A 57,671-nucleotide genomic window follows, 5' to 3' on the forward strand; every position below is an offset into this window, starting at 1 on the left:
CCTAACGACAGAAATCGTTACACACCAATGATGGCTTTCATGTCCGTCATGTAGCCGCGTAATTCTTTACCGATAGCTTCTACACCGGTATTACGGATGGCATCGTTCACTTCAACCAGACGGCGGTTATCAACCTGGTTAGAGGTTTCGTTTAACCCTTTACCGATAACGCTGGTATCAATTGACGGCATTAACTTCTCGCGCAGTAATGGAATGGCTGCATTAGCGAACAGGTAGTTACCGTACTCAGCAGTATCGGAGATTACCACGTTCATTTCATACAGACGCTTACGAGCGATAGTGTTAGAAATCAATGGTGTTTCATGCAGTGATTCATAGTAAGCAGACTCAGGCAGGATACCCGCTTCAACCATTACGTCGAAGGCTACTTCTACACCGCACTTGATCATGGCAACTAACAGGATGCCGTGGTCAAAAAATTCTTGCTCAGTGATTTTACCATCGTACTGAGGTGCGTTCTCAAAACCAGATTCACCGGTCTCTTCACGCCATTTCAGCAGGTTTGCATCACCGTTCGCCCAGTCTTCCATCATCGTGCGAGAGAATTCGCCGCTGATGATGTCGTCCTGATGCTTTTCAAACAATGGACGTAACATGTCAGTCAGTTGCTCAGACAGGTCAAATGCCTTGATCTTCGCAGGGTTAGACAGTCTGTCCATCATATTAGTCACACCACCGATCTTCAGTGCTTCGGTGATGGTTTCCAGACCGAACTGGATTAACGCAGCAGCGTAACCCGCGTCCATGCCATCCGCTGTCATTTTTTCATATGCCAGGATAGCTGCGGCTTGTTGCATACCACACAGAATGGTTTGCTCGCCCATCAGGTCTGATTTAACTTCTGCAACGAAAGACGATTCCAGAACACCTGCACGGTCGCCACCAGTGGCGCTTGCCAGTGCTTTCGCGATATCCCAGCCTTCACCTTTTGGATCGTTCTCAGGGTGAACCGCGATCAGTGTAGGTACACCGAAACCACGCTTATATTCTTCACGTACTTCAGTACCAGGACACTTAGGTGCACACATCACAACAGTGATGTCTTTACGGATTTGCTGACCTTCTTCAACGATGTTGAAACCGTGAGAATAGCCCAGCGCTGAACCTTCTTTCATCAGCGGCATTACCGCTTCAACTACGCTTGCGTGTTGCTTGTCAGGCGTGAGGTTGTATACCAGATCTGCTTCAGGGATCAGTTCCTGATAGGTACCAACTTTGAATCCGTTACCTGATGCACGCTGAAACGAGTCGCGTTTTTCATCAATAGCTGCCTGACGCAGTGCGTAAGCAACATCTAACCCTGAATCGCGCATGTTCAGGCCTTGGTTCAGACCTTGTGCGCCACAGCCCACGATAACCACTTTTTTGCCTTTCAGGAATTCACAACCATCGGTGAATTCGCTGCGAGCCATGAAACGACAGCGACCTAATTGGTCCAATTGCTGACGCAGAGACAGAGTATTAAAATAATTAGCCATAATAAATTCCGAACATCATAATCTAGTCATTATCAACGGCTCAAAGCCAGTCGATGACCTCGTCGATGACGACTTGCTGTGAAGATTACTTGAACACTTTTGTTTTGGAAAATGATATATTCGCAAAACAGTGTTTCATATTTTGCAATATTATGGATTTTCGTTCTCTACAGCTGTTTAATCATCTCGCTACCAGCCTGCATTTTGGTGTCACGGCAGAGGCCATGTATGTATCTCCCTCTACGCTAAGCCGCGCCATTCAAAGGCTGGAGGAAGAATGCGGAGCCGTGCTGTTGAAGCGCAATAACCGTAGCGTAGAACTCACCCATGCCGGGCATAAGATGCTGGCATTCAGCACCGACATGCTAAAAGAATGGCAATCTTTATTGCATGAACTGCGGGATGACAGCGAAACCCTACAAGGTGAACTTAGCTTATTCTGCTCAGTGACTGCCGCACAAAGTCACCTTCCGGCGTTACTCAAGCAGTTCCGTAATCGCTATCCTGGCGTAGATATCCGACTCATTACTGGCGATCCTGCGTTGGCGAATGAAAAAGTGAAACAGAAAGAGTGTGATGTAGCGATAGCCATTCATACCCCTGACTTCCCCACCGACATGGCATTTTCAGCACTAGATGATGTTCCGCTAGTATTGATTGCACCGCGGGATTGGCGTTTAACGGAGCTCTCGCAGGTGGATTGGCGCCGTCATCAGGTGATCATGCCTGAACATGGCCCCACCCGGCGCATTGCTTATCACTGGTTTGCTGAACACGGCATTCGTCCCAATGTGTATGCGTCGGTAGGCGGAAACGAGGCCATTGTGAGCATGGTGGCGTTAGAATGCGGTGTGGGCTTCGTGCCCGAAGTGGTGCTGGAGCACTCTTCTATGGCAGGAAGCGTGAGTAAAATTCACGTGGCCGATATTGAAGCTTATGAGCTCGGTATTGCCTGTTTAAATGCCCGGCGCAGCGACCCGCTAATTGATGCCTTATTTAGTTTAGGTTGAGCTAAGCTGTTTTATCACATTGTCCAGCGCCCGGTAGCCAAGGGCTTCGGCCAGATGCTGACGGCCCACAGCCGTTTCCTGTTCAAGGTCAGCAATGGTGCGGGCTACGCGCAACGCCCGGTGAAAAGCGCGCATGGAAAGCTGAAGTTTTTTAGCTGCCTGCTGAATAAAATTGAGATTTTCATCACTGAGTAAACAGTGTTCTGCAAGGCTGTTTACCGGCAATGCACCGTTTAGTACACCTTGTCTGCTTATCTGTAACTCTCTGGCTTGTATCACTTTTTTGCGTGGCGACTGCAACGTTTCCGGTTCATCGTTTTCCAGGGTCAGAGTGAGTTGGTAATCGGGCAAACGTGGCACTTCCACTTGAATATCAATACGGTCTAATAGTGGGCCAGACACTCGACTTAAATAGCGCAGCACTTGGTCTGGCGGTGTTCTACCATCCTGTACATCCCCTGTCGGACTGGGGTTCATGGCCGCAATGAGTTGGAAGCGAGCGGGAAATACAGCATGCCCGGATGCGCGGGAAATGTGTACCTCTCCGGTTTCCAGAGGTTCGCGCAGTATATCCAATGCCCGGCGGCCAAATTCCGGCAATTCATCTAGAAACAGAACACCATGATGAGCCAGAGAAATTTCTCCTGGCGTAGGTGTCGAGCCACCGCCCGTCAGGGCAACAGCTGAACTGGTATGGTGGGGAGAACGAAACGGCCGGGTGCCGGTATTTTTTGTTGCGAAGCCAGTGTGACTAATGGAATAGAGCGTGGCGACTTCAAGTGCCTGCTCGGCTGTGAGTGGCGGTAACAATTGCAGAAAACGGCTGGCCAGCAAGCTTTTACCCGTACCTTGCGGACCTGTAAATAATAAATTATGCGCGCCTGCTGCGGCTATCATTAGGGCTCGCTTCGCTTGATGCTGCCCATGAATGCCATCCCATACAGGGTGTTGATGCTCACTTTCTAACTGCAAAGGTTGATGAGGATCTTCACTTAATCGTTCCAGGTCGGCCAGATGAAGAAACACCGACAAAAGCGATTCTGCAGCATAGCGCCTAGCTCCTTCCACCAGAGCCGCTTCGTTTCTATTCGCAGAAGGATGGAACAGTCTGTGATTTTGATCGCGACAGGCTAATACTGCTGGGATGATCCCTGATACGGCCATTAGCTCTCCGGTGAGCGCCAGTTCGCCAACAAATTCATAATCATCGGCAATACTTTCGGGCAGCTGTGCGGCAGCGATAAGAATACCGATAGCAATGGCTAGATCGTAGCGACCTCCCTGTTTTGGAATACTGGCGGGAGAGAGGTTCACGGTAATGCGACGGGCGGGGAATTCAAAGCCGCTGTTGATCATGGCGCTACGTACCCTGTCTCTGGCTTCCTTTACCGATGTCTCTGCCATACCGACGAGCTGAAAAGCCGGTAGTCCATTCGCCAGATGCACTTCCACCCGAACCAGGGGCGCGTTGATGCCGCTACCCGCCCGGGTTTTTACCACTGCCATGCCCATACACAATCTCCGTTACACATCTGGGCTAAGTGTATCGGTGCTCAGGCGCGGGAATAACTGGCCTGGCGGGCAGTTTAATTAAGCCTACTCGTTCTTAAATACCGGCAGCTGCCAGTGCCAACGCATGGCGGCCAGGCGCATCAGCACGGTAACCAATAGCGCAAACCAAGGGCAGTAGTGTTGATCAAACCCGGCATATAATAGCGCGGCATAACTCAGACCACCGGTTATACAAGTGATGGCATAGAGTTCACCATTGAGGACCAGCGGCACTTCACGGCAAATCACATCTCGTAGCAAACCGCCGAACACCCCAGTAATGGTGCCCATGGCGATGGCTACCGACATGGGCGCGTCGTTGATCAGTGCTTTCTCCATTCCCACCACGTTAAAGAGTGCCAACCCGAATGCGTCGGCTACCAGTAAATAGTGATAAGGAAAGCGAGGACTGATTCTCAACCAGGCTATCGTCAGCAAGGCTGCACCTAATGTGGTATACAGGTAGTCGGTGTCTTTGATCCAGAAAACCGGTAAATCGAGCATGATATCGCGCAGGGTGCCGCCGCCAATAGCGGTCACCGAGGCGAGCACCACCACCCCAAATCCGTCCATTTTCTTCTGATAGGCCATTAATGTGCCGGAAATCGCGCAAACCGCGACGCCCGCCAGATTCAGCCAGTGAAACCAATCTGTCATTGCATTACTCTGTGTTGTTGTTTTATGTACACCCTCATTTCAGGCTTAATTTGGGCGTCAGGGCGCAAAATACTTGATTCTGGCGCGGGTTTCATGCTATTTCTTCGCCCTCAAGCAATGTGTGGTCAGCCAGCCACCTGCTACGGCGCATTTTTTAATGCTCCGATAGAAATTCTGAACAATTCTATAACCCAGTCATAAAAAGTCCGCGCTAACGGACTATCCTTTTCTATGTCGGCCAACAGGCGAACCTAGATGAGCGTGTCGTTCTGCGTGCAAGTCAGCACCAACGACAAATCAATTCGCATTTAAACCATTTTTTTAAGACCAAAACGGGAAAGCATTATGCCCAAGTTACGTTCTGCAACCTCCACCCAGGGAAGAAATATGGCCGGCGCACGCGCGCTGTGGCGTGCAACTGGTATGAAAGATACCGATTTCGGCAAGCCGATTATTGCGATTGCCAACTCCTTCACGCAGTTCGTGCCGGGTCACGTGCACTTAAAAGATCTCGGTCAGCTTGTGGCGCGCAGCGTCGAAGAAGCGGGCGGTGTCGCGAAAGAATTCAACACCATTGCGGTAGATGATGGTATCGCAATGGGCCACAGCGGTATGTTGTACAGCCTGCCTTCACGAGAAATCATCGCTGATTCCGTGGAATACATGGTAAACGCCCATTGTGCTGACGCCATCGTATGTATCTCTAACTGCGACAAAATCACGCCGGGAATGTTGATGGCTTCCATGCGCCTGAACATTCCAGTGGTGTTTGTTTCCGGTGGTCCGATGGAAGCGGGTAAAACCAAACTGTCTGATCAGCTGATCAAGCTCGATTTGGTTGATGCCATGGTTGCTGCTGCAGATGACCGCGTAAGCGACGAAGATACAGACAATATTGAACGTTCTGCCTGCCCGACCTGTGGTTCGTGCTCGGGTATGTTTACCGCTAACTCAATGAACTGCCTGACTGAAGCGCTGGGTCTGTCTCTGCCGGGTAACGGTTCTATGCTGGCCACCCACGCCGACCGTGAAAAGCTGTTCAAACAAGCGGGTAAACTGGTGGTTGAGCTGTGTGAGCGTTATTACAAAAATGATGACGAAACTGCCTTGCCACGCAACATTGCCTCGTTCAAAGCGTTTGAAAATGCCATGAGTCTGGATATCGCCATGGGTGGTTCTACCAATACCATTCTGCACCTACTGGCGGCAGCGATGGAAGGTGAAGTGCCTTTCACCATGGCTGATATTGACCGATTGTCACGCAAGGTACCGCACCTGTGTAAAGTGGCACCGTCCACACCAAAATATCACATGGAAGACGTTCACCGTGCCGGTGGCGTACTCGGTATTCTCGGCGAACTGAACAAAGCCGGTCTGCTGAACCAAGATGTACATCACGTTCTGGGCAAAACACTGCCAGACGTGATCAGCGACTGGGACATTACTAATCCTGAAAACAAAGACGCAGATACTTTCTTCCGTGCAGGCCCTGCGGGTATCCGCACTACCCAGGCATTCAGTCAGGATTGTCGTTGGGATGAAGCCGATGCTGACCGTAGCGAAGGTTGTATTCGCGATTTAGAGCACGCTTACAGTAAAGACGGTGGTCTGGCAGTACTGTACGGAAACCTGGCGGTTGATGGCTGTATCGTTAAAACCGCAGGCGTAGACGAATCTATCCTCAAATTTACCGGTTCTGCGAAAATTTACGAAAGCCAGGACGATGCGGTGGCAGGCATTCTGGGTGACGAAGTAAAAGCCGGCGACGTGGTTATCATTCGTTACGAAGGCCCGAAAGGCGGCCCGGGTATGCAGGAAATGCTGTATCCAACGTCTTATCTGAAATCCAAAGGTTTGGGTAAAGCCTGTGCGCTTATCACCGACGGTCGTTTCTCCGGTGGTACCAGCGGTCTGTCTATTGGTCACTGCTCGCCTGAAGCGGCCAGCGGCGGCGGCATTGGTCTGGTGGAAGACGGCGATAAGATTGAGATCGACATTCCTAATCGTACTATCAATATTGCAATTTCTGACGAAGAGATGGCTCACCGTCGTGCAGCAATGGAAGCCAGCGACAAGCCGTGGAAACCGAAAAATCGTGAGCGCAAAGTGTCTCTGTCCCTGAAAAACTTTGCGATGCTGGCAACCAGTGCTGACAAAGGCGCGGTGCGTGATGCGTCTAAATTGGAAGATATATGAGTGTTACCGACCACGAATACCTGAAGAAGGTTTTACTCGCGCCGGTTTATGAAGTTGCCGTCAACAGTGAGTTGTCGGCCATGTCTCGTCTGTCTCAGCTGATTGGTAACGAGGTTTACCTGAAGCGTGAAGATCAGCAGCCGGTGAAGTCATTCAAGTTGCGCGGTGCATATACGCGCCTTAGCGCACTGAGCCAGGAACAATTGAGTGCGGGGGTTATTGCGGCCTCAGCCGGTAACCATGCGCAGGGTTTGGCTTATGGCGCGAAGAAAAAAGGTGTTCATGCCACTATCGTGATGCCTGAAACCACACCGGATATTAAAGTGGATGCGGTGCGTCGTTTCGGTGGCAACTACGCCAATATCGTGTTGCATGGTACCAACTTCGATTCTGCCAGCAAGCATGCCCAAGAACTGGCGAAAACCCACGGCTACACGTTTATTCCGCCGTTTGACGATCCGGATGTGATTGCGGGTCAGGGTACGGTTGCCCGTGAATTGCTGGAGCAAAATCCGAATCTGGATATCCTGTTTGTGGCTATCGGTGGCGGCGGTCTGGCGGCCGGAATCGCGGTATATCTTAAGCAATTGAAACCGGATATCAAAATCATTGGCGTGGAGTCAGAAGAATCTGCCTGCTTTAAAGCAGCCATGGAAGCCGGTGAAATCGTTACCCTGCCGTCGGTTGGCATTTTTGCTGACGGTGTGGCGGTGAAAACCATGGGCACGGAAACCTTCCGTTTGTGTGAGCGGCTGCTTGATGGCGTGATCACCGTGAGTAACGATGAAATCTGTGCGGCCATCAAAGATATCTTCGATGACACCCGCGTGATTGCAGAGCCTGCCGGCGCCATGTCCATCGCGGCCATTAAGAAGTATGTGGCCGAGCACGATATTCGAGGCAAGAAGCTGGGCGGCATTCTGTGCGGTGCGAACATCAATTTCCATACACTGCGTTATGTGTCTGAGCGTTGTGAGCTGGGTGAGCAGAAAGAAGCGGTGTTTGCGGTGAAAATCCCTGAGCGTCGCGGCGCGTTCAAGCAGTTTTGCGAAACCTTGGGCGGCAAGGCAATTACCGAATTCAACTACCGTTTCGCTAATGAGAAAGACGCGCATATCTTTGTGGGCGTGAACCTCAAAGGCGGTATGAAAGAGTTTGCGGATCTGAATACGTCACTGACGGCGCAGGGCTACGACTGTTTCGACATGAGCGGTAACGAGCTGGCGAAGCTGCACGTGCGTCATATGGTAGGTGGGCGTCCGCCTACACTGCTGAACGAAGCGGTTTTCACCTTTGAATTTCCGGAGCACCCTGGTGCGCTGCTGAAATTCCTGGCGACCCTGGGCGAGCGCTGGAACATCACCCTGTTCCACTATCGTAATCACGGTGCGGCGGAAGGATTGGTACTGGCCGGGTTTGAAATCCCACCTGAAAGCCGTGCCGAGTTCGATGCCCATGTGGACCAGCTCGACTACGAGTTTAAAGAAGTAACGGAAGATCCCGCTTACAAGTTTTTCTTGTCTTAGCGCTATTCAGAGCCTGCCGGTCGGCAGGCTCAATTGTTTATACTGCTCGATTTATACGGTTCGACAGCCCTGCATCAAACAAGACACCTTTTCAGCATCCAGTTGCCCATTCGACAGCAGCGAAGAAAAGCAATGTAAGGAAAAGGGCGCCTTACGGCCAATCTGGCTCTCCTGCATTTTTGCCGTTAATGCATTTATTAATGTTGGTGCATTGTTCGGTGTGACACCGCCACCTATTACCAGCTCAACCTGATTTTCAGCGTGTTGTAAAAAATGTTGGAGTCGTTCGATACCGTCCACGGCCCCTTTGCCTGAATCCCAGTCTGTCCCTGACGACAGCACTCTATCAATACCAAGTGTAAGCACCTGCGACAGCGCTTCTGAAGGAAAGGAAGTGGCGTCGAAAGCGCGATGGAATGTGGTTTTCAGGTTCAGCGAACGAGCGGCATCAATAAGTGTACGATTCGCCTGCATATCCACTGCGCCAGTATTATCAAGCACACCAAATACCACTCCATCGGCACCACAGCCTGCTGCCATTGAAATGGCCGATACCATTTCAGCCAGTTCCTCAGCGGTGTAACTGAATCCCCGGTCATGAGGGCGAACCATCACCAACAGTTCGCCATGGGGAAAGGCATCTCTGGCAGCGTTAATCGTTGCCAACGACGGCGTTAACCCCTGACGGTCCATATCAGCGCAAAGCTCAACGCGATGAACGCCAAGTGCAGTGGCAAGCTTTAGGTTTGCTACCAGGAAAGGTGAATCGGCGTCGGCGCACAGTTCAATTTCTGTCATTGTGATACCTTCAATTCACGTTTTGATGATGGCAAATAGATTGCTGCAACAGGCTTGTCCTTAAAGCAAACTTTTGCCATCGATTAACTGTGTGCCTGACTTGTCTTGCACCGCATAGTTAAACCCTGGCTGAATGCAGTGAGCACCGTATTCGCCATTTTTATTCAGCGCAAGGAAGCCAACCTGAAAAGCTTTGAAATCGCCTAACTTGCGCGCGATGCGCTGAACGGCTTCCTCACAGGCTTCAGCCGGTGATGCGCCCTGACGCATGAGTTCAACCACAAGGTGACAACCTACGGTTTTAATGACCAGTTCGCCCATGCCGGTTGCGGTTGCTGCACCCACTTCGTTGTCGACATAAAGTCCAGAACCAATTATCGGAGAGTCGCCTACTCGCCCCTGCATTTTGTAAGCCGCACCAGACGTGGTACAAGCACCAGAAAGATTGCCCTGATTGTCCAGTGCAAGCATGCCGATGGTGTCATGATTTTCGATGTTGATCTGTTTAATTTCTTGGGTTTTTAACCACTGTTGCCAGTCTGCTTTTGATGCGTCGGTAAGCAGGTTTTCTTCAACAAATCCCTGCTCCAGGGCGAATTTCTTTGCGCCTTCACCCACCAGCATCACGTGAGGCGTTTTATCCATCACCAGACGTGCGACAGAAATAGGGTGTTTGATGTTTTGCAGGAAAGCCACAGCGCCACAATTCATGTTTTCATCCATGATGCAGGCATCGAGCGTCACGTTGCCATCACGATCAGGATAACCCCCAAAACCAACCGTTCTGACTTCCGGATCCGCTTCCGGCACTCTTACGCCTTGTTCAACGGCGTCAATCGCACGACCACCCTCTGCGAGTACTTGCCAGGCAGCCGCATTGGCGGGGATGCCATGCTCCCATGTGGAAATTACAATGGGTTTTCTTTGAACCGGCGGCTTTTTTGCGAAAGCACTGGTTGCCAGGCCTACCGCCCCTGTTAATGTTGAAAGCTGTAGAAAGCGGCGTCGTGAAGTCATTGTCTTTCCTTGTTGTTTTGGTATTTATTATTGTTGAGCGGCTTGCCTCGCAAACATAATTGCGCCTTCCTGTGGAGAGGCCTTTGCCGCGTGTATTGTTGATTGGGTTTCAGCCGACATAAGTGGCAACAATGCGTTAGCAACGCTGCCAATTAACGTTACTCTGGGAGCGCCAAAGTCAGTGAGCTTTTCGATCACGGATTCTGCAAACTGGGTTGCCTGGCGTAACAGGTTTTGTGCAACTTCGTCGTTTTGCGAGGCTGCCTCGAATACGGCTGGTGCGTACTGGCCAAACGTGGTGGCGTTAGCGTTCACGGTATGTTGTGCAAGTACGGTTTTGTTTTCACCCGCAAGTAGCAGGTACTGAAGTATTGTTTGGGGCGCTAACTGATCTTCTGCCAGAAGCACAGCTTTTACTGCTTCTAGTCCAAGCCACGAACCACTGCCATTTGCATTAATCGGAAATCCCATGCCACCAATAGCGAGTCGCTGCTGACCACAAACGGCAAGGGCACTAAACCCGGTTCCGAGTATGAGTACGCCACCATCGTGGCCAAGATGTGCGCCAAGCACTGCGGCATGAAGGTCGGTGGTGAGTGCCAGAGATTTAAATGGGTGGGCCCAATTCATCATAACTTGCTGCATAGCACCAAGATGCAGGCCGGCGAGGCCTGCGCCAACAGTAATTTCGCCCACGCATTCTCTGCTGAGACCGGCGTTATCCAGCGCCTGAAAGCATGCTTCAAGGATTGAATTCTGAGACTGGCTTACGCCATTAACCGGATTCGCTGGACCACCTATTCCTTGGCTTATTGTATGCCCATTTTCATTTTGCAATATTGCCTTGCAAGATGTGCCACCGCCATCAATGCCTATAAACACTTATTTCCCCACTGCTTTACGCAGTTGCTTAGCATCAAACACTTGAATGGCATCCAGGACCGGGCCTGATGTGCCTTGGGTTCCACCGATCAGATAGACTGAGTCGTTAAAGGTGACTGCGCTACTGTGTCGCACGCCGGTAATTTCAAGTTTACTATTATGCCACTGCTTGGCTTTGAAATCGTAGGTCCATACTGCGTTCAAATCGTCATAGTTACCGAAAACGATCAGGTAATCACGCCAAACGGTAGCGCTATGTGCACTGATCTTTTCGGGTAGCGGCGGCATCGACTGCCATTTACCCGTAGCAGGGTCGAATTGTTCAAAAACATCTTGCGACTCACCGCTTGCATAACCACCAATGGCGTAAATTTTTCCATCATACGTTACTGTGGCGGTTTCCTTTTCGGTAGGCATGGGTGGCCCCAGTGACCAAACGCCCGTTTGGGTGTCGAAAATCGCCATTATTGCAGTGGTTTTGTGTTTACGGGTATCCCAGTCAAGGTGTGAGCCACCCAGAACATATATTTTCTTGTTCAGATAGACTGCTGAATTCATCCGCGTTGGGTAAGGTAGCGGGGCTGCTTCGACGACCTTGCGGGTAACGGTATTAAAAATCTCGACCTTGCTTTCGTAGCGCACTTTTTTGCCATCTTGCGCAATGCCACCAATGAGATAGACGTTTTCACTACCATCATAAACGGCAGAAAAATAGCGGCGAGGAATAATATGATTTTTCAGTACTTGGATATTTTTAGTGGTGGGATCAATAATTTCAACATCACCCAGAAACCCTGCCTTGTAGCTGCCACCGAAAACGAATATCCGTTTATCATCGGTGGCGGATTTGGCCCCCAATCGCGGCGTTTCCAGCTTAAAGGTATTCCCCTTTTGAAATTTGCTAATGTCTGGAATTGATGAACAGGCAGCAATTAACACTAAGCCTACCAGCAAGGTAAGTAATCGGATTGTCCTGACGTACATAACGTTCCTGTTTTTCTGTCGTTTATTATAATTATTGGTTTTGAATTTCGACGCTTTGTAGATGCTGGGTGATTTCCGGCCACACCAGTGTCAATACGTCCTGTCTAAGCGCGTCACTTTCTTCTGAGTATTTCAAACTTCCATCTTCAGAGGAGTCGAGCCAATGGTTTTCCCGCAACGCGGAAATGAAAGAAGAAAGCACGTTCTTATCGTAAAACTCAGGCGAATTCATACCGTAAAGCGTCGACAGACGCTCTGCAACCTGCCTGCTACAACGTTCCAGACTATTGCGACTAATTACCCGTTCGCGCTCGATGATCGTCAGTACCACAGCATAACGCTGGAAAGTTTCCTGCATGCAACGACTTAGCAACCAGGCTGGATGGAACGCGCGATCGGAAGAAGTAGGTGGATGCAGCAGCCCTTGCTCCATCTCGATAACCATACCTTGTTCGATAAACGCAGTGATTAACTTATCGGTGTATGCCAGCGCTTCATCCTGTGTCATATAGATGAAAAGCTCTCGCTGAAGTAGCGGATACAGTGCCGCCATTAAGCGCAGAATTTCATGACGATGTATGCCTGGGCGGGCAAAAACCGAGGACATGATAATGCCGGGCAGGGCAAATAAATGCAGTATGTTGTTGCGGTAATACGTGAGAAAGACTGCAGAGTCTTCCTGCGGCGCGATCATCGTACCGAAGCCGTCCTGACTGATATCAAACCGCTTGAGTGCCAACGTTTCTTCCAGCATCTTACGGGCACTAATATCTGGAATGGTGGCATCGTCGCTAAAGGGGGCGCTACGCAGCAGCGACAGATAGCTATCCATGGCACGAACCAGTTCTTTTTCAGACATAGTACGCGTCTTGGAAGATAACAGGCACAATGAAATCAATGCCATACCATTGATTGCTGCATTGCTATTAATGCGCAGCATGACTTCATGGGCTAAATCATTAACCAGCGGGGTGAGCCAGCCCGGCTTTTTCTCGGGATCCGCAGGCAATGTTTGACGCCAGTCAGGTACGCCTTGTTCAAGGAACTGATTCAGGTGAATGGGCTCGCCAAAATTTACATAGCCATGGCCGTAGTTTTTAAGCTTGCGGATAGCAGAAAAAACCTGCAGGTTAGATTCTTTCTTCTTGCTACTGCCTTTCAATTCGCTCAGGTAGCTTTTCACTTCCATCACGTTTTCATAGCCAATATACACAGGCACGATGCTTACCGGGCGCTGAACACCTTTCAGAATGGCCTGCATGGTCATGGCGAGCATGCCCGTTTTAGGTGGGATCAAACGGCCTGTACGGCTACGCCCGCCCTCCGGGTAGTATTTTACCGAATAGCCTTTGTTAAACAGCAACTCCAGGTATTCACGGAAAACGGCAGTGTATAGTTTGTTTCCGGCGAAACTTCGACGCAGGAAGAACGCACCGCTTCGACGAAAAATTGGTCCGGCGGGCCAGAAGTTCAGATTAATACCCGCAGCGATATGGGGTGTCACCATGCCTTCGTGATAAATCACATAGGTAAGCAGCATGTAATCCATATGGCTGCGGTGACAAGGCACGTAAATAATTTCATGACCATTGGCTGCCAGTTCGCGAATACGCTCACTGTGACCAACACTGATACCGTTGTAAATTTTGTTCCAGATGCGGGTGAGAATACGATCGCCAAAGCGGATCAAGCCTTCCCGGTAGTCGGCGGCAATCTCGTCGACATATTCTTTCGCCGTAATCCGCGGATCTTTCTTCTTCTTTGCTTTTTTGCCGCCTTTTTCTTCGCCCATGGCCCGCTTCACAGACTCTGAGCCAAGAATGGCGTTGTACAGTTCCTGTCGCTCCAATAGCGTTGGACCCGTCATAGACTGGCGCTTTCGATGAAAGTGAGTACTTGCTACCCGAACAAGTTTGTGAGCGATAGAATCGTCGGTACCGTGCTGTTCTGACATTTCACGTGCAGATACTGCTTTGCTGAAATTGATAAAGTTATCGCGGCCTAAAAATATCACGATAAAGAATTTACGCAGCCAACTGGGTGAAGCGTGGTGTGCGATGAGGTCGCCTAAGCCCGGTTTGCCTTTGCCTGGCGCACGGCCCCAGGACACAAATACTGGCACAACCTGCACATCAACATCGTCGTGATCGCGGTGCAAATGGAACAAGTTGGAGAAGATAGTTTCTACATCTGTGTGGCTACTGCGGCCAATAAGCGGTTCGGTTTTGCGCAGAAACACGCTACCCGGATACGATTTCCCTGCAAGCTCAATTTGTTCGGTAGGGCTGGGTAAGCCTAACCGTTGCGTAGACATTTTTAACGCCAACTGATCGGTAACCGAATTTGTTGGCAATAAATAAATGATTGGCTTGGATCTATCAATACCGAGTTCAGACTCGACATTGGCCGGAATGTTGTGGTCTTTGACCAACAGTTTAACGGGATAATGAAACACCGATAAAAGCGTTCTGCGCATCCACGACATGAAATTGGGATCCTGTATTAAGAAAACGGGCGCAGTCTACCACAACTTCACTGCAAACCAGATGACATCAGATGGGAATTCCATCATAGGGATTCTTTTACGCTACGTCACCTCTGGCGCGCTGATTTTATGCTGAATTTTCCTCGCCATCCAGCCTCCACACGTGGCGATGATGCCCGTTGCTGTGGTGCCCCAAATCCAGTCGACGAAGGTCATGGTGAGTGGCCAGTCGTCAATAATGGAGTAGCAGGTCAGATTATAGGTGCCATAAGCCGCTGCCCCGAGTGCAAAGCCAGCAAGTGATTGTGATAACAGGTTTTGTGCAGCATAAGGACGTATTGTTAAATACACCACAGCGGCGCAATAAAGTAGATAGAATGCAAGCCATGGCCACGTGATGAACTGTTCGCGCAATAGCGTGTCGAAGGCCGACTGATAAAGAGGCATAGCAATAACGCCCAGCCACACACCATCGAGGCAAGCGAAAGCAATGAGCACGGCGATGTAGGCACCAATAAGGGCTTTAATGGAATAGTTCATAAAATGATAAACGGCAAAGCCGGATGAAAAGTTCACTGTGAAGACTAAGCAGGAACTTTCACATTAATGAGCCATACTTACAATATCTACCCTGTGGCGTTGATAGTCAGTCTGACCGTTAACCCGACAACAATAGGACAGGCGCGGGGATACAATGAAAATAAAATTATTCGAATTTGGTGACTTGTTCTGGGTGCCAGAATTTTATCACGCGTTTCTGCGCCGCTTCATGGGCGCACTGTACAAGGTATTTGGCTATCACAAAATGTGGCTGCCAGAACTGAATGCTTTTATTGATAAAGCCGGTGGTACCGTGCTCGATCCGTGCGCTGGAAGTGGTTTCGTTAACGAACTTCTGATCCGCGAGATGGGCAAAAAGGACATCCGTTTTAATCTTTCTGACTTCATGATCGACAAAAACCCGGAATTCCGCAAACGCATTAATAGCTTAGGCGATGATCGCATTCATTATCTTGAGCAACCCATTGATGTGCTTAAAGACAATCCGGATTTTCGCTGCCCGAAAATATTTATTAATTCCTTTCACCATTTCGACCACGAACAAGTGAGTCAGATTTTTAAACTGAATCTCCCTCACGGCGACGATGTGCTGGTGTTGGAGTACTGCGATAATTCATTTATGGCTTATGTGTCTATGCTGCTGGGGCCGCTAGTGGCGATGATCATGCTGCCGTTTATTACCGAACGTCGCCTGTTGTTAGTAACGGCCATATTTACTTACCTCATTCCCATTGTGCCGCTGATGCTGCTGTGGGATGGCATTGTGTCGAGCATGCGCTGTTATTCAAATCGGGAATTGAAGCAGGTGTTAGCCAGCGCCGGATTCGAAGACGTGAAGGTAACCACCACGTTCCGTCGAAACTTGCTATATCCCGCTGGTGTAACGGCCCATCATATTGAAGCGCCTAAGGCTGAATAAGCGGCTTTAGCTGCTGATAAAGGCTGTCATTGGGGTAAGCCTTACCCAGCGCGACGGCAGCCTTTTTCAGCATGGCAGTATTCTTACTCATATAAGCGTATTTTGCCCAGGTAGACAGTAAATCATAATCGGCAGGCCAGCGCGCTGCGGCATTTGCCAATACCTCAACAGCTTCATTCTGACGCTGTAATTGCCAGAGTGACACCCCATACACAAACGCAAATCGGGGAATCGCATCATCGGCCTGATAGGCCAGCTCAAGGTGCACTGCGGCTTCGTCGTATTGCTTTTCACGCACTAGCATGAGTCCGTAGGCAAATTGCACGGCACCTGAATCTGGCGCAGTGGCAAGTGCGGCTTTCAACTCGCGTTTCTCTCCCCGAGCATTCCCCATTTCCTTGAGAAAATCGGCAAATGCCATGCGTGCTGACAAGAAAGCCGGGTCGATGGTCAGTGCACGCTCATAAAATTGCTTCGCAGCCACAATGTCATTTCGACGTCGGGCAAGTTGAGCGAGTCCTACATTTGAGCCGGGATGGTCTGCCGATTGTTGCAACCATTTTGCGTATTCGTCAAATAATGGCGCGATGGTCGTTTCCGGTAAAATATGGTCTACCGGTGCGTTTAACAGCGCCGCCGCAACTTCACTACGAACGGAGGCAGCCTCGTCATTCATGAGGTGCTTGGCTATTTTAGCTTGCTGTTGTGGCGGTAAAGCGCGCGCTGCACGGGCGGCGCCACGACGACGAATGGCTGAATCTGACTGAGTATCACGCCAAATCAATTCAGCTGCCTCTGCGGGTGACTGTGTCACCAATTTTTCAGTGAGTGCAACAGCCAGCAGATCCGGCAGATTTACCGTTCCATCTGCAAGGAAGCGGCTTGAATCTGCGATCGCGTCGGCATTCCAGGTTAACATCGCCTGATTGAATGCCGCCCATTGCCCAAATGTGTCGGCAGATGCACCTTCCCGCTTTGGCCAGTGCATGATGGCGTCTTTGAGCCAGCTTTCAGATTTGTCTTCATGACAACTCTGGCAAGGACTCATACTGTTTGCGTTCAGTGCTGACGGGCGATGAAAACGGTGATCTCGGCGGTTGTCCACGCCCATATAGGTGCGGGCAGGCATATGGCAGTCGAGGCAGTTTGCATCTGTATGTCCATTGGTATGCTCTGGTGCGGCAAACACATCCGCTCGGTGGCAGGTGGCACATATCTGTTCGCCGGGAAGCTTTGTTTTACCTGAGTGTGGATCATGACAATTGGTACAGGTAACCCCGGCCTGCGCCATTTTGCTTTGCAGGAATGAGCCCAGTACGAACACCTCATCACGAATTTGTCCGTCGCTGAAGTACAGTGGCTCGTTTACACCATCGAGTTGAAATTGCTGATGAAACGGTTGGGTTAAATCGGGTTCTCCCAGTTCAGCCCGGCGGCTGTGACATCCGCCACACGTGTCGGTAGCCAGTGCCAGAGGTGAAGCGGGAGAGGACTGCGGGCGGGCAATAGGATCATTGCCGGAAAAATGAAACGCAATGGCGTTCCCTAAAGATTTCAAGCCGGTCTTGTCTGCTGAAAGCTTACTGGTTTTAGCCAGCTCTACGTGCTCCAGGCCAGGGCCATGACAGCTTTCACATGCCACGTTGACGTCGGAATACGTGGTATTGAAAGCATTGCTGACTGGATCGTAATGCTTCTCCAGGTTGGTGGAGTGGCAAGAGGCGCAGCGACTGTTCCAATTTTGATAGTAGCCAGTCCAGAAGAATGGATGTTCCGGATCGGTTACGCTGTTGTCTTGTAACTGATACCAGCGCTGTCCACCTTCGCCCAGCGGCCTGCTGTCCCAGGCTACGTCGAAGGCCTGCAATCTGCCGCCATCGGTACGCAAGAGATATTGCTGCAGAGGGTTGTAGCCAAAAGTGTAAGCCACTTCAAAGGTTTGCGGTTTGCCATTGCTCCCTAAGGTTTCGACCAGGTACTTACCATCGCGGATGAAAAAGCGTGAGGTGCGTTTACCGGCCGTGAAGCTGGCTTCATCAAAGTCGCCGAGTACCGACTTTTCATTCGCAGGCAGCATGCTGTGATAGTGATCAGATTGTTGCCAGTCAGCAGTCTGCTCTGCATGACAACCGGCGCACACGCTAGCCCCCACATAGCCTTCGTCGGCATGGGCGGCAGTGCGCATCACGAGCAAAAAAAGCAGGGCTGTCAGACAGCCCTTAATCAGTAAATACAAAAGTCAGGATCCGGTTTACTTACAAAGTCGCGAGCCTTTTTGACACTTATCCAACTGGTTTTCAACTGGTTTAATGCTCGCCGTGTGGTCTTCACGCAGTTTGATAGCGGCATAAACGTTGGTAAAGCGAATGCCTTGCTCAGTAAGGGCATCAATAGTGGGCGTATCAGCCACTGCATCACCGAAAGCACCGACGCGGGGGCTCAGGTCTTCGGCAACAATGAGCAAGATGTTAGGCTGCTTTCCCCAAGCGGTCAGGGAAAAACCAGTAACAACAGTGAAAAGCATCCAACGAAACATTCGCATTACCCACCTCCTTAGTGACCTGAACTGCCGTTTGCTTCCATCCACGGGAAGTACATTTCACCTTTGCGCTGCATTTCCAGCTTCATCGGGGTATCCGGGAACAGGCCCATGTACATGCCTTTACGATTCGGTTCTACCAGCCACCAGTTCGGGAACGGCGCGGCTTTCAGACCGTCCTTCTTACGCAGATTCATGCCTTCTGCCAGACGGGCGTTGAAGGGCACAGACGGCTTGCTGCCATCGGCCGGATTCAGCGATGCATACAGTGCCTGACGCAGTGGCAGTAGCTCTTTTGCATACTGTGGATCGCGGATCAGGTTGTGCATTTCTTTAGGGTCTTCGGCTGCAGGCCTCATTTTAATGGTTTCACTGATTGTGTCCGGTATTCTGGATATCTCGCTGTCAGTCTTGCTCGATACCTATCGGCTGCGCTATCAGAAAGTTATTGCCTTAAGCGCCCCCATTACCGTGTTGTCTTTTGCTCTGCTGTTTTATCCCGTCGAATTGGCGCAAGACACGCTGTTTTTATTCTATCTGGTGGCTGCGATCGTGTTCAGAATTGGCTATGCGTTGATGGATATCCCCCACAATGCCTTGCTTGGTACGCTAACTAGCGATAGCCGTGAGCGCACTAAGTTGTCATCTGCCCGCATCTTCTTTAACGCCTCTGCCATTTTGGTTTTTGCTGCCTTTGCGGGCAAAGTTATCGCGTTGCTGGAAGCCCCGGTCGCTACCTTTTCTGTGTCAGGCTTTTTTCTCGTGTGGCATATTTGCCGGGGGACTTATGGTGTTGCTATGGTCGGCGCTACCCGACACTATCGAATATGGCTTGCGGGAAACGGGTGTGGTGAATCCTACGCTAACGTTTGGCGCTTTCCACATGGTGATACGGGTGAGTGATGGACTGTCATTCGCGGTGATAGCGGGGGTACTGGAATGGTCTGCGTTGCAGACGGCAGGAAATGCAGAATAAAGCCGAGGAAAAAACCGCAATCAATCAACGTTGATCACTTGTCAATCTTGCATAACTGTATATACTCACAGGAACTGTATAGAAAAACAGGGCTGTTTATGCGTCCACTTACCCCAAGACAAACGGAAGTTCTCGAACTCATTAAAACCACCATGCTGGAAACCGGTATGCCCCCAACGCGTGCCGAAATCGCCAAGCAACTGGGTTTTAAATCGGCCAATGCTGCGGAAGAGCACTTAAAAGCACTGGCACGAAAAGGGGTAATCGAAATCCTGGCGGGGACCTCTCGAGGTATTAAACTGAATATTCCTCTGGAAGCTGAAAACGAGGAAGATGCCGGTTTGCCGTTAATTGGGCGGGTTGCTGCCGGTGAGCCAATTTTGGCCCAGGAACATGTGGAAATGCATTACAAAGTTGATCCTGACTTGTTCCACCCCCGAGCGGATTTTCTGCTGCGCGTTAACGGCATGAGTATGAAAGATATCGGTATTTTAGATGGCGATCTTCTCGCAGTGCACCGTACCACAGATGTTCACAATGGGCAGGTTGTGGTAGCACGGGTTGATGAAGATGTAACAGTGAAACGTCTTGAAAAGCGTGGCCGGGAAGTATGGCTCCATGCTGAAAACGACGAATTCAACACGATTAAGGTCGATTTAGCCTCAGAGCCTTTCAATATTGAAGGTTTAGCCGTTGGCGTGATTAGAAACGCCGACTGGATGTAGGCGCCGGGCTCCAAAATAGATTCAATAAAATAAGAAAGGCGATGCACTGAAGTGAGGATCGCCTTTTTTTCTTTTATCAATATGGTGCCCTTCACTAAGTGCTAGTGAAGGATTTGCCCTGACTTAGTAACTGGTGTGAGCATAGTGCAGTGTTTTTAGTGCCAGCATAAAAACATCAGCATTTTTTTCGCCACTCACATTCTTCACCACAGTCACTGCTGTGTTGTGGTCACGACACAGAATGGTCATAGTGATACCACCCATGCTGCCGCCTGAATGCATCACCGCGGTGGGAATGTCGTCCATTAACTTAAGTGCTTCCACGTTGTCTTTATACGCTTCCCGCTCTCGATAGTCGCCAAAGCCAACTTTCCAGCCAATGCCGTAGCCCACTTCATCCCCGTTATTTAACGTTGCCCGGGTAAACATGGATTTCGTTGTTTCTGACGCCAAATAATCACTGGCTACGTGAGCCACTGCAAAGCGCACAATATCGGATGGCGAGGCAATAAAGCCGCCACCCGCCCACTTGTAACTGTGGTCGGTTTGCGGGGCGTTAATCAAAATGCCTTCTTCGGTTGTATAAGGCCGGGCGCGGTTTTCGATAATCGTGAACTGATCATCAAACACAGTTTCTTTCAGCGCTAAAGGCGCAAACACTTCCTGTTCGATAATCTGACGAAAATCCCGGTTGCCATCAGCGCCTTCCATTGCAGCACTGACTAACGTCCAGGCGAAAGTGGAATAGCTGAAATCGGTACCTGGTGAGAATTCCAGCGGATCATCCTTAAACATGGCGAGGGCGCTGTTTATATCAGGGAATGTTTCATTTAGCAGAAATTCATTGGCGCCTTCTTTGTAATGGCGAATGCCCGCTGTGTGGGAGGCTAACTGACGCAGCGTAATAACCGGCTTATCCTCTAGCCACGCAGCCACATAATCGGTAACAGGCGCTTCTAAATCAATTTTACCTTCGTCATACAGCCGCATCATCGCTGCCGTTGCGATGAGTTTCGATACACTGCCGATGCGAACCTTGTGGTGCGGTGTCATGGCGACGTGATTTTCTACATCGGCATAGCCAAACCCCTCGGCCATCATAATGCCTTTTTCATTACCCAATGCCATGGTTATCCCTGGCACAGTGTCATGATTAACCGCTTCTTTGAACATAGCGGAGATGACGTTTTCCGGGAGTGGTTTGGCAAACGCGTTAAAACAGAGCGCAACGGAGAGCGCTGAAAAAAGAAGTGATTTGTGAAGCAAGAGGACAATCCTGTCTGGAGGTTAAACCTTTACCCTACAGGATGTTTTTCGTCTGGCAAATAAAAAGCCCGCTTTCGCGGGCTGTGCATCTGGACGGTGATGCAGTAATCGATAATTGCGCTATTACTTAGCCGCTTGTGCTTCAGCTGTGATGCGCAGGGTAACTTCGTCACTCACATTCGGTACATACGTGTCGATACCGAAATCAGAGCGCTTAATCGTTGTTTTTGCATCAAAGCCTACAGCTTGTTTCTGTGTCATTGGGTGCACGCCTGCGCCATTCAGTGTTACGTCTAGCGTCACTTCTTTCGTGACACCTTTGATGGTCAGATCGCCGGTGACTTCCATCGTTTTGTCACCCGTTACTTCAACGTCAGTGCTCTTGAATGTTGCTTTAGGGAATTTAGCTTCGTTGAACCAGCTTTCTTCCATGAATTCTTCGGTCAGTTTCGCAACAAAGGTATCCATAGACGCAATAGATACAGACACGTCCACTTTGCTGTCTTCTGGGCTCTCTTTGTCATAAACAATGGTACCTTCAGCACCGTTAATTGCTGCCGTAGGGTTAGAAAAACCGAAGTGGCTCCACGACGCAATCACATTGGTGTGAGTCGGGTCGATTTTATAAGACACAGGTGCTGCCAATGCACTTACGCTGAACAAACCTGAAAGCAGTACCGCTGGGATCAATTTAGTCATTACCAATTTCCTTTTTAAACTTGGGGTGTCAAAACAATGAATGTTGTCAGATGATTAATGATACGGCTTCCTGAGAAATTAGATGTATTTAAGATCTGAACAAAACATTCTAATAATCAGAATGAATGCAAACCTTGCCATAATGACCATCTCCTCATTTCACCATTTCCATGAAACCCGCCATTTATTTTTCACCTAAAGTCTAGACATTGAGCAAAAACTGTTTAATTCTTATACCGTAGTTAACAGAAAAATAACAAAATAAGATAATAATTAACAAGTCGGAGCAACTTTACGACAGAATCCTGTGAGCAGGGTATTACACAAGATTCTCCATCACGGAGGTGTTGAGTGAAAAAACTCGTAAGTAACGCATTGATGGTTTGGGGGGCAATGAGCGTCGTCACCGCGACCAGCGCACTAGCTCAAACTCATTCTACGTCAGAACGCGCAGGCGAACTAAATCTGCGTCAAGGAGTGACGGATATCAGTGGCCAGGTTTACGACCTGCACATGCTGATGTTTTCGATATGTGTCGCCATCGCCGTAGTGGTGTTCGGAGCCATGTTCTACTCCATTCTCAAACACCGGAAATCTAAAGGCGCCAAGCCAGCGCACTTCCATGAAAACGTGAAAGTCGAAATCGCGTGGACGGTGATCCCGTTTTTGATCCTGATTTTTATGGCAGTACCGGCAGCCCAAACCCTGATTGCCATGGAAGATACCAGCAAGCCGGATATGACAGTATTAGTCACCGGTTCGCAGTGGAAATGGCACTACCAATACATGGACTCAGACGTTTCTTTTTATTCAGTAATGGCTACACAGCGTGAACAAATTGAGAACAAGTTCAACAAAGGCGAGAACTACTTACTGGAAGTTGACCGTCCGCTGGTTATCCCCACCAATCAGAAAGTCCGTTTTCTTATTACTTCCGACGACGTGATCCATTCCTGGTGGGTGCCGGACTTCGCAGTGAAGAAAGATGCTAATCCGGGCTTTATCAACGAGGCTTGGACAAAGGTGAATGAACCCGGCATTTATCGCGGTCAGTGCGCCGAGTTGTGCGGTAAAGACCACGGCTTTATGCCGGTTGTCGTTATTGCTAAAACCCCGGATGAATACAAAACCTGGATGACGGAACAGGAGGCCATTGTTAAGCAGGCCAAAGAGGAAGAGGCCCGTTTGCTTGCAATGAGCATGAGCAAGGAAGAGCTGATGGCAGTGGGTGAGAAAGTATACAACTCTACCTGCGCTGCCTGTCATATGCCTACGGGTCAGGGATTACCGGGCGTATTCCCTGCGCTGAAAGGCAGCCCAATGGTACTGAATGATAAGCAGGCTCACATCGATATTGTGCTTAACGGTAAGAGCGGCACAGCCATGCAAGCCTTTGGCAAGATGCTATCGCTGAAGGAAGTGGCAGCCGTGGTTACCTATGAGCGTAATGCCTGGGGCAACAATACTGGCGATGTGATCCAACCGAAAGACGTGAATGCTGTGGCAAACGGTAACTAGGAGCCTGCTATGACTAAAGCAACCGAAACCTTGATGCCGGAGCATACTGCGGCACACGATAACCTTTCTCACGAACACGATCATCATGAACATCATGGCGCCCCTGCAGGTTTGATGCGATGGGTACTGACCACTAACCACAAAGATATTGGCACCCTGTATCTTTGGTTTGCTTTCATCATGTTTTTGGTGGGCGGTGCCATGGCCATGGTGATCCGGGCAGAGCTATTTCAGCCCGGCCTGCAAATTGTCGACCCTAATTTCTTTAATCAGATGACCACGGTTCATGGTCTCATTATGGTATTTGGTGCGGTGATGCCTGCATTCACTGGTTTAGCTAACTGGCTGATCCCAATGATGATTGGTGCACCAGACATGGCGCTGCCGCGAATGAACAACTGGAGTTTCTGGATTCTGCCCTTCGCGTTTTCCATGCTGCTCGGCTCGTTATTTATGGAAGGTGGTGGCCCGGCGTTTGGATGGACGTTTTATGCGCCGCTGTCTACCACTTACAGTAGCGACAGCACCGCATTATTTGTGTTCTCGGTACACATTATGGGGATCTCCTCCATCATGGGTGCCATCAACGTTATCGTGACCATTTTCAACATGCGTGCGCCAAGCATGACCTGGATGAAAATGCCGTTGTTTGTATGGACCTGGTTAATCACGGCGTTTCTGCTGATCGCGGTAATGCCAGTACTGGCGGGTGCGGTAACGATGGTACTTACCGACAAATTTTTCGGTACCAGCTTCTTTGATGCTGCCGGTGGTGGTGATCCGGTCATGTTTCAGCACATCTTCTGGTTCTTTGGACACCCAGAGGTGTACATCATGATCTTGCCGGCATTTGGCATCATTTCTCAGATTGTACCCACCTTTGCTCGCAAACGCCTGTTTGGCTATGCCTCTATGGTGTACGCCACGGCGTCCATCGCATTGTTGTCGTTTATCGTTTGGGCGCATCACATGTTCACAACCGGTATGCCGGTGTTTGCTGAGATGTTCTTCATGTTCGCCACCATGCTGATTTCAGTACCGACGGGGGTGAAGGTATTTAACTGGGTGGCCACCATGTGGCGTGGGTCGATGACGTTCGAGATCCCCATGCTATTCGCCCTCGCCTTTATCGTGCTGTTTACTATTGGTGGTCTGTCTGGGCTGATGCTGGCGATTACGCCGGTGGACTTCCAGTATCACGATACCTATTTCGTGGTGGCACACTTCCACTATGTGCTGGTGACCGGGGCGGTATTCTCAATCATGGCGGCGGTGTATTACTGGTTACCGAAATGGACTGGCAAGATGTTTAACATCACATTGGCCAAGTGGCACTTCTGGTGCTCGCTGATTTCAGTGAACGTACTGTTCTTCCCTATGCACTTTGTGGGACTGGCCGGGATGCCTCGCCGTATTCCAGATTATTCGCTGCAATTCGCTGATTACAACCAGTGGATCAGTATCGGTGGTTTCGCATTCGGCTTGTCACAGTTAATTTTCTTGGTGCTAGTGATCAAAGCCTGTCGCAAGGAAGGTGAACCGGTTACGTCACAGGTGTGGGAGGGCGCTGAAGGACTGGAATGGGAAATTCCATCCCCGGCCCCTTACCATACGTTCGAAACGCCTCCGAAAGTGAAGTAGGAGTGCGGTATGACCTCGCCAACATCCGCTAATAACCGACTGGTACTACGACTCATTACCGTGGTTGTGGGGATGTTTGGCTTTGGGTTTGCGTTGGTGCCACTTTACGACGTGTTCTGCGATATCACGGGCATTAATGGAAAAACGGATAACAAAGCCGCGGTTCGCACTGTCGATGAGATAGATAAGAACCGGGAAATCACCGTGGAATTCATCACCCGAACCAACAGTGGTATGCCCTGGGAGTTCAGGGCTGAAACGCAGAAGGTGCTGGTGCATCCGGGCGAAGTGAACACCGTGGCCTTTTATGTGCGTAACCCGGCCAGCAGCAACATCATTGCTCAGGCTATTCCCTCTGTCAGCCCTGGTCAGGCGGCGCTGTATCTGAATAAAACCGAGTGTTTTTGCTTTAACCAACAGCCGCTACAGGCGGGACAGGAAGCCTGGATGCCCATGTCATTTTATGTGGATACCAGTCTGCCGGAAGACATCACCTATTTCACTTTGCAATACACGCTTTATGACGTGACCGCCCGGGCCACTGATTTGATGGAAAGCGACAACCCTTATTTACGACAACCTGTGAGCGGCAGCCGCTGACGGGGAGGAAGGAGAACCATCATGCAACAACAATATGAACGTTATTACGTGCCCGCACAGAGCCCCTGGCCCATTGTCGGTGCGGTTGCCTTGTTTCTGATTGCAGTCGGTGCCGGTAATACGGTAATTGAAGCGACAAATGGGGAGTCGGGCCACGGTGGAAAGATCCTGGCGGTAGGTATCGTTGCGCTGCTAGTGATGCTGTTTGGCTGGTTTAAAAACCAGATTGATGAATCGATGAGCGGGCTGTATAGCAGTCAGCTTGGTCGTTCGTACCGACAAGGCATGAGCTGGTTTATCTTTTCTGAAGTGATGTTCTTTGCGGCGTTCTTCGGCGCTCTGTTTTACGCGCGGGTAATTTCAGTGCCCTGGTTAGGTGGTGCATCGAATAACGCCATGACCAACGACGTATTGTGGCCTGCGTTTGAGGCCATGTGGCCGCTTATTCAAACGCCTGGTGGCACTACCACGCAGCAAATGAGTGCGGCTGGCTTGCCTACCATTAACACCATTATTCTGCTGATATCGTCGGTGACTCTGCACTTTGCCCATGTTGGCCTGGAACAGAATAAGCGCAAGCAGCTCACCATCATGCTGGGCGTAACCATTCTACTGGGCTTAGCGTTTCTGAGTTTACAGGTAGAAGAGTATATCCATGCCTATCAGGAGCTAGGGCTAACACTGCAATCCGGTATTTACGGCAACACCTTCTTCCTGCTTACCGGCTTCCACGGCATGCATGTGACGCTGGGCACATTGATTTTAATTGTCTTATTTTTCCGCATCCTGAAAGGGCATTTTACCCCTCAAAATCACTTCGCCTTCCAGGCCGGTAGCTGGTACTGGCACTTTGTGGATGTGGTGTGGGTCATGCTCTTTCTGTTTGTGTATGTGTTGTAGAGGAGTTTGGGCGGATGGCTTTCTGAGGACTAGCGCATGATAGATGGTGGTTGTTAGTGCGCGCCGGGATGAGAGGCGCAATGCATTTTTAAACCGTCTGCCGCAGGGATGCGGCAGTCGAGCGCCCAGGGATGGGTTTACCGCGTGTTTAAAAATGCAATGTGCCTCTCAACCGAAAGGCGCGCATCTCTGCAATTTGCCACGGTTCAGTAAGGCGTGGGATTGGGAGTGATAAGGCCGGTGGCAAGGGCCACGAGAATGAGTAGCACGATAATGACAGAAGTCATTACCCGGCGACCGATGTACTTGCTCATTGGTTCGCCGTCAGGGTTGTCTTTCATCATCACACGCATGGCAAGAAACAGGTTGATGATCATGTAGATCAGCAGGCAAACCAGAACGATTTTTATAATCATATTTTTCTCCATCAGCAGCAGGAGCCAAACATGAAACAACCACGTCGGTTCCCTTCCCTTCCTACCGCAGCGGTGGTTCTGACTGCGGTTATCTGTATGGTTTTGCTCGGATTCTGGCAGTTGGATCGGATGCATCAGAAAGAGCAACGTTTGGCTAGCATAGCGCAAAAAAGCGGCGAGGGAGCAATTTCTCTTGATGCACTCAAACCTCAGCAGGAAGACATTCGAGACTATCAGGTTGGCTTCAATGGGCGGGCTGAAAGTAACCAGATCTTGTTTTTAGATAACCGTGTGCAAAACGGCAAGGTGGGTTACGAAGTACTGGTACCAGTGCAAAGTACTGACGGTACCGTACTCGTTAACTTTGGCTGGGTAGCAGCACCTGCCCTGCGCAGTGAGTTGCCCCACGTCGACCTTGCGCAAACCTATCAACATTTTCACGGGCGGATCTCTATACCCGGGCACAATCCCGTTGTTCGTGAAACCTTGCCTTTCGATGCATCCTTCCCGGTAGTGATTCAGGCTGTGGATCTGGACTTTATTCGTCGCTTAACCGGGAAGTCGTTGCTGCCTTATGTAGTGGAGCTTACCGCGCCTGAGCAAAGTGAATTTATTCGCGATTGGCAGCCGGTGGTGATGCCGCCCGAGAAACATTTCGCCTATGCCATTCAGTGGTTTGGCTTGGCCGTCGCCGCGGCTGCAGTCAGTTATTTTTCGTTAATTTCGAACAGAAAAGGATAGCGCTATGTCGGTTAAAAATAGCAAAGTTACCATACTGGGCGTTGCCGCCGCCTTTGTCTTACCGGTGTTGATTGCAAAATTAGCGCTGGATAATGGTTGGTTTACCCAGGGAGCGACCAATAAAGGTGAGTTGCTACAGCCCACACGGGATCTCTCCACCGTTTTTGCCAGCGAGGAACCCAAATGGCGGCTGGTTTACTCGCTACCCGCTCACTGTGATCAGGCCTGCGAGAATGCCATTTTTAGTATTCATCAAGTGTGGATGGCGCTGGGGCGTGAAACTGAGCGCGCTCAGGCTACCGTACTGGTGAGTGAAAGCAGTGATGCCACGGTGATCGATAAGTTGGGCGAAGAGCAAAATTTGCATGTGGTGCAGGTTTCAGAAAACGCACTCAATCGCGCGATAACCGCAGAAGATTCAGCCACTATTTTACTGGTCGATACGCTCAATAATGCCATGTTGCGTTATCCGGTATCGGGCGATAAGCAAACAGCCATACAGCGCAGCCGCGACATTCTGGCTGATGTAAAAAAGCTGCTGAAGCTATCACGCATTGGGTAGGAGGTTGCAATGAGAAAGCTCGTCCTGTTTAGTCTGTTTTTAGCTGTGTTTGTGATCATTCTTGGCGCGTATACCCGTCTCACCGATGCGGGGCTCGGATGCCCTGACTGGCCGGGTTGCTATGGCTTGCTCTCGGTGCCAACCGCAGAGCACCATGTGGCTGCAGCCAATGAGGCTTTTCCCGACCGCCCGGTAGAAGCGGCAAAAGCCTGGAATGAAATGATTCACCGTTATTTTGCGGGTGCACTGGGCATGTGCATTTTCACTATTGCGGCCATGGCGTTCAGGCGCCGGCACAAAGGGCAGTCTCTACGTCTGCCATTTTTCCTGGTTGGGCTGATTATTTTTCAGGCCATTCTGGGCATGCTTACTGTGACCCTTAATTTACTTCCTGTTGTGGTGATGGGGCACTTGTTGGGCGGGTTTACCATTTTGGCGTGTTTGTTTTTACTCCATCTTAAGCTTCGTGATGGCGCGCGCATCAAGCCTCGGCGGATCAACCGGCTCACGAAGGCTGCGCTGCTGGGAACCGCTATTTTGTTGATGCAAATTAGTTTGGGAGGCTGGACATCTGCCAACTACGCGGCGTTAGCCTGTACGGAATTTCCGGTATGTGAAGATGGATGGTCGGTTCGACTGGACTTCTCCGGTGCGTTCAGTGTGCCTTATGCTGAAACTTACGAATACGGTGCCCACGGTTACGGCGAGCGCATGACCATGCACATTGTTCATCGGGCTGGGGCCGTGGTGACATTCCTTTATTTGCTATGGTTGGGTTTCAGGCTTTACACCAAAGAGTTTGCTACACCAGTGAAAACGGCCGGTTTAGTGCTGGTGGGTGTATTAATGATTCAGGTAACGCTTGGGGTGAGCAACATTCTCCTGAGTCTGCCGGTACTGGTGGCGGTGGCACATAATATTGTCGCGGCTTGCTTGTTGTTGGTCATGGTGTGGATCACCTATCAGGTGTCCAGAGTGCAGGGAGAAATTCATGGCTAAATCCATTTCAGCACCAACCCGGCGTGGAATTAACTATCAGCAGGCGAACTGGCGAGATTATTACGAACTCACCAAGCCGAAGGTGGTGATGCTATTGCTGCTAACAGCATTAGTCGGTATGTGCCTTGCCACTGAAGGCTGGGTGCAATGGAAGGTTTTATTGGCGGGAATGACCGGTATCGGCTTACTTTCCTCATCTGCTGCGGTGATAAATCATGTTGTCGACCACCGTATCGACGGTATGATGGCGCGTACCGTGAACCGGCCTGTGGTGAAAGGCAAAGTGTCTATAGACCGTGCGCTTTGGTTTGCTGCGATACTAGGTGCCGCTGGATTCGTCATTTTATCTGCGTGGGTTAATATGCTTACCGCCATGCTTACTCTGGCCAGCCTGGTAGGCTATGCGGTGATTTACACCATGTTTTTAAAGCGTGCGACACCGCAGAACATCGTAATTGGCGGGCTGGCCGGTGCTGCACCGCCGCTGCTTGGTTGGACTGCCGTAACCAATGAGGTGCACGCCCACGCGCTACTGCTGGTTCTGATTGTGTTTACCTGGACGCCGCCTCATTTCTGGGCGTTAGCTATCCATCGCAAGAAAGATTATGCCCGGGCAAACATTCCCATGCTACCTGTTACGCATGGCGAAGAATTCACCAAAACATCGGTGCTCGGATATACCATTTTGCTAGTCTTGGTATGCCTGTTGCCGTACCTGGTGGGTATGTCTCACATGATATATCTGATTGGTTCATTGGTTCTGAACGCAGGTTTCTGTGCCTGGGCATACCGGCTTAAATTCGCCTGCGAAGAAGATACGGCAATCAAAACATTCCGTTATTCGATTGTTCATCTCATGCTATTGTTTGTGGTGCTTTTATTCGACCACTACATGCCAATAACGTTATGACGCAAAGAACCCTTACCGGTATCGTCGCCATTGTTGCACTGATTGCCGGCATTTATGGTGCTATTTATATTGCCCCGCCTGAAGCTGATGAAAATACGGTGGATTATTTTCAGTATTACCCTGCACCAAAAGCCATTGATGAATTCACGCTTACTGATGCTAATGGCGACCCTTTTACCCGCGAAAATCTCAAAAATAAATGGACCTTGGTTTTTCTGGGCTACACTTATTGTCCGGATGTCTGTCCGACAACGCTGGCTTCGTTGAAGAAAATCTGGCCTGTACTTTCGTCTAGGTTTGAAAAATCTAATATACAAGTACTTTTTTTATCAGTCGATCCAAAAAGGGATACTATTCAAAGGCTTAATAGTTATATAAGTTTTTTTAATAAAGATTTTCTTGCTGCTACCGGACCACACGCTGAAATCTTTCCTCTTGTCAGGAACTTAGGATTGATGTATGCATTGTCTGAAGATACCGAAAAAGAAGCCTACTTGGTTGATCATAGTGCTTCTGTGGTAGTTGTCGGACCTGATGCTGAAGTCATCGGGCGATTTAAACCAACAATGGAGCCGGGAAAATTAGCAATCAGTGACAGTGAGCAAATTCTTGCAGACATGCCCAAGATTGTTTCATCTCGATAGTATGCATGACAGTAGTAGTGAGACAGGCCGAGGCAGGGGACATGGACTTCGCCGTTCCCTTATTGTTAGACGCCGGAGAGCATTTACTTATCGACATCTTCGGGAACGGAGAGCGTGAACGCGCCTACGATTTCCTCATTACAGCCTGGAACAGTGGTACAGGCCAATATGGCTACGCAAATCACTGGGTAGCCTGCATCGACGAGCAAATTGTCGGCATTATTTCATCCTGGCATGACAAACTTCCCGCGCAATTCGACAGGGATACGCTGACATCGATTACCGATTTTTATGGTTTGGATGAAGCCATTGATGTGGTCATGCGGAGTCAAACGTACACGATTGCATTGAACCCTCCGCTGGTGCTCGAATTGGCAATTGGTCACCTGGCTGTTGCTGCCGGCGCTCGCCGTAATGGCATTGCAACCAGCTTAGTGCGTTTCAAAGAACGTATGGCACGGGAAATGGGTAAGTTGTCTGTGGTTTTAGACGTTCATACTGGGAACAAACGTGCCATCGATTTCTATCAAGCTATTGGCTTTAAGCCGCGGCAAGAAATTCCGCCTTTCATGCAAATGACAAAAGGCGTCGCCCCACTCGGCTGAATTAAATAGCCTGATTAGTCAGGATACGTACCATCCTGGCGTGAAACGAAGAACGGCTGGGAAAACCAGTAGTAGCGGCGGTTCTGTGAATTAGAGGGCGCGGTGCAATTTATGCGGGAACGGCCGGTGGGGAGCACGGTGTCCAGCGTGTAGGAAAGTGTGCCGGGACCCGCTTCAATCGGTAGTTTTTCGTTTTGAAAGTAACAGGCTGCCTGACTCAATCTCACATCATTACCGTCTATTTTCAACGTAATGGTTTCGTCGATTATTGGATTTGTGCGCTCAGGATCATCAACGCCACTGGCGGTGACCGGCATCCCCAAACTGTTCATTTTTACTTTGATGGGCTCCATGTTCGCGAATCGGCCCGCGGCAGGAAATCTGGGTAGTGCGGTAAAATCGCTGTAACTGCTAACACCGCCAGAATGCTGTCCGAACCCCACATAGCCATTACTTGCCAGTTTCTCTGCCAGCACTTCGTTGTATTCACCGAAGGGGTAAGCCAGGTATTTAAGCGACTCGCCAATATGAGATTCAAGCTTTTGCTCAGCTTCTTCCACATTACCCCATACTCGCTCAAGCCAGGCCGCTTTGCTTTCATCAGGGAGTCTGTTGAGCATGTGAATGTGGTCAAGCGTGTGGTTGGCAAAGTCGACACCGTCGTCATGCATCGCTTTCACATCGTCCCAGGTGAGCTGATTGCTCAAGCGGCCAATCTCGTCAGGGTTCACGAATACGGTGTACGGGAGTGACAAAGACTGCAATATAGGGTGCCCGTTCTCGAGAATGTTGCGATAGCCATCATCGAAAGTGATAGCAACGGTTTTTGGGGGCAATGATTTCTTTTGTTGTAGCGCAGCGACCACGTCGGGCAGCGGCATCACATGAAAGTTTTCGGCCAGGTAGGTCATGTGCGTTTTGAATTGCTCTGGCGAAATACTGGTGCTGGCAGGTGTGCTGTCTGAAACATGATGGTAAAGCAGGATCACGGCGCTGTCGTCAGCATGAGCCGAGCCCATCATTGCCGATAATCCAAAACCGGCGATTAACGCGCCTTTTGTCACCGATGACATCAAGTTTCTGATAAGCTGCATGCACATTCCTCAAGTTTGTACTGTTTTTTTGACCACGACACAAGCCACGGGCTGGCAAGCCCATAAAAATCTTTTAGCGCTCGCTTTTCCAATGATTCTGGCCAATATCACTACGCCATTACTCGGACTGGTTGATACGGCCGTAATGGGGCATATGGATTCATCAGCCATGTTGGCAGGCGCGTCTATTGGAACATTGATCCTCACGCAAATCTACTGGGTGTGCGGGTTTCTTCGTATGTCGTCGACTGGCCTGAGTGCACAGGCGAAAGGAGATCAAGACGCGCCCCTGTTGCGTTCTGCCAAAGTGCTTTGGCAAACCAGCGCTGTTGCTCTCATTTTAGGGCTAGGGATCATACTGCTTCAACAGCCCGTGCTATGGGCTGGTCAAGCGCTGGCGTCATCACAGCCAGACGTGGCTGGCTTTACCGAAATGTATTTTTCGGTGCGGGTATGGGGTGCCCCTGCGGCAATGCTGAATCTGGCGTTAATTGGCTGGCTGGTGGGTCAGCAGAAAACCCGGCAGGTACTGGTTATTCAAATTGTCGGAAATCTGCTGAATGCCGCACTGGATATCGTGTTCGTTTACGGGCTGGATATGTCAGTAAGGGGCGTTGCCCTTGCGAGTGTTATCGCCGAATACACCATGATGCTGATGAGCGTAGTTGTGGCATTGCGCCTCACAAAAGGTCACTTGCCAGCCTTCGATTGGTTTAACAGCGCCGCCCGTAAAGTGCTGCTGAAATTGAATGGCAATATGCTACTTCGCAACCTGGCGTTGCAGGCTTGTCTGGCATTTCTGACGATACAAGGCGCGCGTATTGGTGAAACGGCCGCCGCCGTGAACGCCATTCTAATGCAGTTTTTTGTGCTTATCGCTGTGGGTTTAGACGGCGTCGCGTTCGCGGTGGAAGCCTTAGTAGGCGAGGCTGCGGGGGCAAAAGATCAGCGTAAACTGGTAGCCTGTACGAATCGAGGCCTATTCTGGTCGTCAATGTTTGCACTGGTTTATGCATTGATGTTTTTTGTGGCCGGAAGCGACATCATCGGCCTGCTTACCGATATTGAAGCGCTACGTATTACGGCTGCGTCTTACTTACCGCTTATGGTGTTGATGCCTCTTGCCGGGCACTGGTGTTTCCTATTCGATGGGGTGTTTGTGGGCCTGACGCGCTCGGGTGCAATGCGCAATACCATGATAATCAGTGCGTTGCTGGTTTTCTTTCCGGTGTGGTGGTATTTCAAAGATTACGGCAATGTGGCGTTGTGGTATGCACTGCTGGCATTTTTGCTTGCCCGGGGCGTTACACTGGGCTGGGAGTTTTGGAAACTGTCGAAGCAGGGTGCATTGACTGAGAAAACCTGAGCTCTCCGCTTGCTCTGCGGTTATCCTACTTGAACGGGTCGTAATCCTTGCGTTTGTTCGCTGGATTCATGCCTTTAAGCCGTTGCCACAGAATAGTCAGATAGCCGCTCATGGCAATGACAAACCCTACAAAAAGAATAATAAGAGAAAGGTAGTAGATGGCTGCGTGAAAGTGGCTGACGGTTATCAGCAGCGTGGCACCAATGATAAACAGCACCAGCCCAAATTTGAATCGGCCCCAACTGCGATGTAAAGCAGTAAGGGACCGGTCTGATAAATTCATTCGCTAACCACCGCAAATGAGCTACTGAACTTAGTAGTAAGAGTGCTCACCAGCTTCGTGCTCAGTGGCATCACGAACGCCAGTCAGTTCGCCAGGGAACTGGTCCAGCAGTTGTTTTTCAATACCTTCTTTTAAGGTTACGTCAACCATTGAACAGCCGTTACAGCCACCACCAAATTGCAGTATAGCGAGACCGTCTTCGGTAATTTCAAGTAGCACAACTTTACCGCCGTGGCTGGCAAGCTGCGGGTTTACTTCAGATTCAATAACGTAACTAACACGGTCTACCAGCGGGGCGTCTGAATCAACCTTGCGCGCTTTCGCGTTTGGCGCTTTTAATGTGAGCTGAGAACCCATTTGGTCAGTCACATAATCAATTTCCGCTTCTTCCAGAAAAGGGGCGCTTTCGGCATCAACAACAGCATCAAAACCATTGAACGGCAAGGTAATATCGCCAGGCTCAACCGCACTTGGAGGACAGTAAGACACGCCACATTCTGCTGTGGAGGTTCCCGGGTTAACTACGAACACTCTGATGTTCGTCCCAGCATCTTGTTTTTCCAACAGTTTTGCGAAGTGAGCCTGAGCGCCTTCTGATATAGTAATCATTAACAAGTCCTACGTTGCATCGTTATGTGCATATAATAACAAATTTACCTGACTAAAACAGTCAAGTATTGCGGGCATTTATTCAGGTGTGGTCAAAAGTACAAAAAACAACAGGAAAACCCAAAATGACTTCATATTTCAGACGAACGGGTAAATGGATTTCGGCGTTACTTTTAGTCACCGGTTTTTCGGTTTCAGCAGCCCCGGACTTTAAAGATACCGGTGGTAAACCCGCTACGGCCTATTTGCCGGCAGGCACTGAATTTGACCCCGTTGTTCCCACACCTGAATCGTTTTTAGGCAGTGAAGTGGGTACCTGGCATGTTCGCCACGATCAACTGGTTGCCTATATGCGAGCGCTGGCTGAATCGTCAGACCGGGTATCATTGGAAGAGACCGGTAAAACGCATGAAAACCGCCCGCTGCTATTGTTAACCATCACCGCCCCGGAAAACAAAGGGAAATTGCCACAATGGCGTGAACAGCATCTGGCGTCGGTGAATGATGGGGCAAAAACCGCAAAAAATGCCCCTCTGTTCCTTTACATGGGTTACAGCATTCACGGCAACGAACCCTCAGGCAGTAATGCCGCGCTGGTTGTGGCCTATTATTTGGCTGCCGCCACCAACGATAAAATGGTGTCAGAGTTACTGGCCAGTAACGTGGTGTTATTCGATCCCTCCTTCAATCCTGATGGTCTTTCGCGCTTTGCTCAATGGGCAAACATGCATAAGGGCAAAAATTTAAATGCCGACGGGGATAACCGTGAACACCGTGAAGGCTGGCCATCTGGCAGACCAAATCACTACTGGTTCGATTTAAACCGGGACTGGTTACTGCTAACACATCCTGAATCCCGTGCTCGCATTGCACAGTTTCAAAAGTGGCGTCCGCATATTCTTACCGATCACCATGAAATGGGCCCTGACAGTACATTCTTCTTCCAGCCTGGTGTGCCTTCACGCAAAAATCCGAACACGCCCGATGGCAACGTGCGTCTGACAGAGGCGCTGGCGGCTTTCCATGCCGAGGCTTTCGACGATGCGGGTCAATTGTATTTTTCTGAAGAAGGGTTTGATGATTTCTATTACGGAAAGGGCTCGTCGTATCCGGATTCCATGGGCAGCATAGGGATTCTGTTTGAGCAAGCCAGCAGCCGCGGCCATGTACAAGAAACCGTTAATGGCGAATTACCCTTTGCCCAGACAATACAGAATCACGTTACGGCGAGCCTTAGTACCATGAGAGGCGCGCTGGCGAACAAGCCGGCGATTCTGGATTACGAAAACAGCTTCTTTAACGAGACCGCTGGGGCCATAAAAGATGACGATGACTTCGGTGCCATCATTGCTGCGCCAAATGATAAAGGGCGTGTAGACGCATTGGTGTCGATTTTAGAGCAGCATGGTATTGCTTATGGCTACAGCCAAAAAGAAGTGCAAGCCGGTGAGCAGGCTTATCCCCCAGGCAGTATTGTGGTGAGTTACAACCAGCCCAAATACCGTTTGATCAAAAGCCTGTTTTCTACCCGACAGTCGTTTGCAGAAAACACATTTTACGATGTGTCTAACTGGAATATTGCCCTGGCATTCGACCTCGATTACAGCATTCTGACTAAGCGTGAAGGGCGTAGCGTTAAAACTGCATCACAGTTGAACGCTGCATCTGAGGCAGCTATTCCTGCTAGCGCCTATGCTTATGCCTTCGAATGGAATGACTACTATTCACCCGCCATGTTGCAGCATCTATTGGAAGCGGGTGCCATTGTAAAAAGCACCGAAGCGCCGTTTACTGCGCTGTTAAGCGATGGGAGCTCCCACGACTTTGCCGCCGGCACAATGGTTGTCCCTACTGCGCTGAAACAACCTGACGATCTTATCGCTCAGCTGAAAAGTGGTGCTGCACTTTCTGGTGTGACGGTTTACGGCATTAAAAGCGGTCTGACATCGAAAGGGTCGGATCTCGGAGGGCGTACCTTGTCTCGCGTGGATGCGCCACGGGTATTGCTGGTGGGCGGCGAAGGCACCAACTCATCTGAGGCCGGTGAAATTTGGCATTATCTGGATACCCGCGTTGGTTTGTCTCCCACCATTATTGAACAATCGCGATTAAGCTATACCAACCTGGATAACTACTCTCACATCTTCTTTGTCAGTGGCAGTTACGGTGATCTTAGTGAATCTGTGACAGACGCTATTGGTAATTGGGTTAAAGACGGCGGTGTACTGATTGGTCAGAAAACGGCACTGCGCTTCTTTGCACAGAAAGGATGGTTAAACGCAGAGATTGTGTCGAGAGACAAAGTAGATGGCGCCTTTCCTACCGATAAATTGCACTATGCTGACAAAGCTGCACTGCGTGCGAGCAAAATCATTGCAGGGGCGGTGTATGAAACGACGATTGACCCTACTCATCCCATCTTCTTTGGTTACAGCGATAATATGCTGCCGGTGTTTAAAACCACCAACATGATCGTAAAAGCGGATAAAGACCCATTTACCTTGCCGGGACATTACACCGAAACACCGCTGTTGGCAGGTTACAGCGCCAAACAGTTGGAAGACATGATTGGAAATACAGCCTCTGTGCTCACACAGCCGAAAGGCCGGGGCGTGGTTATCGGCTTTGTCGACAACAACCTCTTCCGCGGTTACTGGTACGGCACCGGCAAACTGATGAGTAACGCCATCTATCAGTCGTCACACCTGACGCGGTAGGGATGTGAGCCCTGTTGCCTGAGGAAGGAATTGGCATCGAGGACACGCCGTAAATTCATCCCTGAAGGCTCGGCCGCCGCATCCCTGCGGCGGACGGTCCTCGCTGCCAACACCTTCCTCTGTCTGCGGGCTCACCCGACCATCGCAAAGGTCTCTGCACAGCGCTTAAGTTAAAAGGAGCTGCTCTGTTACTGATGTGTGCAAAATGTTCTAGGATTCACGCCGTGTCCTCGATGCTAACCCCTCCCCCGGCGAAAGTGTTCACACTCTGCTGGCGAAAACGCTCGACTCCAGCGAAGCCTCACAACCTGGTCTGGGTCAGTGGTTTTCTCAGGGTGATGGCCATGGCCCACACTTCCACGATAATGTCGGGGTTTTGGGCGCGAAGCTGGCGAGCGAGGACGTCGGCGGTGGTGCCGGTGGTCATTACATCGTCGATAATGGCAACATGATGAACGTCTTCTGGTACCTGAACGGTAAATGCCTGCCGAAGATTCAGTAAGCGCTCGGCTCGAGACAAGCCCGATTGGGTTTTACCGCCAGTACGGCTTGCCCAGTCAGTGTTTATCGGGCGATCAATGGCTCTGCCTATCTGTCGTGCTATTTCAGTAGATTGATTAAACTGGCGCCGTATAAACCGACGTAACTGAATAGGTACAGGTAACAGGCAATCTGGTAGTAGTGAATCGTCATCCAAACACATCTCCACAAACCAGTTTGCTAAAATAGACGGGCTTATCAGACAGCGTTTGAACTTGGTATTATGAATCAGTGTATCGAAGGGCCAAACGTACTCACCGCAGGCTCTGAGACAACTGTAACCGGTATGACGAAATTGCTGGCTGATTGCCGGATAGCGCAGTAAATTACCCCTATAATTAAGCTGTAACAAAAAGCGGGTATCAAATTTGCAGAACGAACATACCGGTGTGTCACTGTATTGATTGCACAGCATACATACTAAATTGGGAAGTCGCATAAAACACGTAGCTCCTGTCGGCCCGACAGTAGTGCAAGCGGCAAAATTGCAGGCATAGTTTAAAGGATGTCATCAGTGTTAAATGCTAACGTTTCAGAAAATCTCGTCAGCCGTACCCGGGGTACAGGAAAAGATCTGGTTCTGTTACACGGCTGGGGAATGAATAGCGGCGTCTTCGAGCATTTTATTCCTCTGCTGGAAGAAGAATTTCGTATAACCACTATCGACTTACCGGGGTTCGGAGAAAACAATAGCCTTGTTCCTCAACAAACCTACTCTGTGGCGTCTGTCGCAAACATGTTGTTGCCGTATTTGCCAGACAACTGCATTGTCGCTGGATGGTCTTTGGGCGGAATGGTTGCCCAGCAATTAGCGCTGGATAACCCCGATAAAATCAGTGGGCTTATTACTATTGCGTCAACGCCGCGTTTCGTTAGCGGACCATGCTGGCCGGGGATTGATGCAGATTTACTCGCTCAGTTTGAGACGCAGCTTGCGAAGGATTATCAGAAAACCCTTGAGCGCTTCTTAGCGATTCAGGCAATGGGTAGCGATACCGCGCGAAAAGATATGAAAGCGATTCGCAAGAGTATTACCGCTTACCCAACGCCCGATCTTGATGCGCTAAAAGCTGCATTAGGGTTGCTGTCTTCGGAAGATCTACGAGATCAAATTGGTCGTATTCGCCAGCCAACATTGCGTATTTACGGTCGCCTGGACAGTTTGGTGCCTACCAGCGGAATAGATCGTATTTGTGAATTGCATCCGCAAAGCGACACAGTGGTTTTGCCCCACGCATCCCATGCGCCATTTATTTCCCATCCGCAACAGTCTGCCGACATTATCCGGCAATTCGCTGGCGCGGTTTAGTTTAAAAAGATCTGTCGATATGTTTTGTTTAGGCATATCGACGGCCTTCAGCATCGACTGCTTATTACGCAGCAGATGAATCACGTTATCTCAATTGCTTGACCCCTTTTCCATCAACCTCTGAATCCTTTTCAAACACTAACGAGTTGCCACCGGTGGCATTTAGTGTTTAAATGTTAATTATAAGTTATTATTTTGTCTCTTCCGTACATCTATCTTAAAGGTGAAATATGGAGCGCTACATCATACCCAGCGTGTATCAGGCTATTCAGCTTTATCGTGTATTAGCACGCGCTGAGCGAGGCATGTCGTCATTAGAACTGGAAGAGACGCTAAAATTACCTCGGTCTTCGGTTTTCCGCTTGCTGAAAACATTGCTCAATCAATCTCTAATCAATAAACGCGGAACCCGGTACTATATCGATAATGGTATGCATGCCTTAGGCGGGATTTCTCCGACCATCCAGCTGTATCAGAGCGAGTTGGCAGCCCCCCTGGCGGAGCTCGTTGAGCATACCGCGCATGTCGCGATGTTGTGTATTCCGGCAAGTGACTGCGTTTTGGTTCAGGATGTTGTTTGCATGGACAGCACCAGCATGTCGTTGATCAGGCCCGGATACCGACTCTCATTACTGGAGTCAGCCCCCGGCCACATTATGCTTGCCTATCACTCTCGTTATCGGGAAATGTCAGACAAGAATATTACCGCAAATAGTCTGGACACTTTCCAGGTAAGTAAAATCAGCGCTCAGACTTGCACCCGTGGCTATGCGGTGTCGGCAGGGCTGAGTGATCAACAGGCCTTCATTTCGGTACCGGTGTTATCGAAAAGTGGTGAACTGCTGGCTATGTTGTGTCTGCTGATCACTAACACCAATATAAAAACTGACACCAGTGAGCTCAGTCACTGGTCTACGCAACTCAAGCTGGTTGCCTCACTGCCAGCCCGCGAATACCTCACAGATAAGAAGGAAGCCGGATAATGATAAAAACATGGTGCTTTGCTTTTACCCTTTTCGTTGCCTTTATTGGCCCACTCAAGGTCGTATATGCTGAATCGACGCTGGCTTTTGAGGGCGCCGCGGGGTTTGGAAAATATACTCGAGGCGGTAACGATGGCAAAGTGCTGGTAGTGACCACATTGGAAGATAACGCGGCGCATCCTAAAGAAGGCTCTCTGCGATGGGCGGTGAAGCAAAAGTATCCTCGGCTGATTGTCTTCGCCGTGTCTGGCATTATCCAACTGCAAGATACCCTTGAGATAAAACACCCTAACATTACCATTGCGGGGCAAACCTCGCCCGGCGGTATAGCGCTGGCAGGCGAGTCGACTTCCATCGAAACCGATCAGGTTATCATTCGACACTTACGTTTTCGTCCTGGCCATTTTCTGAAAGAAGGTGATGCGCTAAGCGCCCGTAATCACAGTGATATTATTATCGATCACTGTTCAATGAGCTGGGCCAATGATGAGGTGGGTTCATTTTACAATAACACCCGTTTTACCCTGCAGAACTCAATACTTTCTGAGAGCCTTAATAACGCAGGTCATCACAAGGGCAGTCACGGTTATGGTGGGATATGGGGAGGAAGAAAGGCGTCTTTCCTGCAAAATGTCTTAGTTAGTCACGTGAGTCGCAATCCGCGAATAAATGGCTGGCGGCTGAAGTCACCCTATCCTCAGTCTGAAGAGTTTATCGACATCCGCAATAATGTGATTGCCAACTGGCGCGACGCCTCGGGTTATGGTGGTGAAGCGGGAAAAGCGAACCTTGTCGGCAATGTTTACTTGCCGGGACCGGCAACCAGTTCGCCGCGCTTTTTTGAATTCTGGGGAGATGATCGTCCGATTGCGCAGTTGTTTATCGCAGAGAATTTGATGAAAGGTGATGAGATGATGACGGCTGATAACCGGTTGGGCATCAAAGTAAAAAATCAGAAAAAACACCCAAAGCAGGCTGCCGATATTGAATCGCGTAGCCTAAGCAATAAGCCTTTCATGGGGGCTACAATAGACGCCCTCGGCGATGTTGTTCTGAACACAGAGCAGGTATGGCATAAACTTATTATTCAAAGGGATGCTGGTGCAAATGCGCAACGTCTACGTCGTGGTAATGATAGCGTAGACACGCGCATCTTCGACCAGGTTGCTAACAATCAGTTTCAAGTGGGTAATAAAGGCATTATCGACTCGGAACTCGATGTAATGCGCTGGGACACCTATCTCAAAGAACTCACAGCCTACGACAATAACGCCATTGAACAGCCTGACGAAGCCTCATATCGCAGCATGTTATAAGCAATCACACCCCCGCAAATGTTGATATTTTAATATTTTGTAAATTTGAAGTTAAAATTTGTACTCCTGAAATGATTTTCTGGTAATAATGCTACCGGTGGCATTCGTAAAAAGGGCGAATGCCGGGAAACACAATAAGGAGTGCAGGACATGAAAGTGTATAAATGGACAGCACTGGCAGTGGCGATATCATCGGCATTTCCGGCTCTGGCACAAATCCCTCAAGAACAAGAAAAAGCACAACAAGAACAGCAACCGCAAACCATTCAGCAGCAGACTGAAGCCGCGGCAGACGACAACGACATTGAAATTGTAGAAGTAAAAGGCGTTAAACAAGCCGACCTTAAAGCGCGAGATCTGGAGCGAATGAAAAATGGCTTCAGCTCAGTAATATCAACCGATGATCTTGGTAACTTCGTCGACCAGAACGTAGCCGAATCATTACGACGTTTGCCCGGCGTTACCTTACAACGCTCAGAAGGTGAAGGTAAGTTTGTTACGGTGCGTGGCCTCGGTCCGGGGTTCGTATCGGTAAACATGAACGGCTCACAAATGTCCGGCGCTGGCGAAGAGCGTAAGGTTGGCCTAGATGCCCTGCCCGCTGATTTGCTCGGGACCATAGAAGTACTTAAAACCCTGACACCCGATCAGAACCTAAATTCTATCGGTGGCACAGTCAACGTAAAAGCCATATCAGCGTTTGACCGCGGTAAAGATACCCTGAAAATGCGTATTCAGGATGCGTACTCGGAGGCCCGTGGCGAGCATTCTCCTAAATTCAGCTTTGATGGCACCCAACTGTTTCTTGGCGATACGCTGGGGATCGGTTTCGCCGTTTCTCATGAAGATAGAAAAACCCAAATTGATGAGACCCGCCATCATAGCTCCAATGAGATGAAATTCTATCGCGCGGATTTGGGTCTTACCGACGAACAAATTGCGGCAGGTGATGAAATTCTCGCTCCGGCACAGCTAGAATACCGTCGCGAAGTGGCCGGACGTACCCGTCAGGCTGCAGCGTTAAATATCGAATACCGTCCTGATCCTGATAATTACTACTTCGCAAAAGGCACCTATACCCAATTCGAAGATGATGATCTGGCACTCCGTGAGTTCTATGACTTTCAGGATGCTGGCTCTGTGGGTAATGGTGAAATTGTTTATGTGAACGGACAAACAAAGGAATTCATTTTAAGCGACATCGATGTATTCCATCAGCAGTTCATCCAGGAAAGTGAAAATAAAACCATCACTTTCAGCCTGGGCGGTGAAAACCGGTTCGCTGATAGGTTTGTGTTCGATTACGAATACGCCCAGTCGCGCTCAGAGGAAGATTCTCGCGGTGACCGTCGTGTGCAGTTTCGCGAACGCGATCTTATCGTTTATGGCCAGGGCATGCGTGACAACATTCGCGCCCGGGTGCTGTCTCCAGATGAAGCGGCGCAGATTGCCGGTCTGACATACGACCCTGAAGACAGTATTTTTGGCACCTCTGGCAGCGGCGATGGTTCAGATTTAGCGAATTATCAATTCGATAATCTGTTTTTAGAAGACGGTTTACGTACCGATGAAATTAAAACCGTAAACCTCAATCTGCGCGCGGATGTGTACAGCGACTGGCTGAATTATGTGAAAGTTGGTGCGCAGTTTTCTGAACGCGATCATATCCGTGATAAAGACCGCTGGAGTTTCGACCCGTCGGCCAGTGATTGTAGTGATGATGCCTGTGTGGAAGTGGTTAACTCCAACCTGGCCGATTACAACACCGCCATTCCTGCAGATAGTCAATTCCAGCTACCTTTTGAAAGTCGTGAAACCGTGGATGACATGGTTGCAGCTGTCCGTCAAACGGTAGATGTCGCGACCAATGGTGAAGTGTCCATTGAGAGCACGAAAGGCGATTACACCATCGTGGAAGACACCAGAGCGGTTTACGGCATGGTGGAAATTCCAATCGGCATGGATGCGACCCTCATCACCGGTGTGCGCTGGGCTGAAACCGAGTTTTCATCCACCGGCTTTATGTCGCTGGAAAATGACGACTTTGAATTTAATGGCGCCGGCGCCGGTACGCTAGATATTGCTATTCCATTACCGGAAGCGTCTATCAAATACAGTGAGTTCTTTCCCAGTGCGCACCTGAAATGGGAAGCTTCGGAAGATATTCTGGTGCGTGCAGCCGTGTGGACCAGTTATACCCGTCCATCGTTCAAACAGGCCCGTGGCTACGCGATATTCGACAGCGACATCGAGCTATGTCCGCCGGGTTCCGATGACTGTGATGACAGTTCGGGTGGTGCGTCGTTACAGCAATTGAGTCAGTTTGTACTGGCGTCCGATAACGCGTTGGATGTGGGTAACCCGAACCTGCTGGCAATGACCTCCATCAACTACGATGCATCCATCGGCTGGTATCCGTCGGAAGATTTGTTCATGGAAGCCGCCATCTTCTACAAAGACATTGATAATTTCATTGTTGATGTAAATGGCGTTGGTATGGCTATTGATCAGCTACCGCTGACTCTGCCGGTGAATCAGGTCACGGAATTTGTTATTCCGCAAAACCTCTATCTTGATGAAATCAATATCACGATTAACGGTGATAAAGCTACGGTGTACGGGATTGAGCTAAGTTACAACCAGTATTTCGACAATGGCTTTTTCCTGCAAAGTAACGCCACTTTCCTCGACAGTGATGCCACGCTGGACCCATCTATTCGTCAAGGTTCTGTAGCACTGCCAGACCAAGCCGACACCACGTTTAATTTGGTCGTCGGATGGGAAAGTCAGACTTTCTCTGCGCGGTTCATCGGTAACATCCGTTCGGATGTGCTGGAGCAGATCGGTTCGTGCCCGGCGAATGTGTCGCTGGATGATGCCGCGAACTGCAAAATCTGGGGTGATCAATACCAGGCTGACGTGAAGAGTCTGGACTTCAAACTGCAGTATGACGTGACTGATAACATCCAGCTTTACTTTGATGCGATTAACCTCACTGACCAGGCTGATCTGCGCTATTTCGAAGGGAATGCGCAGAGCGGCGGCAATGTTCTTTATCAGAAAGAAGAATTTGGCCGCAGCTATCAGCTGGGAATGAACGTGAAATTCTACTGATTTGTCTGAGCCGGTGCTTGCACCGGCCAAGCCCTACATTAGCTGGCGCGGACAAACTGAATGGGAACGTGCGCCCGGCAGATTACATGGAGAATGAGTGTTATGAAACTCACAAAAATAGCAACGGTAGTCAGTGGCATCATGCTACTGTCTGCGTGCGGAGAAAAAAGTACTACAAACGTAACCCTACCGCCTGATCCGGCGTTGACCGGGGTATTTGTCGACAGCCCCGTTGCGGGCCTTGGTTACCGTTCAGAGTCGGTGGCGAGCGGCACAACAAATGATGCCGGGGAGTTTTCCTACTTCCGTGGTGAACAACTGACTTTCTTTATCGGCGATCTGGTATTTCCGGATGCGCCGGCGTCCAGCGTAATTTCACCGTTGGATTTATTTGCTACCGACAACGCATTCAATCAGTCGGTGGTAAATACCCTCAGACTAATGCAATCGCTGGATACCGACGGTGACCCGTCAAACGGCATTACCATCAGTGCGAATGCCGCAGCCGCGGCGGAAATGGTGCTAGCCGACGGCGAAACTGTGCAGGATTTCTTTGCTCAGTCTGATGCTGATTTTGCGGCCGACGTAGAAGTATGGCTGGCCGCGGCTGGTGGTGCCAGCAGTACGCTGGTAGGTAAAGACGCCGCCATCAGTCATTTTGTTGAATACCTTGAAACAGAGCGCGGTACCCTGTTCCCCAACACGTTTGACGTAGACCTGTTTGTCGGTTCCGTTTACGCGCCGGTAAGAAGCGGCCGAAACGTAACCCAGAGTGAGTATGCCTTTACCCCAGCAAATGAAGACAATCTCACCGGCACCTTCACCCAAACCACAACAGAAGGTGAAGTAAGTGGTGAATACCATTTTGATTTTGGTCGTAAAGTGATGGTGCTGACTGTTGGCGATTCACAAAAGTACTTGATAGCTCGCGCCTTTAACACCGTGAATCAGGTTTATAGTCTGTGCGATGGCAGTGCTGACGATGCGCAAAGTTTGGTTGGTCAGGTGGAAGCTTGTCTGGCCGCAGACGATCCGATGAGTGCGGTATTTGCCTTCAGTGAAGAGCAGGCCGCAGCAGAGTTTGAACGCCTGGTAGAAGCCGCAAATTCTGTGCAGGCTGCGCTGGAAGAAAACTTCGATACCGACACCGATACCTTCTTCTCATCGGCTTACAAGCGACTCAGTGAAGAGCCAGATGCTGGACCGTTGTATATCAAAACGGGCGGCAGTCCGGTTGTAGACCCTACCACTGGCCACCTTATCCTGGAAGGCGATAGATTTAGCATTGGTAATGCAGCGGCCAATCCATTGGCGAGCACATCAGGTTCCGACACCGTCGGCACGGGTATTTACAACATCAGTGAAGGTTTCACCATCAGCTTCGATGTAATTGCACACAACGGTGGCGGTTCGTTCTCACTATATGTTGATAACAACACCACCGGCCAAGATAACTCCGTACACGGTGCAGCGAGTAAATTTGTCAGTATCGGCTTATCCGGCGATGAACTCGCGCCGGGTAGCCGCTTCACCTACACCTATGTGCCAGGCGCCGATGTTAACGGCGGCGATCCGGCAGCCGATGATGCGAAAATTCTCGACCCGACCGTCACCAACAGTTTCTTCCAACTTCGCACCGACTCCAGCGCGGCAATCACACTGGATAACCTGCGTATTGAAACGGTAGCCAGTGCGGTTGAGCCAGTAGAACCGACACCTGTTGAACCCGAAGAGCCTGAGGTGCCGGTCACTATTCCTCGATTGGGCTTACCGCTTAGCTACAGCCTTGCAGGCATCGGCGATGATATTTTCTCTGTTGCTTTCGCGTCGGCCGAGGATGCAGAAGGCAACGATGTGCCGCTGTTCGTATCCACCGGTGGTTCTGTCACGCTGGTAGAAAGCGGTATTCAGCTGGATGGTGGTCGCTTTACGTTGGGTAATACCTATCCGGATAACGTCAGTGCCGCTGACAACACCACCTTGTCTGGTGCGCTGGATTTAAGCCGCCCTTATAACGTGGTGTTTGATGTGGTTTCCGCCGAAGATACGGAAGGAGACAATAAATTCCAGATTTATGTAGACAACAACACTTCCGGCAGCGCCAACTCTTATCTTGGTGGCGACTCGCGCTTTTATAATGAGCCGGTAACGTCACTCGTGGCAGGCACTACGGTAACGGTGCCCGGACAGGTGGCCAGCCAGAACTCCTACCTGCAATTTCGCACCGAAAGCGGCTCTATTGTGGTGATCGACAACATCCGCATCGAATATGTGCAAGCAAACACCTTGCTGGAAGAGACCTTTGAAACCGACGTCGACACAATGTTTACCGCGGCGTACAAGAGTACAGACGGTAGTGGTACCGTACCGTTCTACAGCGTGACCGGGGGCGGCAGCGGCCTGGTTATTTCAGATGGCGAACTGGCTATCGACAGTGCCCGCTTCTCTATCGGTAATACTACGCCAGACGTGGATACCACCGATGCTGATACCGTTACCAGCGGTATGCTGGATCTCAGTCGTGAATACACCATCAGTATGGATATCGTGTCGGTGGAAGACACGGAAGGAAACAATAACTTCCAGATTTATGCCGACAACAACACCAGCAGTAGCGGTAAATCCGTTCATGGTAGTGCGTCGAAGTTCTACAGTGAACAAATTACCGCACTGACACCGGGTCAACGACTTACCATTGAAGGCTTCATTGCTACCCCATCATCGTTCCTGCAACTGCGAACGGAAAGTGGGGGCAAAGTGGTGATTGATAATCTGGTGATTGCTTACACCGGCGATGCAGAGCCGCAGGCATTCAGCTGTGCGGATGAACCGGATCTGTATTTCTGTGATGATTTTGCCAGTGGCACTACAGATAACTTCAACTTGATTTCGGATGTATCAGGCAGTAATGGTCCCCAGGGCGTGTTCGATATTCTCGATGACGACGGCAATAACGTGCTGCGCTACACCGCAGGCGGTGAAGGGGGTGAAATCTTCCTGCTGAATGAAGCAGCCATGGCGAACGTGCCGGATAGCGGCGATTACTTTGTGGAAGCCCGTATTCGTCCCCGTCAGAACAGTACCACCCGCAATAAGCAAATCTTCCTGTTAGGTCGCTACGACAGCGCAGGAAATTGGTATGGCGGTGGTCTGAATGTGCAGAACTCTTTTTCCAGCACCCAGGTGGAAGTGGCTATGAGCACTGAGGGCAGCATTGCCCGTCCGGTACAGGCAAAATCGCCTATTCTGCTTGGTGAAGCGGGTGGCACAGATGGCACCTGGTATCGTGTTCGTTTTGAAATGATCGGTGAAAACCTTACCGTTTATCTCGATGGCGAAAATATGGGTACCACTACCGATGGCCAGTACACGGCGAAAGGTCTGGTTGGCATGTTCACCAATAACCGCTCGTTTGAAATTGACGATGTGAAAATTGGTGACCCGACGATTAAACCGGTACAACTGACCCTAGACTACAAAGATGCCACTTGGGAAACCACAACTAGCAGTGATGATCTGTATGTCTACGTGACAGCAATTCAGAACGATGGTGTCACCGACGATACTTTCTCAGTCGTCAGCAGCAATCCTTCTGTGGTGAACTTGGAAATTGATGGGCCGACAGTGAAGGCGACGCCGGTGGCAGCAGGTACTGCTACCCTGACGTTTACTTCAGGTTCTGATCCCACGTTAAGAAAAACCATCGACGTGACGGTGGAGGAAGGTTTCGTTATGCCAACTGGCACTTACGGCAACCTGACCGGCGATACCATGCCATACGCGGGTAAACAAAACGCGCACATTGATACCTCGTTGGCGCTGACATTCGATGATACGCCGGTACTCGGAGATGTGGGGGAGATCCGTATTTACGATGCCGCCGACGATACGCTGGTGGATGTGGTCAATGTGGGCGTTGACGAAGACTTTATCGGCTATGCCGGTCAGGAACGTCAGCGCAAGGTGTACTACCGTCCGGTAAGCGTGGATGGTAATACGCTGATCATTAAGCCGCACAACCACGCGCTAGAATATGGTAAGTCCTATTATGTTGCCATTGCTGATTCTGTGGTTACCAGCGGTACGCTGAACGGTGAAGCTTTCGTTGGTCTGGGTAAAGACGCCAACTGGTCGTTCTCCACCCGTGAGGCCGCGCCAGAAAGCAATTTGCTGGTGGTGGACGACGATGGCGAGGCTGACTTCAGAACCGTACAGGGCGCACTGAACTATGTGATGCAAAGCGTACCGTCTGACGAGGCCGCAACCATTACGGTGATGGCGGGTGAGTACGAAGAAATGATGCTGCTGCGTGATCACAACAACGTCACCATTCAGGGTGAGGATCGCGATAACACCATTGTTTATTACAACAACTTCGAGAGCTTCAACAGCGGCAGCGGAAAGAGTGAAGCGCCGGGCACCGGTACGCCTTCTGGTGGTCGTAGTGTGTTCCTCATTGAAGGCGTGGATAACCTTGTTCTGAATAACTTCACCTTGAAGAATAGCCATATCCGTGACAATCAGTACTCGAATCAGGCTGAAACTCTGTACTTCAACAGTGATAGTGGCCGCCTGACAGCCACCAACATGAACTTCATCAGTGAGCAAGACACCTTGCTGCTGAAAGGCTACAGTTGGTTCTATCAGTCGTTGATTGCCGGTAACGTCGACTTTATCTGGGGCTACGTGAACACCGCGCTGTTTGAGGAAAGTGAAATCCGTACCATTGGTGATTCCAAGAACGGTGATCCAACCCAGGATACCGCTGGTGGCTATGTGCTGCAGGCCCGGGTGCCAGACATTAACAACAAAGGGTTTATTTTCCTGAACAGTGAATTTACCCATGGTCCGGGCCCTCTTGGCAACGATGTGCTGGACAACTCTACTTACATCGCCCGCAGCGGTGGCAGCAGCAGTTACTTCGATAACATCACGCTGATCAACAACCGCTTTGACACCCATATTGCAGATATTGGCTGGGCGGGTGAAGGTATCAATAGTCAGCCTGCGCCGAATCCGAATCCAGCTACCGCAGCTGCTGGCTGGCGAGAATATGGCAGCATGGATATGCAGGGCAATCCGCTGGATTTATCTACCCGTCAGTTTGGTTATGAGTTGTCTGCCGGCGACGTGACGGCGCTAACAGACCGTAACAGTATCTTTGCTCACTACAACAGCGACGAAGGCTGGACACCCACTCCGCTAAATGCGCCTGTCATAACGCCAGTGGAGGATGATTTGGCTAACGGCTTTGCCGCATTTAACTTCGATCTTACCGGTGGTGCGGGTGGTACAGTTGTTACTGTGGACAATGGCGCTGACTTACAGGCCGCACTGAATACCGCTGCCTCTACCAATACGCCGGTAACCGTGTATGTCGATGGTGTTATCACCGACGCTAATACGGGTGGAACAGGTAGTCCCATTGAAATCCGTGATATGAACGATGTCTCTATTATTGGTGTTGCCGACCGAGGCGAGTTTGACGGTATCGGTATTCTCATCAAGCGCGCCAACAACGTGATAATTCAGAACCTGAAGATCCACCACGTGTTAACCGAAGGCAAAGATGCCATTGGCATCGAAGGTGACAATGACGGTTCGACAACCAGTAATATCTGGATTGACCATAACGAGCTGTACAGCACGTTGTCAGTAGACAAAGACTTCTATGACGGCTTGGTAGACAGTAAGCGGGGCGCGAAAAACATCACTATTTCGTATAACTATCTGCACGATCACTGGAAAGCGTCGCTGCATGGTCATACGGAGTCGGATACCGACAGTGATAACACCGACCGCTTTATCACCTTCCACCACAACCGTTTTGAGAATATAGAGTCACGTCTGCCGCTGTTCCGCTACGGCTTCGGACACCTATACAATAACTACTACAACGGTATTTCCTCAACAGCCATCAACTCGCGAATCGGCGCAGAATTGCAAATTGAGCACAATGTGTTTGAGCAAACGCAAAACCCCATTGTGTCGTTCTATTCTGACGTTATAGGTTACTGGAATACAGCAGGAAACGTGTTCGGGACCGGGGTTACATGGACTGAACCTGATGCTGGTGATGTATCAGCAGGGCCAGATGCTGAACCGACTTCCAGTTACACCGTACCTTACGATTATGCGTTGGACGATGCGGGTTCTGTGAAGGTGAAAGTTATTAATCATTCCGGTGTGGGTAAAATTGCCCAAGACGCTGAGGCTATTCCGGCCGTCGATTAAAATACTCACAACATGGAAGTAGCAAACACGCCTCCTGTGGTTTACAGGAGGCGTGTTTTTTTACATGTTCTCTAATATAAATCTCTAAACCGGGCAGTCGCTTAGGGAAAATTCAGCATAGATGCTTTTACTTTCACTTACTCTTGGTCAATAATTGACCTGAGAGTGTATGAGGTGCAAGTTTGGTGTGGTAGCCAACTTGCTATTAGAGGTATCAGTCATGTCGAGCATTATTGGTAATAATATCAATTCGGCGATTGTGTCTGGCATGAGCGGAATTCAAAACGCTTATGAGGGAATGACACAGGCTTCCGTAAATTTAGCGCAGCGCGCAGCCCAGACCAGTGTCGAACTTAATGGCACCGGCGATGTATTGGCTAATGCGTCACTCAATAGTTTGTCTAATGTGCGAAATACACTTCCGCAAAATGTAGGCAGCGTGACCGATGACCTAATTTCGCTGCAAATTAACAGTAAGAATGCACTGGCATCTGCCAAGGTTGTCGATACAGCATTCGATACTGTTGGTACGATTATCGACACACTGACTTAATAACAGTATGAATATTGTCACGCCCATTCCAACGTCTTTAGTGTTCTCCACAGCCAATGTGAACACCGAATCTGCGCGCCGTGACAACCTATTAAAAGACACCATTCCGCCATCTAAAGATGCTGACCAAGGCGCTGCTGAGCAGGGGTTAGGATCTGAATCCGATCGCGCCCGTACGCCCGGGCAAAAGCCTGCGCCGGTCACCTATGAGCGTCCGCAAATTCAAATTGATGCCGGCGCTGACGCATTGCAACAAAACGACAATGTGGACAACCCGGAAACAGGCGCTGACAACGCCAACCAGGAAAGCGCGGGTAGAGAGTCGGCGGAAGAAAAGCAGCAACAACAAGCTGAACAGGACGAAATTCAAGAACTCAAAGCGCGAGACCAGGAAGTTCGCCAGCACGAGCAGGCGCACTCAGCCCGTGGTGGCCAGTATGCGGGTTCGCCGCAATATGAATACGAAACCGGCCCTGATAACAAACGTTACGCCACGGGTGGTGAAGTCAATATTGACGTGTCTGAGGCAGCTACGCCTGAAGATACTATCCAGAAAATGGAGCAAGTTCGTGCTGCTGCGCTAGCACCGGCTGAGCCTTCATCTCAAGATCTAAAAGTCGCCGCTGAAGCGGCCCAAAAAGCCAATGAGGCCAGAGCCGAAATGGCTAGCTCGTCAGCCTCAGGTGATGAGCAAGGGGCTGAAGTTTCATCGATTGCTGGGGAAGGTGATATCAGTTTGCAAGCTGAAGGTTCTCGGCAGTTGGAAATGGCTAATGAAGACGTTTCGCCAACTGATGAAATGCAGTCGCGGATTGGTGTCATTCAGGGGTTCTACAAAGCTACTGTGACCCCGAACTCAGGAGGCTTCACTGTTAGCGCCTAGTGGTGATACTTATTCTTAAACGAAAAAAGCCAGCAATTTAAGCTGGCTTTCTTGTATCAGGTCTTAACTTTACTTCTGCTTCGCCTTCGCGAACGCATCTGCAAAAGCATTACCCATGGCGGCATTTGCTGGCGCTTGCGCCTGACGGTTGCCACCACCGTTGTTATTACGGTTTGGCTGACGGCCTTTGCCCTGCTTGCCTGCCGGTTTACCGGCTCCGCCCGCATTGCGTTTTTCCGCTGCCGCTGCCGGTGCTGGTGTGTCGTCCAAGCGCATAGTAAATGAAATGCGCTTACGCTGAACGTCTACTTCCAATACTTTTACCTTCACAATATCGCCGGCTTTCACCACTTCACGTGGATCAGAGATGAACTTGTTGGTCAGCGCAGAAATGTGAACCAGACCATCCTGATGTACGCCCACGTCAACGAAGGCACCGAAGTTAGCCACGTTGCTCACTACGCCTTCTAAAATCATGCCAGGCTTCAGATCGCTAATGGTCTCAACGCCTTCTTTAAAGGTGGCTGTTTTAAACTCTGGGCGCGGGTCGCGGCCTGGCTTGTCGAGTTCTTTCAGAATGTCTTTAACCGTTGGTAAGCCAAACGCGTCGCTGGTGAAGTCTTCCGGTGCTAACTTACGCAGCAGATCGGTGTTTCCAATTAAATCGTTTACCGCAACCTGGGTACGATCAACGATGTTGTCGACCACAGGATAAGATTCAGGGTGAACAGATGAAGCATCCAGTGGGTTTGAACCCGCCGTAATGCGCAGGAAGCCTGCCGCCTGTTCGAAGGCTTTAGGACCAAGACGTTCCACTTTCAGCAATGCTTTACGGTCTGGGAAGGCGCCGTTGGAATCACGGAAAGACACAATGTTATGTGCCAGGGTTTTATTCAAACCAGACACGTAAGAAAGCAGTGCGGGAGACGCGGTATTTAAATCAACGCCAACGGCGTTTACACAGTCCTCAATTACGCGGTCGAGGGATTTACCCAGTTGGCTCTGGCTTACGTCGTGCTGATATTGGCCAACACCAATGGCTTTAGGCTCAATTTTTACCAGCTCCGCGAGAGGGTCCTGCAGGCGACGGGCAATAGACACTGCGCCACGCAGTGATACATCCATACCCGGCAGTTCTTTAGAAGCCAGTTCAGATGCGGAGTAGACCGATGCACCGGCCTCGCTCACCATAATCTTCTGCGCACCCAGTTCCGGCGCTGCTTTAAGCATTTCTGCTACCAGTTTGTCGGTTTCCCGCGATCCGGTGCCGTTACCAATACTGATGAGCTCGACTTTATGCTGCTTACACACATTGATAAGCGTGCGCATGGACTTGTCCCAAGCATTCTGCGGTGCGTGTGGGAAAATGGTATTGGTAGCAACCACTTTACCGGTTTTATCAACCACAGCCACTTTCACACCGGTACGCAGACCTGGATCGAGGCCCATGGTCGTTTTAGCTCCGGCAGGGGCAGCCATCAACAGGTCATTAAGGTTTTTAGCAAATACGCTGATGGCTTCTTCTTCCGCTTGTTCACGCAGCGTGGAAAAAAGCTCTGTTTCCATGTGCAGGGCAATTTTGATTTTCCAGGTCCATTGTACAACCTGCTTTAAAAATGCGTCGGCAGCACGGCCTTTGTCCGCAATGCCATAGTGTTCGGCAATGACAAATTCGCAGTGTGAAGGGGCTGTGGCGTCTTCATTTTGTGGATCCGCATTCAGCTGAATATGCAGCATGCCTTCGTTGCGACCACGGAACATGGCCAGTGCGCGGTGTGAAGGAACAGATTTCAGTTTTTCCTGGTGCTCAAAGTAATCTTTGTACTTAATCGCTTCCTGTTCTTTGCCCGGTGCTACGGTACTGGTCACGAACGCATTGTCGTTGAGATACGCGCGGATTTTTGCCAGCAGACCGGCGTCCTCTGCAAAACGCTCCATCAGAATATAGCGTGCGCCTTCCAGCGCTGATTTAGTATCAGCAACGCCATTGTCTGCGCTGATAAATGCTTCAGCTTCATTTTCTGGGGTCAGAGTGGGGTCGTTAAACAGTTTGTCGGCCAACGGTTCTAAACCGGCTTCAATGGCAATTTGGCCCTTCGTGCGGCGGCGGGGCTTGTAAGGCAGGTACAAATCTTCCAGCGTGGTTTTGCTGTCGGCGGAAACAATCTGGTTTTTCAGTTCATCAGAAAGCTTACCTTGCTCTTCAATAGACTTAAGGATCACGCCTCGACGATCTTCCAGTTCGCGAAGATAGGTGAGACGCTGTTCCAGGTTTCGAAGTTGAGAATCATCTAGTCCCTGTGTTGCCTCTTTCCTGTATCGAGCGATGAAAGGTACCGTTGAGCCTTCATCTAAAAGTGAAACGGCCGCTTGCACTTGAGTAGGGCTGACAGCGAGTTCTTCGGCAATTTTGTTGATAATCATAGTAAGCTCTGTGGCCTTTAAATTTGTGTCCTGCCGGGTCGTCAGGCCCGACTAAATATTGGGTGTATTCACTGGTGCGCAAGTATATCACTGATGAATTCATGGTTAATGCTGTTTATCTCAGTGAATCCTTTGTTTTACGCAGGTGACGTTAAACTTTGTCTTCGGTATCGTACCAAATGCGGTTTATCCACCACTCGAAGATACCGGTTTCTGTTTTCACTGTGATGTCATCGTCTACCGATTTGCCAATCAGTGAGCGTGCCATGGGCGAATCCACGGAAATATAGTCCTTACGACCAAAAATTTCATCGTACCCGACAATGCGCAGCGTCATGGTTTTACCTTTGTCGTTCTCAATTTCTATCCAAGCGCCAAAAAACACTTTGCCCTCTTGTTGAGGCGAATAGTCGACGACTTTCAGGTTTTCCAAGCACTTGCGTAAATAACGCACGCGACGGTCGATTTCCCGCAGGCGCTTTTTGTTGTACTGGTAATCCGCATTCTCGCTACGATCGCCGAGACTCGCGGCCCAGGTGACTTTGCGGGTTGTTTCGGGGCGTTCTTCCCGCCATAAATAGTCGAGCTCGTTTTGTAGCTTCCGATATCCATTACGGGTAATGAGTGGCGTGCGCATAGTAAAAATTCGCTATGTTTATGATTTTAAAACTAATCAATTATAAATTTGAGCCGATAAGCATTAAGCAATGTGGTTAATCAGCGCAAACACAAGTTTATAGGGTTATCTTGCGTAAAAAATGAACGAATTGTTGGTGAGTATGTCGAAATACTATCCATAATTAACATGGAAACGAGTGAATATTATTATGCAGCATGAGCAAACAGAGTTAAAAGAAAAACGTAGCGATCAAACGCTAACGGCCAATGGCATTACCATTGTCGGCTTTATGTTGTTTCTCTCCGGCGTGGTTTTGTTCGCAATCGGCATGATCGACATTCTCGTTCACATTAATAGCGTGAAAACCGCAGCCCTGCTTGTCGGCGGTATCGCCGCATACAAGGTAGGTCATACAATGATTAAGCATTGCGCAACGTTACGGAAACGCCCGGAACGCCGACGTCATCTGCTATCTGACAACACTTAATAGTGAATAGATGTTTTACAACAAAGCCCTTCCATTGAAGGGCTTTGTTGTTTCTGCCTCAGGCTGTGATGAGCGAGATTTAATGTTTGTAAACAATCCTCAGCAGTAAAAGCTCCGTAGCCATGGATACATTTCAAAACAGGAGATGATTTCATGAGTAATAAACTACAGGGTAAAAAAGTCGCTATTTTAGCAACCGACGGTTTTGAGCAAATTGAACTGACTAAACCGAAAGAAGCGGTGGAAGCAGAAGGCGCAACAGTTGATATTATTTCGCTGAAAGCCGACGACATTCAGGGCATGAACCATGATGAAAAAGGCGACACGTTTTCAGTAGACAAAGTAGTTTCTGCAGTAAATGCCAAAGACTATGATGGCCTCATCCTCCCTGGTGGTGTGCAAAACCCAGATACCCTGCGCACTGATGAAAAAGCGGTAACGTTTGTTCGTGATTTCTTTGCCCAGCATAAACCGGTATCTGCTATCTGCCATGGTCCGTGGATGCTGGTGGAGGCAGATGTCTTAAATAATCGAAAAGTCACGTCTTTCCCCAGTCTCAAAACCGATATTGTTAACGCGGGGGGTAACTGGGTAGATGAGGAAGTGGTTTGCGATCAAGCACTGGTAACCAGTCGCACACCGGATGATTTACCTGCCTTCTGCCGCAAAATTGTGGAAGAGCTTCGTGAAGGTAAACACGACCAGCAGCACGTATAAAACGGAGGTAACGGTAATGACTACATTATTTGATAAAGGCAGTGTCGGCAGTGTCGACGTACAGAACCGCGTTTTTATGGCACCGCTTACGCGCAGCCGTGCAGTGGATGGCACCGATGTACCATCAGACATGGCGGTAACCTATTACCAGCAGCGCGCCTCGGGTGGATTGCTGATCACTGAAGCGTCGCAAATCAGCCCTCAGGGTAAAGGCTATATTCGTACGCCGGGCATTTACAGCGCCGAACAAGTGCAGAAATGGCGAGAGATCACAGAAGCTGTGCATGAGAAAGGTGGTCGTATTTTTCTGCAGCTCTGGCATGTAGGCCGAATTAGCCACAGTCATTTTCAGCCGGATAACGCCAAGCCGCTGGCCCCTTCTGCGGTGAAGCCTGACGTGGGTGTGTTTTTCGACGGCGATAAACAGCCCGCGTCTGAACCCAAGGCCATGACGGTAGAAGAGATTCAGTCCACCGTGGCAGACTTTCAGAAAGCCGCGGAAAATGCCCGCGAAGCCGGTTTTGACGGCGTAGAAATTCATGCTGCAAACGGATATCTCATCGATCAGTTCCTGCGAGATAAAACCAATCTGCGGGA

The 57,671-nt window shown here is 49.9% G+C and carries 49 protein-coding genes and 1 pseudogene (1 of these 50 only partly in view); 29 read left to right on the forward strand and 21 right to left on the reverse strand.

What is annotated here, in order from left to right; genetic code table 11:
* Nucleotides 1–17 precede the first annotated feature (17 nt).
* Nucleotides 18–1,499: a ketol-acid reductoisomerase gene (gene ilvC, locus BFC18_RS06235; protein WP_070124448.1), complete on the reverse strand. Its 1,482-nt coding sequence runs from the start codon at nucleotides 1,497–1,499 to the stop codon at nucleotides 18–20.
* A gap of 152 nt (nucleotides 1,500–1,651) precedes the next feature.
* On the opposite strand from ilvC, the gene ilvY reads away from it, so the two are divergent.
* Nucleotides 1,652–2,509, forward strand: coding sequence for an HTH-type transcriptional activator IlvY (gene ilvY / locus BFC18_RS06240; protein ID WP_070124602.1), 858 nt, complete (start codon nucleotides 1,652–1,654; stop codon nucleotides 2,507–2,509).
* Here ilvY and BFC18_RS06245 read toward each other — a convergent pair.
* Nucleotides 2,501–4,021 carry a YifB family Mg chelatase-like AAA ATPase gene (locus BFC18_RS06245; protein WP_070124449.1) on the reverse strand — a complete coding sequence of 507 codons (1,521 nt, stop codon included), beginning with the start codon at nucleotides 4,019–4,021 and terminating at the stop codon, nucleotides 2,501–2,503. The two genes, ilvY and BFC18_RS06245, sit on opposite strands and share 9 nt — an antisense overlap.
* Before the next feature lie 84 nt (nucleotides 4,022–4,105).
* A complete protein-coding gene (locus tag BFC18_RS06250; protein WP_070124450.1) occupies nucleotides 4,106–4,717 on the reverse strand; it encodes a trimeric intracellular cation channel family protein in 612 nt (203 codons plus the stop codon).
* Nucleotides 4,718–5,062: 345 nt separating this feature from the next.
* Between BFC18_RS06250 and ilvD the strand changes: the two genes are divergently transcribed.
* Entirely contained in the window at nucleotides 5,063–6,913 is a 1,851-nt protein-coding gene (gene ilvD, locus BFC18_RS06255; protein ID WP_070124452.1) for a dihydroxy-acid dehydratase, read from the forward strand.
* Nucleotides 6,910–8,439 carry a threonine ammonia-lyase, biosynthetic gene (gene ilvA, locus BFC18_RS06260; protein ID WP_070124453.1) on the forward strand — a complete coding sequence of 510 codons (1,530 nt, stop codon included), beginning with the start codon at nucleotides 6,910–6,912 and terminating at the stop codon, nucleotides 8,437–8,439. The genes ilvD and ilvA overlap by 4 nt, the downstream gene beginning before the upstream one ends.
* A 51-nt stretch (nucleotides 8,440–8,490) precedes the next feature.
* Here ilvA and BFC18_RS06265 read toward each other — a convergent pair whose 3' ends face one another.
* The 6 genes from BFC18_RS06265 to BFC18_RS06290 all read right to left on the reverse strand — a co-directional run bounded on the left by BFC18_RS06265 (nucleotide 8,491) and on the right by BFC18_RS06290 (nucleotide 15,181).
* Nucleotides 8,491–9,237, reverse strand: coding sequence for a copper homeostasis protein CutC (locus BFC18_RS06265; protein ID WP_070124455.1), 747 nt, complete (start codon nucleotides 9,235–9,237; stop codon nucleotides 8,491–8,493).
* 60 nt (nucleotides 9,238–9,297) lie between these two features.
* On the reverse strand, nucleotides 9,298–10,254 hold the full coding sequence (locus tag BFC18_RS06270; protein WP_070124457.1) for a glycosylasparaginase: 957 nt from the start codon (nucleotides 10,252–10,254) through the stop codon (nucleotides 9,298–9,300).
* Between the two features lie 27 nt (nucleotides 10,255–10,281).
* Nucleotides 10,282–11,136 (reverse strand): glucosamine kinase nucleotide-binding domain-containing protein, encoded by an 855-nt coding sequence (locus tag BFC18_RS06275; RefSeq protein WP_070124458.1) that lies wholly within the window; start codon nucleotides 11,134–11,136, stop codon nucleotides 10,282–10,284.
* Nucleotides 11,137–12,120 (reverse strand): Kelch repeat-containing protein, encoded by a 984-nt coding sequence (locus BFC18_RS06280; protein ID WP_070124460.1) that lies wholly within the window; start codon nucleotides 12,118–12,120, stop codon nucleotides 11,137–11,139. It abuts the gene before it with no gap.
* A 31-nt stretch (nucleotides 12,121–12,151) separates the two neighbouring features.
* The gene (gene plsB, locus BFC18_RS06285) at nucleotides 12,152–14,605 is read right to left on the reverse strand and encodes a glycerol-3-phosphate 1-O-acyltransferase PlsB (RefSeq protein ID WP_070124462.1); all 2,454 of its coding nucleotides are present in this window, start codon (nucleotides 14,603–14,605) and stop codon (nucleotides 12,152–12,154) included.
* Nucleotides 14,606–14,707: 102 nt separating this feature from the next.
* A complete protein-coding gene (locus BFC18_RS06290) occupies nucleotides 14,708–15,181 on the reverse strand; it encodes a DUF2177 family protein (RefSeq protein WP_245680350.1) in 474 nt (157 codons plus the stop codon).
* A gap of 118 nt (nucleotides 15,182–15,299) precedes the next feature.
* Here BFC18_RS06290 and BFC18_RS06295 point away from each other — a divergent pair, with 118 nt between their 5' ends.
* Entirely contained in the window at nucleotides 15,300–16,085 is a 786-nt protein-coding gene (locus BFC18_RS06295) for a hypothetical protein (RefSeq protein ID WP_070124465.1), read from the forward strand.
* On the opposite strand, the gene BFC18_RS06300 is transcribed toward BFC18_RS06295, so the two are convergent.
* Genes BFC18_RS06300 through BFC18_RS06310 form a run of 3 tightly spaced genes read right to left on the reverse strand, consistent with a single transcriptional unit; the run spans nucleotide 16,072 to nucleotide 18,983 of the window.
* Complete coding sequence (locus BFC18_RS06300; protein WP_070124466.1) at nucleotides 16,072–18,321, reverse strand: tetratricopeptide repeat protein; 2,250 nt, start codon at nucleotides 18,319–18,321, stop codon at nucleotides 16,072–16,074. The genes BFC18_RS06295 and BFC18_RS06300 overlap by 14 nt on opposite strands.
* 15 nt (nucleotides 18,322–18,336) lie before the next feature.
* Complete coding sequence (locus tag BFC18_RS06305; protein ID WP_070124468.1) at nucleotides 18,337–18,627, reverse strand: sulfatase-like hydrolase/transferase; 291 nt, start codon at nucleotides 18,625–18,627, stop codon at nucleotides 18,337–18,339.
* An 11-nt stretch (nucleotides 18,628–18,638) separates the two neighbouring features.
* The gene (locus BFC18_RS06310; RefSeq protein ID WP_070124470.1) at nucleotides 18,639–18,983 is read right to left on the reverse strand and encodes a hypothetical protein; all 345 of its coding nucleotides are present in this window, start codon (nucleotides 18,981–18,983) and stop codon (nucleotides 18,639–18,641) included.
* Between the two features lie 4 nt (nucleotides 18,984–18,987).
* On the opposite strand from BFC18_RS06310, the pseudogene BFC18_RS22105 reads away from it, so the two are divergent.
* The 3 genes and pseudogenes from BFC18_RS22105 to lexA all read left to right on the forward strand — a co-directional run.
* Nucleotides 18,988–19,210 (forward strand): annotated as a pseudogene (locus BFC18_RS22105) (hypothetical protein); the annotation flags it as partial.
* A 39-nt stretch (nucleotides 19,211–19,249) separates the two neighbouring features.
* Nucleotides 19,250–19,600 (forward strand): MFS transporter, encoded by a 351-nt coding sequence (locus BFC18_RS22110; protein WP_425388357.1) that lies wholly within the window; start codon nucleotides 19,250–19,252, stop codon nucleotides 19,598–19,600.
* 98 nt (nucleotides 19,601–19,698) lie between these two features.
* The gene (gene lexA, locus BFC18_RS06320; protein ID WP_070124473.1) at nucleotides 19,699–20,325 is read left to right on the forward strand and encodes a transcriptional repressor LexA; all 627 of its coding nucleotides are present in this window, start codon (nucleotides 19,699–19,701) and stop codon (nucleotides 20,323–20,325) included.
* Between the two features lie 123 nt (nucleotides 20,326–20,448).
* On the opposite strand, the gene BFC18_RS06325 is transcribed toward lexA, so the two are convergent.
* Nucleotides 20,449–21,591 (reverse strand): serine hydrolase domain-containing protein, encoded by a 1,143-nt coding sequence (locus tag BFC18_RS06325; RefSeq protein WP_070124475.1) that lies wholly within the window; start codon nucleotides 21,589–21,591, stop codon nucleotides 20,449–20,451.
* 123 nt (nucleotides 21,592–21,714) lie between these two features.
* Nucleotides 21,715–22,290, reverse strand: coding sequence for a YceI family protein (locus BFC18_RS06330; protein WP_070124477.1), 576 nt, complete (start codon nucleotides 22,288–22,290; stop codon nucleotides 21,715–21,717).
* Between the two features lie 393 nt (nucleotides 22,291–22,683).
* On the opposite strand from BFC18_RS06330, the gene coxB reads away from it, so the two are divergent.
* The 4 genes from coxB to BFC18_RS06350 are packed head-to-tail and all read left to right on the forward strand — an operon-like array spanning nucleotide 22,684 to nucleotide 26,949.
* Entirely contained in the window at nucleotides 22,684–23,808 is a 1,125-nt protein-coding gene (gene coxB / locus BFC18_RS06335) for a cytochrome c oxidase subunit II (RefSeq protein WP_070124604.1), read from the forward strand.
* Nucleotides 23,809–23,817: 9 nt separating this feature from the next.
* Nucleotides 23,818–25,449: a cytochrome c oxidase subunit I gene (gene ctaD, locus BFC18_RS06340; RefSeq protein ID WP_070124479.1), complete on the forward strand. Its 1,632-nt coding sequence runs from the start codon at nucleotides 23,818–23,820 to the stop codon at nucleotides 25,447–25,449.
* A gap of 9 nt (nucleotides 25,450–25,458) precedes the next feature.
* Nucleotides 25,459–26,049 (forward strand): cytochrome c oxidase assembly protein, encoded by a 591-nt coding sequence (locus BFC18_RS06345; protein ID WP_070124480.1) that lies wholly within the window; start codon nucleotides 25,459–25,461, stop codon nucleotides 26,047–26,049.
* Nucleotides 26,050–26,070: 21 nt separating this feature from the next.
* A complete protein-coding gene (locus tag BFC18_RS06350) occupies nucleotides 26,071–26,949 on the forward strand; it encodes a cytochrome c oxidase subunit 3 (RefSeq protein ID WP_170826570.1) in 879 nt (292 codons plus the stop codon).
* Between the two features lie 206 nt (nucleotides 26,950–27,155).
* Here BFC18_RS06350 and BFC18_RS06355 read toward each other — a convergent pair whose 3' ends face one another.
* Nucleotides 27,156–27,365 (reverse strand): DUF2909 domain-containing protein, encoded by a 210-nt coding sequence (locus BFC18_RS06355; protein ID WP_070124606.1) that lies wholly within the window; start codon nucleotides 27,363–27,365, stop codon nucleotides 27,156–27,158.
* Between the two features lie 30 nt (nucleotides 27,366–27,395).
* On the opposite strand from BFC18_RS06355, the gene BFC18_RS06360 reads away from it, so the two are divergent.
* Genes BFC18_RS06360 through BFC18_RS06385 form a run of 6 tightly spaced genes read left to right on the forward strand, consistent with a single transcriptional unit; the run spans nucleotide 27,396 to nucleotide 31,826 of the window.
* Nucleotides 27,396–28,106, forward strand: a complete 711-nt coding sequence (locus BFC18_RS06360) for an SURF1 family protein (RefSeq protein ID WP_083272939.1) — start codon at nucleotides 27,396–27,398, stop codon at nucleotides 28,104–28,106.
* A 4-nt stretch (nucleotides 28,107–28,110) separates the two neighbouring features.
* Entirely contained in the window at nucleotides 28,111–28,668 is a 558-nt protein-coding gene (locus BFC18_RS06365; protein ID WP_070124484.1) for a hypothetical protein, read from the forward strand.
* 9 nt (nucleotides 28,669–28,677) lie between these two features.
* Complete coding sequence (locus tag BFC18_RS06370; RefSeq protein WP_070124486.1) at nucleotides 28,678–29,667, forward strand: COX15/CtaA family protein; 990 nt, start codon at nucleotides 28,678–28,680, stop codon at nucleotides 29,665–29,667.
* Entirely contained in the window at nucleotides 29,660–30,577 is a 918-nt protein-coding gene (gene cyoE, locus BFC18_RS06375) for a heme o synthase (protein WP_070124487.1), read from the forward strand. The genes BFC18_RS06370 and cyoE overlap by 8 nt, the downstream gene beginning before the upstream one ends.
* Complete coding sequence (locus BFC18_RS06380) at nucleotides 30,574–31,221, forward strand: SCO family protein (protein ID WP_070124489.1); 648 nt, start codon at nucleotides 30,574–30,576, stop codon at nucleotides 31,219–31,221. Before cyoE ends, BFC18_RS06380 begins: the two co-directional genes overlap by 4 nt.
* Nucleotides 31,222–31,226: 5 nt before the next feature.
* Nucleotides 31,227–31,826, forward strand: a complete 600-nt coding sequence (locus BFC18_RS06385; RefSeq protein WP_070124491.1) for a GNAT family N-acetyltransferase — start codon at nucleotides 31,227–31,229, stop codon at nucleotides 31,824–31,826.
* A 14-nt stretch (nucleotides 31,827–31,840) separates the two neighbouring features.
* Here the strand turns inward: BFC18_RS06385 and BFC18_RS06390 are convergent, their stop codons facing one another.
* Nucleotides 31,841–32,920 carry a polysaccharide deacetylase family protein gene (locus tag BFC18_RS06390; protein ID WP_245680351.1) on the reverse strand — a complete coding sequence of 360 codons (1,080 nt, stop codon included), beginning with the start codon at nucleotides 32,918–32,920 and terminating at the stop codon, nucleotides 31,841–31,843.
* Nucleotides 32,921–33,011: 91 nt separating this feature from the next.
* Here BFC18_RS06390 and BFC18_RS06395 point away from each other — a divergent pair, with 91 nt between their 5' ends.
* Entirely contained in the window at nucleotides 33,012–34,286 is a 1,275-nt protein-coding gene (locus tag BFC18_RS06395; protein WP_083272947.1) for an MATE family efflux transporter, read from the forward strand.
* 25 nt (nucleotides 34,287–34,311) lie between these two features.
* On the opposite strand, the gene BFC18_RS06400 is transcribed toward BFC18_RS06395, so the two are convergent.
* Together BFC18_RS06400 and nfuA are read right to left on the reverse strand one after the other, a co-directional pair.
* Nucleotides 34,312–34,569: a hypothetical protein gene (locus tag BFC18_RS06400; protein ID WP_070124493.1), complete on the reverse strand. Its 258-nt coding sequence runs from the start codon at nucleotides 34,567–34,569 to the stop codon at nucleotides 34,312–34,314.
* Between the two features lie 30 nt (nucleotides 34,570–34,599).
* A complete protein-coding gene (gene nfuA, locus BFC18_RS06405) occupies nucleotides 34,600–35,178 on the reverse strand; it encodes a Fe-S biogenesis protein NfuA (RefSeq protein WP_070124495.1) in 579 nt (192 codons plus the stop codon).
* A 125-nt stretch (nucleotides 35,179–35,303) separates the two neighbouring features.
* Between nfuA and BFC18_RS06410 the strand changes: the two genes are divergently transcribed.
* Nucleotides 35,304–37,895 (forward strand): M14 family zinc carboxypeptidase, encoded by a 2,592-nt coding sequence (locus tag BFC18_RS06410; RefSeq protein WP_070124497.1) that lies wholly within the window; start codon nucleotides 35,304–35,306, stop codon nucleotides 37,893–37,895.
* Between the two features lie 301 nt (nucleotides 37,896–38,196).
* Here the strand turns inward: BFC18_RS06410 and BFC18_RS06415 are convergent, their stop codons facing one another.
* Nucleotides 38,197–38,874 (reverse strand): ComF family protein, encoded by a 678-nt coding sequence (locus BFC18_RS06415; RefSeq protein ID WP_070124499.1) that lies wholly within the window; start codon nucleotides 38,872–38,874, stop codon nucleotides 38,197–38,199.
* Nucleotides 38,875–38,949: 75 nt separating this feature from the next.
* On the opposite strand from BFC18_RS06415, the gene bioH reads away from it, so the two are divergent.
* From bioH to BFC18_RS06450, 7 genes are all read left to right on the forward strand, one after another.
* The gene (bioH, locus tag BFC18_RS06420; RefSeq protein WP_083272940.1) at nucleotides 38,950–39,744 is read left to right on the forward strand and encodes a pimeloyl-ACP methyl ester esterase BioH; all 795 of its coding nucleotides are present in this window, start codon (nucleotides 38,950–38,952) and stop codon (nucleotides 39,742–39,744) included.
* A 230-nt stretch (nucleotides 39,745–39,974) separates the two neighbouring features.
* Nucleotides 39,975–40,727, forward strand: a complete 753-nt coding sequence (locus BFC18_RS06425; protein ID WP_070124502.1) for a helix-turn-helix domain-containing protein — start codon at nucleotides 39,975–39,977, stop codon at nucleotides 40,725–40,727.
* The gene (locus BFC18_RS06430) at nucleotides 40,727–42,043 is read left to right on the forward strand and encodes a pectate lyase family protein (protein WP_070124504.1); all 1,317 of its coding nucleotides are present in this window, start codon (nucleotides 40,727–40,729) and stop codon (nucleotides 42,041–42,043) included. Before BFC18_RS06425 ends, BFC18_RS06430 begins: the two co-directional genes overlap by 1 nt.
* Before the next feature lie 150 nt (nucleotides 42,044–42,193).
* Entirely contained in the window at nucleotides 42,194–45,157 is a 2,964-nt protein-coding gene (locus BFC18_RS06435) for a TonB-dependent receptor (protein WP_070124506.1), read from the forward strand.
* Between the two features lie 102 nt (nucleotides 45,158–45,259).
* A complete protein-coding gene (locus BFC18_RS06440; protein ID WP_070124508.1) occupies nucleotides 45,260–51,391 on the forward strand; it encodes a pectinesterase family protein in 6,132 nt (2,043 codons plus the stop codon).
* 220 nt (nucleotides 51,392–51,611) lie between these two features.
* Nucleotides 51,612–51,944: a hypothetical protein gene (locus BFC18_RS06445; protein WP_070124510.1), complete on the forward strand. Its 333-nt coding sequence runs from the start codon at nucleotides 51,612–51,614 to the stop codon at nucleotides 51,942–51,944.
* 7 nt (nucleotides 51,945–51,951) lie between these two features.
* Nucleotides 51,952–52,827 carry a putative metalloprotease CJM1_0395 family protein gene (locus BFC18_RS06450; protein WP_070124511.1) on the forward strand — a complete coding sequence of 292 codons (876 nt, stop codon included), beginning with the start codon at nucleotides 51,952–51,954 and terminating at the stop codon, nucleotides 52,825–52,827.
* Nucleotides 52,828–52,896: 69 nt separating this feature from the next.
* Here the strand turns inward: BFC18_RS06450 and BFC18_RS06455 are convergent, their stop codons facing one another.
* Both BFC18_RS06455 and greB read right to left on the reverse strand, forming a co-directional pair.
* Nucleotides 52,897–55,251, reverse strand: coding sequence for a Tex family protein (locus BFC18_RS06455; protein ID WP_070124513.1), 2,355 nt, complete (start codon nucleotides 55,249–55,251; stop codon nucleotides 52,897–52,899).
* Nucleotides 55,252–55,402: 151 nt separating this feature from the next.
* Nucleotides 55,403–55,888, reverse strand: a complete 486-nt coding sequence (gene greB / locus BFC18_RS06460; RefSeq protein ID WP_070124515.1) for a transcription elongation factor GreB — start codon at nucleotides 55,886–55,888, stop codon at nucleotides 55,403–55,405.
* 178 nt (nucleotides 55,889–56,066) lie between these two features.
* Between greB and BFC18_RS06465 the strand changes: the two genes are divergently transcribed.
* From BFC18_RS06465 to BFC18_RS06475, 3 genes are all read left to right on the forward strand, one after another.
* Complete coding sequence (locus BFC18_RS06465; protein WP_083272941.1) at nucleotides 56,067–56,357, forward strand: hypothetical protein; 291 nt, start codon at nucleotides 56,067–56,069, stop codon at nucleotides 56,355–56,357.
* A gap of 153 nt (nucleotides 56,358–56,510) precedes the next feature.
* Entirely contained in the window at nucleotides 56,511–57,074 is a 564-nt protein-coding gene (locus BFC18_RS06470) for a type 1 glutamine amidotransferase domain-containing protein (protein WP_070124516.1), read from the forward strand.
* Between the two features lie 16 nt (nucleotides 57,075–57,090).
* On the forward strand, nucleotides 57,091–57,671 hold the 5' portion of the coding sequence (locus BFC18_RS06475) for an alkene reductase (RefSeq protein ID WP_070124517.1). 502 nt of this gene lie beyond the right edge of the window; the window shows 581 of its 1,083 coding nt (coding positions 1–581); it begins with the start codon at nucleotides 57,091–57,093; the stop codon falls past the right edge of the window.

It is taken from the genome of Alteromonas confluentis (assembly GCF_001757105.1).
In the GTDB taxonomy this organism is placed as follows: domain Bacteria; phylum Pseudomonadota; class Gammaproteobacteria; order Enterobacterales; family Alteromonadaceae; genus Alteromonas; species Alteromonas confluentis.

Coding starts and splice junctions, on each gene's coding strand:
- ilvC (WP_070124448.1), bottom strand. CDS start 1,499: ATGGCTAATTATTTTAATACTCTGTCTCTGCGTCAGCAATTGGACCAA.
- ilvY (WP_070124602.1), top strand. CDS start 1,652: ATGGATTTTCGTTCTCTACAGCTGTTTAATCATCTCGCTACCAGCCTG.
- BFC18_RS06245 (WP_070124449.1), bottom strand. CDS start 4,021: ATGGGCATGGCAGTGGTAAAAACCCGGGCGGGTAGCGGCATCAACGCG.
- BFC18_RS06250 (WP_070124450.1), bottom strand. CDS start 4,717: ATGACAGATTGGTTTCACTGGCTGAATCTGGCGGGCGTCGCGGTTTGC.
- ilvD (WP_070124452.1), top strand. CDS start 5,063: ATGCCCAAGTTACGTTCTGCAACCTCCACCCAGGGAAGAAATATGGCC.
- ilvA (WP_070124453.1), top strand. CDS start 6,910: ATGAGTGTTACCGACCACGAATACCTGAAGAAGGTTTTACTCGCGCCG.
- BFC18_RS06265 (WP_070124455.1), bottom strand. CDS start 9,237: ATGACAGAAATTGAACTGTGCGCCGACGCCGATTCACCTTTCCTGGTA.
- BFC18_RS06270 (WP_070124457.1), bottom strand. CDS start 10,254: ATGACTTCACGACGCCGCTTTCTACAGCTTTCAACATTAACAGGGGCG.
- BFC18_RS06280 (WP_070124460.1), bottom strand. CDS start 12,120: ATGTACGTCAGGACAATCCGATTACTTACCTTGCTGGTAGGCTTAGTG.
- plsB (WP_070124462.1), bottom strand. CDS start 14,605: ATGTCGTGGATGCGCAGAACGCTTTTATCGGTGTTTCATTATCCCGTT.
- BFC18_RS06295 (WP_070124465.1), top strand. CDS start 15,300: ATGAAAATAAAATTATTCGAATTTGGTGACTTGTTCTGGGTGCCAGAA.
- BFC18_RS06305 (WP_070124468.1), bottom strand. CDS start 18,627: ATGCGAATGTTTCGTTGGATGCTTTTCACTGTTGTTACTGGTTTTTCC.
- BFC18_RS06310 (WP_070124470.1), bottom strand. CDS start 18,983: ATGAGGCCTGCAGCCGAAGACCCTAAAGAAATGCACAACCTGATCCGC.
- lexA (WP_070124473.1), top strand. CDS start 19,699: ATGCGTCCACTTACCCCAAGACAAACGGAAGTTCTCGAACTCATTAAA.
- BFC18_RS06330 (WP_070124477.1), bottom strand. CDS start 22,290: ATGACTAAATTGATCCCAGCGGTACTGCTTTCAGGTTTGTTCAGCGTA.
- coxB (WP_070124604.1), top strand. CDS start 22,684: ATGAGCGTCGTCACCGCGACCAGCGCACTAGCTCAAACTCATTCTACG.
- ctaD (WP_070124479.1), top strand. CDS start 23,818: ATGACTAAAGCAACCGAAACCTTGATGCCGGAGCATACTGCGGCACAC.
- BFC18_RS06345 (WP_070124480.1), top strand. CDS start 25,459: ATGACCTCGCCAACATCCGCTAATAACCGACTGGTACTACGACTCATT.
- BFC18_RS06350 (WP_170826570.1), top strand. CDS start 26,071: ATGCAACAACAATATGAACGTTATTACGTGCCCGCACAGAGCCCCTGG.
- BFC18_RS06355 (WP_070124606.1), bottom strand. CDS start 27,365: ATGATTATAAAAATCGTTCTGGTTTGCCTGCTGATCTACATGATCATC.
- BFC18_RS06360 (WP_083272939.1), top strand. CDS start 27,396: ATGAAACAACCACGTCGGTTCCCTTCCCTTCCTACCGCAGCGGTGGTT.
- BFC18_RS06365 (WP_070124484.1), top strand. CDS start 28,111: ATGTCGGTTAAAAATAGCAAAGTTACCATACTGGGCGTTGCCGCCGCC.
- BFC18_RS06370 (WP_070124486.1), top strand. CDS start 28,678: ATGAGAAAGCTCGTCCTGTTTAGTCTGTTTTTAGCTGTGTTTGTGATC.
- cyoE (WP_070124487.1), top strand. CDS start 29,660: ATGGCTAAATCCATTTCAGCACCAACCCGGCGTGGAATTAACTATCAG.
- BFC18_RS06380 (WP_070124489.1), top strand. CDS start 30,574: ATGACGCAAAGAACCCTTACCGGTATCGTCGCCATTGTTGCACTGATT.
- BFC18_RS06385 (WP_070124491.1), top strand. CDS start 31,227: ATGACAGTAGTAGTGAGACAGGCCGAGGCAGGGGACATGGACTTCGCC.
- BFC18_RS06390 (WP_245680351.1), bottom strand. CDS start 32,920: ATGCAGCTTATCAGAAACTTGATGTCATCGGTGACAAAAGGCGCGTTA.
- BFC18_RS06395 (WP_083272947.1), top strand. CDS start 33,012: ATGATTCTGGCCAATATCACTACGCCATTACTCGGACTGGTTGATACG.
- BFC18_RS06400 (WP_070124493.1), bottom strand. CDS start 34,569: ATGAATTTATCAGACCGGTCCCTTACTGCTTTACATCGCAGTTGGGGC.
- nfuA (WP_070124495.1), bottom strand. CDS start 35,178: ATGATTACTATATCAGAAGGCGCTCAGGCTCACTTCGCAAAACTGTTG.
- BFC18_RS06410 (WP_070124497.1), top strand. CDS start 35,304: ATGACTTCATATTTCAGACGAACGGGTAAATGGATTTCGGCGTTACTT.
- BFC18_RS06415 (WP_070124499.1), bottom strand. CDS start 38,874: ATGCGACTTCCCAATTTAGTATGTATGCTGTGCAATCAATACAGTGAC.
- BFC18_RS06425 (WP_070124502.1), top strand. CDS start 39,975: ATGGAGCGCTACATCATACCCAGCGTGTATCAGGCTATTCAGCTTTAT.
- BFC18_RS06430 (WP_070124504.1), top strand. CDS start 40,727: ATGATAAAAACATGGTGCTTTGCTTTTACCCTTTTCGTTGCCTTTATT.
- BFC18_RS06435 (WP_070124506.1), top strand. CDS start 42,194: ATGAAAGTGTATAAATGGACAGCACTGGCAGTGGCGATATCATCGGCA.
- BFC18_RS06440 (WP_070124508.1), top strand. CDS start 45,260: ATGAAACTCACAAAAATAGCAACGGTAGTCAGTGGCATCATGCTACTG.
- BFC18_RS06445 (WP_070124510.1), top strand. CDS start 51,612: ATGTCGAGCATTATTGGTAATAATATCAATTCGGCGATTGTGTCTGGC.
- BFC18_RS06450 (WP_070124511.1), top strand. CDS start 51,952: ATGAATATTGTCACGCCCATTCCAACGTCTTTAGTGTTCTCCACAGCC.
- BFC18_RS06455 (WP_070124513.1), bottom strand. CDS start 55,251: ATGATTATCAACAAAATTGCCGAAGAACTCGCTGTCAGCCCTACTCAA.
- greB (WP_070124515.1), bottom strand. CDS start 55,888: ATGCGCACGCCACTCATTACCCGTAATGGATATCGGAAGCTACAAAAC.
- BFC18_RS06470 (WP_070124516.1), top strand. CDS start 56,511: ATGAGTAATAAACTACAGGGTAAAAAAGTCGCTATTTTAGCAACCGAC.